At 27.6% G+C, this 56,330-nt stretch carries 50 protein-coding genes and 1 pseudogene; 25 read left to right on the top strand and 26 right to left on the bottom strand.

Annotation, left to right across the window (positions count from 1 at the left end):
- Nucleotides 1-134: 134 nt before the first annotated feature.
- From R4K56_RS04705 to R4K56_RS04720, 4 genes and pseudogenes are all read right to left on the bottom strand, one after another.
- Nucleotides 135-644 (bottom strand): annotated as a pseudogene (locus tag R4K56_RS04705) (Rpn family recombination-promoting nuclease/putative transposase); the annotation flags it as partial.
- 219 nt (nucleotides 645-863) lie between these two features.
- Complete coding sequence (gene ftsA / locus R4K56_RS04710; RefSeq protein WP_335756738.1) at nucleotides 864-2,111, bottom strand: cell division protein FtsA; 1,248 nt, start codon at nucleotides 2,109-2,111, stop codon at nucleotides 864-866.
- Between the two features lie 105 nt (nucleotides 2,112-2,216).
- Nucleotides 2,217-2,723, bottom strand: coding sequence for a hypothetical protein (locus tag R4K56_RS04715; protein ID WP_335772909.1), 507 nt, complete (start codon nucleotides 2,721-2,723; stop codon nucleotides 2,217-2,219).
- Nucleotides 2,724-3,386, bottom strand: coding sequence for a hypothetical protein (locus R4K56_RS04720; protein WP_335759249.1), 663 nt, complete (start codon nucleotides 3,384-3,386; stop codon nucleotides 2,724-2,726). It lies immediately after the preceding gene.
- A gap of 237 nt (nucleotides 3,387-3,623) precedes the next feature.
- Between R4K56_RS04720 and R4K56_RS04725 the strand changes: the two genes are divergently transcribed.
- The 4 genes from R4K56_RS04725 to R4K56_RS04740 are packed head-to-tail and all read left to right on the top strand — an operon-like array spanning nucleotide 3,624 to nucleotide 6,923.
- Complete coding sequence (locus tag R4K56_RS04725) at nucleotides 3,624-4,316, top strand: ATP/GTP-binding protein (protein WP_335772910.1); 693 nt, start codon at nucleotides 3,624-3,626, stop codon at nucleotides 4,314-4,316.
- Nucleotides 4,317-4,318: 2 nt separating this feature from the next.
- The gene (locus tag R4K56_RS04730) at nucleotides 4,319-5,083 is read left to right on the top strand and encodes a hypothetical protein (RefSeq protein WP_335756742.1); all 765 of its coding nucleotides are present in this window, start codon (nucleotides 4,319-4,321) and stop codon (nucleotides 5,081-5,083) included.
- A 33-nt stretch (nucleotides 5,084-5,116) separates the two neighbouring features.
- A complete protein-coding gene (locus tag R4K56_RS04735) occupies nucleotides 5,117-6,106 on the top strand; it encodes a glycosyltransferase family 9 protein (protein ID WP_335772911.1) in 990 nt (329 codons plus the stop codon).
- Entirely contained in the window at nucleotides 6,096-6,923 is an 828-nt protein-coding gene (locus R4K56_RS04740) for a glycosyltransferase family 2 protein (protein ID WP_335769595.1), read from the top strand. Before R4K56_RS04735 ends, R4K56_RS04740 begins: the two co-directional genes overlap by 11 nt.
- A 3-nt stretch (nucleotides 6,924-6,926) precedes the next feature.
- On the opposite strand, the gene R4K56_RS04745 is transcribed toward R4K56_RS04740, so the two are convergent.
- Nucleotides 6,927-7,949: an SDH family Clp fold serine proteinase gene (locus R4K56_RS04745; RefSeq protein ID WP_335769594.1), complete on the bottom strand. Its 1,023-nt coding sequence runs from the start codon at nucleotides 7,947-7,949 to the stop codon at nucleotides 6,927-6,929.
- A 184-nt stretch (nucleotides 7,950-8,133) separates the two neighbouring features.
- Between R4K56_RS04745 and R4K56_RS04750 the strand changes: the two genes are divergently transcribed.
- From R4K56_RS04750 to R4K56_RS04770, 5 genes are all read left to right on the top strand, one after another.
- On the top strand, nucleotides 8,134-9,093 hold the full coding sequence (locus R4K56_RS04750; RefSeq protein WP_335772912.1) for a flagellar filament outer layer protein FlaA: 960 nt from the start codon (nucleotides 8,134-8,136) through the stop codon (nucleotides 9,091-9,093).
- A 135-nt stretch (nucleotides 9,094-9,228) separates the two neighbouring features.
- Nucleotides 9,229-9,786, top strand: coding sequence for a hydrolase (locus tag R4K56_RS04755; protein ID WP_297299675.1), 558 nt, complete (start codon nucleotides 9,229-9,231; stop codon nucleotides 9,784-9,786).
- A 19-nt stretch (nucleotides 9,787-9,805) separates the two neighbouring features.
- Nucleotides 9,806-10,567: a triose-phosphate isomerase gene (tpiA, locus tag R4K56_RS04760; RefSeq protein WP_335772913.1), complete on the top strand. Its 762-nt coding sequence runs from the start codon at nucleotides 9,806-9,808 to the stop codon at nucleotides 10,565-10,567.
- Nucleotides 10,568-10,777: 210 nt separating this feature from the next.
- Entirely contained in the window at nucleotides 10,778-11,836 is a 1,059-nt protein-coding gene (locus R4K56_RS04765) for a DUF3298 domain-containing protein (RefSeq protein WP_335756748.1), read from the top strand.
- Between the two features lie 27 nt (nucleotides 11,837-11,863).
- Nucleotides 11,864-12,547, top strand: coding sequence for an endonuclease III domain-containing protein (locus tag R4K56_RS04770; RefSeq protein WP_335772914.1), 684 nt, complete (start codon nucleotides 11,864-11,866; stop codon nucleotides 12,545-12,547).
- Nucleotides 12,548-13,029: 482 nt separating this feature from the next.
- Here the strand turns inward: R4K56_RS04770 and R4K56_RS04775 are convergent, their stop codons facing one another.
- The gene (locus R4K56_RS04775) at nucleotides 13,030-13,938 is read right to left on the bottom strand and encodes a DMT family transporter (protein WP_335756750.1); all 909 of its coding nucleotides are present in this window, start codon (nucleotides 13,936-13,938) and stop codon (nucleotides 13,030-13,032) included.
- 30 nt (nucleotides 13,939-13,968) lie between these two features.
- Nucleotides 13,969-14,121, bottom strand: a complete 153-nt coding sequence (locus R4K56_RS04780) for a hypothetical protein (RefSeq protein ID WP_335756751.1) — start codon at nucleotides 14,119-14,121, stop codon at nucleotides 13,969-13,971.
- A gap of 225 nt (nucleotides 14,122-14,346) precedes the next feature.
- Here R4K56_RS04780 and R4K56_RS04785 point away from each other — a divergent pair, with 225 nt between their 5' ends.
- Nucleotides 14,347-14,742, top strand: coding sequence for a rhodanese-like domain-containing protein (locus R4K56_RS04785; protein WP_335756752.1), 396 nt, complete (start codon nucleotides 14,347-14,349; stop codon nucleotides 14,740-14,742).
- A 77-nt stretch (nucleotides 14,743-14,819) separates the two neighbouring features.
- Here R4K56_RS04785 and R4K56_RS04790 read toward each other — a convergent pair whose 3' ends face one another.
- Together R4K56_RS04790 and R4K56_RS04795 are read right to left on the bottom strand one after the other, a co-directional pair.
- Nucleotides 14,820-15,185, bottom strand: coding sequence for a hypothetical protein (locus tag R4K56_RS04790; protein ID WP_335756753.1), 366 nt, complete (start codon nucleotides 15,183-15,185; stop codon nucleotides 14,820-14,822).
- A 30-nt stretch (nucleotides 15,186-15,215) separates the two neighbouring features.
- Nucleotides 15,216-15,461, bottom strand: a complete 246-nt coding sequence (locus tag R4K56_RS04795) for a hypothetical protein (protein WP_335772787.1) — start codon at nucleotides 15,459-15,461, stop codon at nucleotides 15,216-15,218.
- A gap of 334 nt (nucleotides 15,462-15,795) precedes the next feature.
- Here R4K56_RS04795 and R4K56_RS04800 point away from each other — a divergent pair, with 334 nt between their 5' ends.
- The 7 genes from R4K56_RS04800 (at nucleotide 15,796) to R4K56_RS04830 (ending at nucleotide 24,819) form a co-directional block, all read left to right on the top strand.
- Nucleotides 15,796-16,527 (top strand): LolA family protein, encoded by a 732-nt coding sequence (locus tag R4K56_RS04800; protein ID WP_335772786.1) that lies wholly within the window; start codon nucleotides 15,796-15,798, stop codon nucleotides 16,525-16,527.
- 14 nt (nucleotides 16,528-16,541) lie between these two features.
- The gene (locus tag R4K56_RS04805; protein WP_335759260.1) at nucleotides 16,542-17,885 is read left to right on the top strand and encodes a helix-turn-helix domain-containing protein; all 1,344 of its coding nucleotides are present in this window, start codon (nucleotides 16,542-16,544) and stop codon (nucleotides 17,883-17,885) included.
- A gap of 140 nt (nucleotides 17,886-18,025) precedes the next feature.
- On the top strand, nucleotides 18,026-19,345 hold the full coding sequence (gene rimO / locus R4K56_RS04810) for a 30S ribosomal protein S12 methylthiotransferase RimO (protein WP_335756758.1): 1,320 nt from the start codon (nucleotides 18,026-18,028) through the stop codon (nucleotides 19,343-19,345).
- A 20-nt stretch (nucleotides 19,346-19,365) separates the two neighbouring features.
- A complete protein-coding gene (gene clpX / locus R4K56_RS04815) occupies nucleotides 19,366-21,180 on the top strand; it encodes an ATP-dependent Clp protease ATP-binding subunit ClpX (RefSeq protein WP_335772785.1) in 1,815 nt (604 codons plus the stop codon).
- A gap of 77 nt (nucleotides 21,181-21,257) precedes the next feature.
- The gene (locus R4K56_RS04820) at nucleotides 21,258-21,830 is read left to right on the top strand and encodes an RNA polymerase sigma factor (protein WP_297299222.1); all 573 of its coding nucleotides are present in this window, start codon (nucleotides 21,258-21,260) and stop codon (nucleotides 21,828-21,830) included.
- Nucleotides 21,827-22,162, top strand: a complete 336-nt coding sequence (locus R4K56_RS04825) for a hypothetical protein (RefSeq protein ID WP_335756760.1) — start codon at nucleotides 21,827-21,829, stop codon at nucleotides 22,160-22,162. The genes R4K56_RS04820 and R4K56_RS04825 overlap by 4 nt, the downstream gene beginning before the upstream one ends.
- Before the next feature lie 170 nt (nucleotides 22,163-22,332).
- A complete protein-coding gene (locus R4K56_RS04830) occupies nucleotides 22,333-24,819 on the top strand; it encodes an ATP-dependent Clp protease ATP-binding subunit (protein WP_335756761.1) in 2,487 nt (828 codons plus the stop codon).
- A 62-nt stretch (nucleotides 24,820-24,881) separates the two neighbouring features.
- On the opposite strand, the gene R4K56_RS04835 is transcribed toward R4K56_RS04830, so the two are convergent.
- Together R4K56_RS04835 and secA are read right to left on the bottom strand one after the other, a co-directional pair.
- Nucleotides 24,882-25,463, bottom strand: a complete 582-nt coding sequence (locus R4K56_RS04835) for a DNA/RNA non-specific endonuclease (protein WP_335769591.1) — start codon at nucleotides 25,461-25,463, stop codon at nucleotides 24,882-24,884.
- Between the two features lie 216 nt (nucleotides 25,464-25,679).
- Nucleotides 25,680-28,625, bottom strand: coding sequence for a preprotein translocase subunit SecA (gene secA / locus R4K56_RS04840; protein WP_335772784.1), 2,946 nt, complete (start codon nucleotides 28,623-28,625; stop codon nucleotides 25,680-25,682).
- Between the two features lie 446 nt (nucleotides 28,626-29,071).
- On the opposite strand from secA, the gene R4K56_RS04845 reads away from it, so the two are divergent.
- Together R4K56_RS04845 and feoB are read left to right on the top strand one after the other, a co-directional pair.
- On the top strand, nucleotides 29,072-29,929 hold the full coding sequence (locus tag R4K56_RS04845) for a DMT family transporter (RefSeq protein ID WP_297299230.1): 858 nt from the start codon (nucleotides 29,072-29,074) through the stop codon (nucleotides 29,927-29,929).
- Between the two features lie 793 nt (nucleotides 29,930-30,722).
- On the top strand, nucleotides 30,723-33,215 hold the full coding sequence (gene feoB / locus R4K56_RS04850) for a ferrous iron transport protein B (protein ID WP_335772531.1): 2,493 nt from the start codon (nucleotides 30,723-30,725) through the stop codon (nucleotides 33,213-33,215).
- A 163-nt stretch (nucleotides 33,216-33,378) separates the two neighbouring features.
- Here the strand turns inward: feoB and R4K56_RS04855 are convergent, their stop codons facing one another.
- From R4K56_RS04855 to R4K56_RS04875, 5 genes are all read right to left on the bottom strand, one after another.
- A complete protein-coding gene (locus R4K56_RS04855; protein ID WP_335757645.1) occupies nucleotides 33,379-34,182 on the bottom strand; it encodes a hypothetical protein in 804 nt (267 codons plus the stop codon).
- 23 nt (nucleotides 34,183-34,205) lie between these two features.
- Entirely contained in the window at nucleotides 34,206-34,955 is a 750-nt protein-coding gene (locus tag R4K56_RS04860; RefSeq protein ID WP_335757646.1) for an SDR family oxidoreductase, read from the bottom strand.
- Nucleotides 34,956-34,994: 39 nt separating this feature from the next.
- Nucleotides 34,995-36,119, bottom strand: coding sequence for a hypothetical protein (locus tag R4K56_RS04865; RefSeq protein ID WP_335757647.1), 1,125 nt, complete (start codon nucleotides 36,117-36,119; stop codon nucleotides 34,995-34,997).
- 634 nt (nucleotides 36,120-36,753) lie between these two features.
- Nucleotides 36,754-37,308 (bottom strand): DUF2271 domain-containing protein, encoded by a 555-nt coding sequence (locus R4K56_RS04870; protein ID WP_335770118.1) that lies wholly within the window; start codon nucleotides 37,306-37,308, stop codon nucleotides 36,754-36,756.
- A gap of 96 nt (nucleotides 37,309-37,404) precedes the next feature.
- Nucleotides 37,405-37,914, bottom strand: a complete 510-nt coding sequence (locus tag R4K56_RS04875) for a nitroreductase family protein (protein ID WP_335772530.1) — start codon at nucleotides 37,912-37,914, stop codon at nucleotides 37,405-37,407.
- 270 nt (nucleotides 37,915-38,184) lie between these two features.
- Between R4K56_RS04875 and R4K56_RS04880 the strand changes: the two genes are divergently transcribed.
- The 3 genes from R4K56_RS04880 (at nucleotide 38,185) to R4K56_RS04890 (ending at nucleotide 41,429) form a co-directional block, all read left to right on the top strand.
- Complete coding sequence (locus tag R4K56_RS04880; protein ID WP_335772529.1) at nucleotides 38,185-39,243, top strand: DNA adenine methylase; 1,059 nt, start codon at nucleotides 38,185-38,187, stop codon at nucleotides 39,241-39,243.
- A 110-nt stretch (nucleotides 39,244-39,353) separates the two neighbouring features.
- Nucleotides 39,354-39,890, top strand: coding sequence for a 5-bromo-4-chloroindolyl phosphate hydrolysis family protein (locus R4K56_RS04885; protein WP_335757651.1), 537 nt, complete (start codon nucleotides 39,354-39,356; stop codon nucleotides 39,888-39,890).
- Between the two features lie 39 nt (nucleotides 39,891-39,929).
- The gene (locus R4K56_RS04890) at nucleotides 39,930-41,429 is read left to right on the top strand and encodes a toxic anion resistance protein (protein ID WP_335772528.1); all 1,500 of its coding nucleotides are present in this window, start codon (nucleotides 39,930-39,932) and stop codon (nucleotides 41,427-41,429) included.
- A 380-nt stretch (nucleotides 41,430-41,809) separates the two neighbouring features.
- Here the strand turns inward: R4K56_RS04890 and R4K56_RS04895 are convergent, their stop codons facing one another.
- Nucleotides 41,810-43,201 carry a sodium-dependent transporter gene (locus tag R4K56_RS04895; protein ID WP_335757653.1) on the bottom strand — a complete coding sequence of 464 codons (1,392 nt, stop codon included), beginning with the start codon at nucleotides 43,199-43,201 and terminating at the stop codon, nucleotides 41,810-41,812.
- 47 nt (nucleotides 43,202-43,248) lie between these two features.
- Nucleotides 43,249-43,812 carry a hypothetical protein gene (locus tag R4K56_RS04900; protein ID WP_335757654.1) on the bottom strand — a complete coding sequence of 188 codons (564 nt, stop codon included), beginning with the start codon at nucleotides 43,810-43,812 and terminating at the stop codon, nucleotides 43,249-43,251.
- A 270-nt stretch (nucleotides 43,813-44,082) separates the two neighbouring features.
- Here R4K56_RS04900 and ppdK point away from each other — a divergent pair, with 270 nt between their 5' ends.
- Complete coding sequence (gene ppdK / locus R4K56_RS04905; RefSeq protein WP_335772527.1) at nucleotides 44,083-47,067, top strand: pyruvate, phosphate dikinase; 2,985 nt, start codon at nucleotides 44,083-44,085, stop codon at nucleotides 47,065-47,067.
- Between the two features lie 581 nt (nucleotides 47,068-47,648).
- On the opposite strand, the gene selD is transcribed toward ppdK, so the two are convergent.
- The 4 genes from selD to rplU form a co-directional block, all read right to left on the bottom strand.
- A complete protein-coding gene (gene selD, locus R4K56_RS04910) occupies nucleotides 47,649-48,716 on the bottom strand; it encodes a selenide, water dikinase SelD (RefSeq protein ID WP_335772526.1) in 1,068 nt (355 codons plus the stop codon).
- 149 nt (nucleotides 48,717-48,865) lie between these two features.
- Complete coding sequence (gene rpmA / locus R4K56_RS04915) at nucleotides 48,866-49,120, bottom strand: 50S ribosomal protein L27 (RefSeq protein WP_008722752.1); 255 nt, start codon at nucleotides 49,118-49,120, stop codon at nucleotides 48,866-48,868.
- A complete protein-coding gene (locus tag R4K56_RS04920; protein WP_335758429.1) occupies nucleotides 49,110-49,466 on the bottom strand; it encodes a ribosomal-processing cysteine protease Prp in 357 nt (118 codons plus the stop codon). The genes rpmA and R4K56_RS04920 overlap by 11 nt, the downstream gene beginning before the upstream one ends.
- Nucleotides 49,466-49,777: a 50S ribosomal protein L21 gene (rplU, locus tag R4K56_RS04925; RefSeq protein ID WP_297300473.1), complete on the bottom strand. Its 312-nt coding sequence runs from the start codon at nucleotides 49,775-49,777 to the stop codon at nucleotides 49,466-49,468. Before rplU ends, R4K56_RS04920 begins: the two co-directional genes overlap by 1 nt.
- A 188-nt stretch (nucleotides 49,778-49,965) precedes the next feature.
- Between rplU and R4K56_RS04930 the strand changes: the two genes are divergently transcribed.
- Nucleotides 49,966-51,417 carry a tetratricopeptide repeat protein gene (locus R4K56_RS04930; RefSeq protein ID WP_335772525.1) on the top strand — a complete coding sequence of 484 codons (1,452 nt, stop codon included), beginning with the start codon at nucleotides 49,966-49,968 and terminating at the stop codon, nucleotides 51,415-51,417.
- Nucleotides 51,418-51,422: 5 nt separating this feature from the next.
- Here R4K56_RS04930 and R4K56_RS04935 read toward each other — a convergent pair whose 3' ends face one another.
- The 4 genes from R4K56_RS04935 to coaD all read right to left on the bottom strand — a co-directional run bounded on the left by R4K56_RS04935 (nucleotide 51,423) and on the right by coaD (nucleotide 54,957).
- Nucleotides 51,423-52,409: a FecR domain-containing protein gene (locus R4K56_RS04935; RefSeq protein ID WP_335772524.1), complete on the bottom strand. Its 987-nt coding sequence runs from the start codon at nucleotides 52,407-52,409 to the stop codon at nucleotides 51,423-51,425.
- 87 nt (nucleotides 52,410-52,496) lie between these two features.
- Nucleotides 52,497-53,114 (bottom strand): 4'-phosphopantetheinyl transferase family protein, encoded by a 618-nt coding sequence (locus tag R4K56_RS04940; RefSeq protein WP_335772523.1) that lies wholly within the window; start codon nucleotides 53,112-53,114, stop codon nucleotides 52,497-52,499.
- A 28-nt stretch (nucleotides 53,115-53,142) separates the two neighbouring features.
- Nucleotides 53,143-54,450 (bottom strand): tRNA (N6-isopentenyl adenosine(37)-C2)-methylthiotransferase MiaB, encoded by a 1,308-nt coding sequence (gene miaB / locus R4K56_RS04945; protein ID WP_335758425.1) that lies wholly within the window; start codon nucleotides 54,448-54,450, stop codon nucleotides 53,143-53,145.
- An 18-nt stretch (nucleotides 54,451-54,468) separates the two neighbouring features.
- On the bottom strand, nucleotides 54,469-54,957 hold the full coding sequence (gene coaD, locus R4K56_RS04950) for a pantetheine-phosphate adenylyltransferase (RefSeq protein WP_297300484.1): 489 nt from the start codon (nucleotides 54,955-54,957) through the stop codon (nucleotides 54,469-54,471).
- A gap of 287 nt (nucleotides 54,958-55,244) precedes the next feature.
- On the opposite strand from coaD, the gene R4K56_RS04955 reads away from it, so the two are divergent.
- Nucleotides 55,245-56,237: an ankyrin repeat domain-containing protein gene (locus R4K56_RS04955; RefSeq protein WP_335772522.1), complete on the top strand. Its 993-nt coding sequence runs from the start codon at nucleotides 55,245-55,247 to the stop codon at nucleotides 56,235-56,237.
- Nucleotides 56,238-56,330 lie beyond the last annotated feature (93 nt).

A 56,330-nucleotide genomic window follows, 5' to 3' on the forward strand; every position in this document is an offset into this window, starting at 1 on the left:
ACTATCTTTTTTTTCTGTTGTGTATTATACTGTTTCATAGGTATTCCTTTTGGTTTATTTGTAGGAATTTAAATTATAAGGAATACCATCTTTTTTTTAAACTAAAAGTGTGCAATATCTATGGCTCTTAAACAATCAGGTTTTAGTAAATTATATTGAAATTTTTTTAGTTCTACTATATGAATTTGTAAATGGTCTGTAAGAAGTTTTTTATTATTTGTGTCATAAATCATATAGCAAGAATGAATATTATCCTCATCATCTAAGTTGAAATTAAGAAGATTGATGCTAATTACAGGAGTAAGCGAATCATATTTTTCGCCTTGTTTTAAAAGCTTGCTGTAATTAGATGCCCAATAATATAGTATGCGTTCTGGAAATCTTGAATTACCTTGAAGTTGAATTTCTATAATAACAACAGATCCATTTTGAGTTATACATTTAACATCAACAATCGTTTCTTTATCATTATAGTTTTCTTTATAATTAAATGGATTTAAAATCTCTGCTGCTTTAAAAGTTTTCATATTAGAATCAAGCATTATTGAATTTATAAAATCTAACAATATTGCTTCGCTTCCTTTGTCAGAGAAAAGATATCTTACAAAATAGTCATTTAAAACGTTAATATTTGATCTACTCATAATTTTATTATACTAAATTAATTATAAATGTAAAGTTATAATTATAGTGTTTTAATATTTTGAAAATATGTATAATATTTTATTTTGATATAAATAATTATTAAATATCATATTATAATTTGATATTATTATAGATAATAAAAAATTATACCCCATATAGGTTATATATGAGGTATAAAATTAATTAGGTTAATATTTTTAAGATGATTAAATTCTAAATTATTTGAAAAACTCAGAGAAAGGATTTTTAAAGTTGAATTTAAACTTACCTTTTTCAGCAGTTTTTTTATGAGGTACATTCACTTGAGTAGCCTCATCTAAACTCATCATAAGTATGCCTATAACAGCAGAATAAGCAGGATTATTTGCTATGTCTCTTATTCCTTCTATTTTATCAGGTACACCGATTCTTGCAGTAATAGGGGCTGCCCCTTTAACAGCAGTTTGATAAGCTTTAGCAAGTTCAACAAGTCCAGGAAGTAAAGCTCCTCCTCCAGTGAATACCATTCCGGCAGAAAGAGAATCAATATATTTCATTTTATTTAATTCTTTTCCGCATAAACTAAATATTTCTTCAACTCTAGGCTGTATAATTTCTGTTAATACTCTTTTTGGTATAGTACGCATTTGACCGCTTGCTGTAGGAACTTCAATTATTTCCTTTTCGCCAACCATATCTATGAATGCAAAACCATGATCTTTTTTTAATTTTTCTGCAGTAGGTACAGTTATTCTTAAACCCTCTGCTATATCATTAGTTATATGCTGGCTTCCAACAGGTATAACTGCAGTATGCCAAACAGAACCTTCAAGATAAACCATTAATGATGTAGTTGAATGTCCCATATCAAATACTACAACACCAAGTTCTTTTTCATCTTCAGTAAGACAAGCCTCTGCACTTCCTCTTATATTAACTATAAAGTCTTTTCCAGTGAAACGCATTTTATTTAAAGTCTTTCTTAAATGCTCGCTTACATGTTTAAGTCCTGTTATGATATGTACTTTAGTTTCTAATCTAGTTCCAGACATTCCAACAGGATTTTTTATTTCATCTTGACCATCCAAAGAATATTCTTGTTCTATAGCTTCAATAATTTCTCTGTCAGCTGGTATCAATATATTTTTAGCACTTTCTAATACTCTTTCTATTTCAGCAGGAGTAACTTCTTTATCTTTTGTATTAACACCGATAACTCCTTTGCTATTTAAACCTTTTATATGATCTCCGCCTATTGTGGCTATTATATCAGGAGCTTGTAATCCAGCCATATGTTCAGCTTCATTTATAGATTTTTCTATAGCATTAGCAGCAGCATCTATATTTATGATTACACCTTTTTTTATACCTTCGCTTTCACTTTCGCCTATACCTATAACATCTAATTTATCACCATTGACACGGGCGATGACAGTTTTTATTGATGCACTACCAGCATCTAGTCCTGCTATAATTGGCTCTTTCAAGGTAAACTCCTAAATAAATAATATTATGTTAATAATGTCGGTAAAAATAAAACTATGATTAATAAATAATTTTATGAATAGATATTTATATTTTATATATAAAAATTATAGTATAACCCATCTGTTATTTTCATAAGACATTATGAAAGTTTGTCTTGCTTTTGATGTAGTATCTTCAACTCTGTCGTATACAGAAGAATCAACATCTATATACGCTTTTTGTCCGTCTAATTTTATACCATAAACTTTATCTATTGTAGTTTCAAATTCAAAATCTAATGAAGGATCACTTTCTACATAATCATCAGCATTTTTTATATTTCTGCTTTTTCTTAATACTTCTTTATAATTTGTAGAGTAGAATTTTTCATAGGCAATGCGTACAGTTTCTTTATTGTAAGGCATAGCATAAAATTCTTTTAATGATGATAATGCTAATTGTTTCAATTTTTCTTCATCATATTCTTTCACTTCTATATTTTCACTGCTGTTTTCATCACTTAAAATAATTTCTACTCTCTTTTTAATATTTTCTTCTTCAGTATTTTGATTTTTATTGCATGAAATAAGCGAGAGCAATATAAGTGATATTAACAATATATATTTAAACATTTATAGTCCTTCCAATATAGATTTTCTAGTATTTTGAGGAGGCATAGCTTCTTTTTCTTTTATTCTTGTATCAGATGTAGTTGTAATATTATTCATATCGATGTATTTAACTACACTAGGTCTTTCTAGTATTATTCTTATATCTCCATTCTGCCAAGCTACAGTATTAGCATCTAAAAAAGCCCCTTTAGTGTATTTAGCATTTAAAGCAGATAATAATTCAAGAAAATCAACTTGATTAGGCTGAAAGTTAATAGTTATAGAATATAAAGCATCATTTTTAAAAATAAAATATCCGCTTTTGTAGAATTTGTTTTCTTCTAAGGCTAAAAAAGTTGCACTTTCTTCAGCATTCAAGTCAACAGTTCCTGTCATATACTGTTTAGGCAATGTCATAGTATTGTCGCTTAATATGGCATTTATTGTATCTTCTCTTGTAGCACCTAAAGTTATATTTTTAAATCCGGTTATAGGAGTATCTATTACAGCCGGTTTTCTTCCCATAATAGCATCGTTTGTTATATATTCATCATTATTTTGATTATTTTGTGTATCATTTGTGGCATTATTGTTGTTATTTGGTATATAAGCATCATTAGTGGCATATTGTGAGAATAAATATCCATTAAATAAAATCATCAAAATAAATATATATTTTTTCATTTTTTATTCCTAATTTTTTTATTTATAAACGTAAAAATACAATCTTATTATATAGTATCGACTATATTTTAATTTTCAAGTAGTAAAATTTATTTTTATAGTGATTTTTTAGTATATTAAATTTGACATTATAAAAATAAATTTTATAATAATCAAATTATGGTAAGTAAAAAAAATTGAAAAAATTTCTAAATATATTATATTTTATTTATATTGAATTTGTTAGGGTTATTTAATATGAATGATGGCTGTAAAAGGATAACATTAATATGCGGGCATTATGGTTCTGGAAAAACTACATTTTCCATCAACTATGCCATACATATTAAGAATAATATATCTAATAGTGTTTATATTGCTGATTTAGATGTTGTTAATCCATACTTTAGATCCAGAGAATATTCAAATTATTTAGAAAGTAAAGATATAAAAGTGATAGGTAGTTATTTGTTTCAATCTGGTGCTGATCTTCCGGCTGTATCTGCTGATGTATATTCTTTGTTTGCAAGAAAAGACATTGTTGGCATAATCGATATGGGCGGCAATTCTGTAGGAAGTTTATCTTTTGCTACTTTCAGAGATAATGTTGATATTGATGAAACAGATGTATTTTTTGTATTTAATGCCAATAGAAAAGAAAATTCTACAGTGGAGTATGCTTTAGGTCATTTAAGAAATATAGAGGCAACTCTTGGACTTAAAGTTACTGCCATCATTAATAATACTCATTTAATGTATGATACAAATATTGATGATATAAAAAGAGGTGAGGAAATAGCAAATAAACTTTCTATTGAAACCAATATTCCAGTAAGGTTTACTTGTCTTGACAGAGATTTTTATTTAAAGAATACAAATATAAATCATAATTATGATCTATTTGTATTAGATTATGATATAAAAAGTATAGGGAATGCCATTAGTTTTTGATTATGGATTATAGTAATGTTAGATTATATGAGATAGCTTCTATGCTATCACCAAGTGTATATGAAACAGTATTCTATAGTCAGTATCAAGGACGTTCAGATAAAGACGCTATAATTTTAGATGATGAAACTTTTGAAAAATGTTATGTTTCAGATAATGTTTATAAAAATTTCCTGTTTTCTAATTCAATGAGACTTGGAAAGAGTGTTGATTATATAGGCGTTAATCAAATGCATAGCTCTATAATTCAGGATATAAAAATTTCTGAATCTCAAATTATCATGAAATTAGAAGATACAGCCTTAACTAATTTAGCTAATACTTTAGTTGAAATAAAATCTATGGATAAAAAATTAGAACCTTTTTATATTACATTAATATTTAATGGTATTAATTATTATGCTAATAATGTTATAGATGAAAATGAAAAATTGATACCAGTAGATGAAAGTGTTTTGAAATCTGTATATTGTCAAGACCAATTAGCGTTTGTTAATGATAAACATATAGATATGGTTATTTCTACACAAGGAAATAATACAAATAAATTAAGATATATGATAATAAATTGTCATGATATTGATGTAATTGAGTCTGCAAAAGATGTTTGGAAAAATACTTTTAAAAATGATTTTTCTATGCTTTATGAGTATTTTATCAATCTTAGAAAGTCTAATAATTTAATAATGGAAGGAAGCATTTATAAAAATATAATATCTGGTTATGAAGTCTTTATGGACGACTTTATGGATTTAGATGATTTATAATTTTATTTTATTTTTTGATTAATTGATTAATTTATGAAAGATATTAAGAATTTATTAATACATTCTCCTAATTGGCTTGGAGATATAGTTATGTCTATGCCTGCTATTCATTTAATAAGGCAGCAATATAAAGACATAAGAATAACTGTAATGGCCAAAAAGTCTATGTTTGGTATATTTAAAGCTACTGATCTAGTTGATGATGTAATAGATTTAAAACCTATTCAGCATTTAAGGAAATATAATTTTGATACTGTAATACTTTTTCCTAATTCATTTGAAAGTGCATTGAGAATATTTGGTCATGGAATAAAAAGACGTATAGGTTATAAAGCAGATTATAGAAGTTTTATGTTAACAGATGCAGTTGATAGAAAAGAGGTTAGATGGATACATACGGCTGATTATTATGTTAATCTACTCAAAGCTATAGATATAAATGAGCAAAGACCAATAATAAAACTCAAAGTAAAAGATGAATTATTAAATAAAGCTAAGGAATATTTAAAAAAAGTTAATCCTCATAATAAAAAAATTTTTGCTTATGGTATAGGTGCTACTAATAGTTTTGGTAAAATTTGGAAAGAAGAATATTTTGCCGAAGTTGCTAATTATTTATCTAAAAAGTATGATGCTTTAACATTGTTTGTAACTACTCCAAATGAAAAAGAAATATCAGATAAAATATCTGCTATGCTTTATAATGAGCCTATAATACCGTATATGTCTTTAGATATGATAGCAGCTATACTTAGTTTATGCAATGGATTTATAGGCAATGATTCTGGAGCTATGCATGTGGCATCTATAGTTGGAATACCTACTTTAGCTTTATATTTTGCTACACCAGCATATCAAAATTCCCCAATAGGTATAAATAGTCAAATCATAGAAAAAAAAGTTGATAACCCTGCTTGTATATGCGGCGGTAAAAAATGTAAATTAGAGACTTTTGAATGCCGTGAGATAGTAAAACCTAAAGAAGTTATAAATAAATTTGAAGGAATGATTAATGGATTATGATGTTACCTTGTCTATAACAACATACAATGAGGAAAAATACTTACCAATATTACTTGATTCTATTAAAGCACAAAAAACTAATTTGAAAATTGATATACTTGTTATAGATGATTCTTCAACAGATAGAACATTAGAAATAGCAAAATCTTATGATGGTGTTAGGATTATACATAATGACAGAAAATCAGATGTTCAATATATGAGAAATACAGGTCTTAAAGAAGCATTGGGGAAAGTAATAATATTTTTTGATGCAGATGTAGCGATATCCAATAATTTTGTAGAGAATATGGTAAGACCTATAATAAACGGAAAAGTTGATACAACATTATGTAAAACTTATGCGGTTTTAGAGGCTTTTTATGATGTGCTTCCTGAAAAATATTCAAAAAGCTATGTTAATTTTATAAGACATTGTCCTAGATTTATGATGAAGCGTTTTCCTGTACAATTTGTTCCTTGGATAGCAAGATGGTTTAATATGATGAAGGATAAAAAAGGGTTTATTAGTATATGGAATGTACCTAACAGAACTCATACAACAGGCATAGCTACAAGAACAGAAATAGCTAGAAAAACAGGCGGATGGAAAGTTAGAATAGGTGATGGAGATGATGCTCAATATTCAAATGATATATGCGATGCAAGCAGTAAAGTATTATGGGTTGGAAAATGTATTTTATTTATATCAAGAAGAAGAGTTTTCCCTTCAGACAATGGCTGGATAACTGACATATTTTTTAAATCAATAAAAAAATGGTATAGAAATAAAGTTAAAAAGAAAAATGATAATGATTATAGTCAAAGTATAAGATAATTATTATCTGATATGGAATATACTTTTTGTTTGTTTTCCATTTGACAAGATATTTTTTATCCAACCGCTATTATCGTTCATTGGTATCCATCTTCTTTCTTCAACTCTGTAATGCCAATCTTTATCTTCTTGATAGTATATTTGTATTCCTGTGCCTTCATGAATATTTAATATTTCATTGTCATGATAATTAAATTCATCGTAATCAGTACATGATTTTTGTCCCATTTCTGAATAGTACTCATTTAATGACATTAAAGACTCATTTAATTTATCGTCCATATCTTTTACATTAAGTCCTAATTTTTTAGCCTCTCTTATTGTAATAGGGTAGTTATGAGAAGGGTATGCTGAATTGAGTGAATTAGATATACTGTCAATTAATTTTTGATCTTCCATGTGGTATGATAAAATATCTTTGCATAGTTTTATTGATAAACTAGAAGCTCTGTCTACAGCACCTAATACTAAAGGGTGTATGTATTTGTATATATGTTCATAAGGATTGTTGTTATTATCGTTTGACTGCTCTTTCCATAATTTTATAACTCTGGCTAATTCATCTTGACTTACATAAACAGAACTATTATCTTTTGTTACAGGAGATAATTCATGCTGAAGTGAAGTATCTACAGCAGTAATAAAAGCTAAAGGCCCCATTTGTATTTCATCAGCACCTAAACAAAGCATAGTAGCAGCACTGGCAGCTTCTAAAGGCAATAAAGCTATTATTTTTTTACAAGACTGTCTTAAAAGATGTACTATTCTTAGAGAAGACTGTCCGCTTCCTCCAGAACTTTTGATAAAGAAATATATTTTATCACATTTTCCAATATGCTTAAGAACATCAGATAATACTATAACATCATTTTGACATACACTTCCGCCATTAGAATTCCAGTAAGCAAGCAAAGGAGCATCCAATTGTTTAGTAATTTTTGTAATAATTTCTTGTGTTTTTGAAAATAAAATAGGCGGTTTTATAGTCTTAGTTTGAGCTTTATTTGCAGTTTTTTTTGATGCCATAACACAGTCCTTTTAGCTATTTAATTTACATAACTACATTTTTTAGGTAAGATTGTACATTAATAATATATAATGTCAAATAATGATTTATTTTTTAATTAAATTTGCTTGACAAATTAAGAAATTTAGTGTATAAAAGTTGTATTATTATGCTTATTAATTAGTACAAGGAGTGCAATAAATTATGAAAAAGTTATTCGTAGTATTAACTTCCATTTTTATCGCTGCATCTGCTTACGGTTTAACAAACTCAACTTTGATTGATTTTGCTTTAACAGGTAATGCTGACAACTTACAAGCTGGAGAAGGTGATACAAATGAATTAGTTCCAGTTGCAGAAAACATTTATAATGATAACTGGGTAGTATGGTTGAATGAATCTGCTAGATTAACAGAAAATCGCAGAAATTCTTATGTTACTAACGTAGACAGTAAAGGTAACAATGGTGCTTGGGAAGCTGGTAAAGTTCTTGGTGTAAGAGTACATTTCCCATTAGCAGCTTGGAACAGCTATGCTTTAGTAAAACCAGTATATGAACTTGAAATGTATGGCGGTGCTGATGGTGCTAAATATACAGAAGGTAAAGGTGTTATACATAACGTTGGAGAAATTAAATCTATAAGTTCTTGGGTTTATGGTCGTAACTTCTTAGTTAGCTACTTCGTAAACTTACAAAATGAATTTGGTGAATTAAAATCTTATCCAATGGGTACTGTTTACTTCAACGGTTGGAGACAAGTAAGATGGGAAAACAGAGAATACTTACCTAATGTTCGTGACAGAGTATTAGTAAGAGAACCTCTTTATCCTAAAATGCTTCCATCTATCAAATTAGATTCTTTAGGATTCTACAGAACTAAAGATACTCAAGGTGGAGACTTCATTACTTACGTTAAAGACGTAACAGTTGAGTACGATGTAGTAGTTGTTGATTTCGAAGAAGATATCGATGATGAAGCTACTTGGCAAATCTTAAAAACTCAAAACGATAGAAGACAAGCTCTTGAAGCTGCTAGAATACGTGAACAAGCTGAATTAAGAGATCTTGAACAAAGACGTATAGGTGACGGTGCTGCTGCTGAACAAGGTACTACTGATACAGCTGCTGCTGACACTGGTGCTGCTGAAGAGCAAGCTCAATAATAATTAGTTTTGAATAAAAAAAGCTAAATAATAAATTAAGGGGAAACTGTTAAAGTTTCCCCTTTTTTTATTGTATTTTTTTATTTTTTGTCTTATAATTTTAATAATATTAATAATTATTTTAAGGACTTATTTATGAAATTAATGAATAAACCTATATTAGACAAAGAAGAGTCTTTATATATATGCATAGATTTGCAAGGTAAAATAATATCCGCTATGAATGATAGCGATGCATTAATAAAAAATACAAATATTTTACTTAGAACTGCTGATATTTATAATATTCCTACTTTAGTAACTGAACAATATCCTAAAGGACTTGGACCTACTGATGAGAGAATAATATTACCTAATAATCATAAGTTATTTGCTAAAGATTATTTTAGTATATTTGGTACTGAAGATTTTGTAAAAGAATTTAATTCTTTTGATAAAAAGAATATTATTGTTTTTGGTATAGAAACTCATGTTTGTGTTTATTACAGCGTTCTTCATCTAATAGAAAATGGTTATAATGTATATGTTGTGGCAGATGCTTGTTCTTCAAGAACTTTAGAAAATAAAAATATTGCTTTAGAACAGATGAGAAAAATCGGTGCTAATATTGTAAGTACTGAAATGATTCTTTTCTGGCATATAGAACATGCAAAAGTTGAAGGTTTTAAAGATTTAAGTAAATTAATTAAATAAAATTTTAAGGAGATATAAAATGGCTAGAAAAAAACTTATTGCTGGTAACTGGAAAATGAATAATTCTAATAAAGAAGCTTTAGAATTAGTTGAACAGTTAAAAAATTTAGTTAAAGATGTAAAAGACAGAGATATTATGATAGCTCCTACATTTACTTGTTTAAGTGATGTTCATAATGTTATCAAAGGCACTAACATCAAATTAGGTGCTCAAAATTTATATTTTGAAGAAAAAGGTGCTTTTACTGGACAGATTTCTGCTGATATGCTTTTAGCAGTTGGCTGTGAATATGTTATTATAGGTCACTCTGAATGCAGAGACATATTTGGTGAAAAAGATGAACTTATTAATAAAAAAGTTAAAAGAGCTTTAGATAAAAATCTTATACCTGTTTTATGTGTTGGCGAACATTTGGAAGAAAGAGAAAAAGGAATTACTTCTGATATAGTGAGCGGTCAAACTAAAGAAGCATTCAAAGGCTTAACTGAAGCTGAAGCTAATAAAGTTGTTATAGCTTATGAACCTGTTTGGGCTATTGGTACTGGTAAAACTGCTACTCCTCAAGATGCTGATGATGTACATAAAACTATAAGAGAAACTTTAAAATCTCTTTATAATGACAGTGTTGCTGATAATATGAGAATTCTTTACGGCGGAAGCGTTAATGAAAAAAATGCTGATGATTTATTAAATATGCCTAATATAGATGGTGCTTTAGTTGGCGGTGCTTCATTAGTTGCTGATAAATTTGCTAGAATAGTTAATTACATTGCTAAATAAAATATAAAAACTATTATTTAATATTTAATGGGTATGTCATTTATAATGATATGCCCATTTTTTGTATGGTGCAAATTTATCATTGAAAGATTTATATTAATATACCATTAATATGTTATAAAAACTATATAATATAAAATATATAAACTACTTGTTTTATTTTTATTAAATATATATAATAAAATTAAAAATTTCATAAAAGAGTATAATTTGAGATTGTTAAAGTTTTTTTGTATACTAATGCTTATCTTTTCAGCAAGTAATTTATTTTCTCAAGATACAACTATCTCTACAAGGAAATTTTATTTTTGCAGCGGAAAGATAGGTAATTCTAAGATATATCTTTATTTATATATTAATAATAATGATAATATTTCAGGTAAATATTATTATGATACTATAAATCAATTTATTAATATAGAAGGAAGTATATCAAATAATACAGTTTATATAAAAGAAAAAGTTAATAATAGAATTACAGGATATTTTGAGGGAAGTGTAACTGAAGATCTGATTTTTTCAGGGGAATGGACTTCTTTTGATGGAAACAATAAATATGATTTTGAATTTTCAAATGATTTAACTTATCCTATAAATAAATTAGATATTATTAATTCTGTATTAAAAGCAGATTCAGAAGCAGGCAATGCTACTTTTGAATCCAGCAAAGATGCTGTCATTATAATCAATGATAATAATCTTAATGCTATAGATAAAATATCTTTAGATGTTGATGGTATAAAATCATTGAATTCAAATAGAATTGAATTCATTTTGAATAATGATATTCTTGTGGAGTATAATGATTGGAAGCAGTCTTCTAATAATGACTCAGATTTTTATATGAGAAAGGAAATTAATGTTTCTTTTATAGATAATAAAATAATATCATTTTCTCTTTATAATTATTCTTATATCGGAGGAATGCATGGAATATATAATTCTATTCCTTTAATATATTCAATTGAAAGCGGAGATAGGATAGGAGTTAATTTATCAGAACTGATAATAAATAAAAATGACAGAGAATTAATAAATTTGATGAGAAGCAAATTATTAAGAAATTTTACTGAAAAAGATTTTTTTGATTTTTATTCTATAGAATTGAGTGATATATTTGATATTACACCCACAGGTATAAAATTTATATGGCCTGTATATAAAATATCTGGATATGCTCAAGGAGTTATAGAAATCGATTTTACATATTCTGAATTAAAGCCTTTTATAAAAAAAGATTCTAAATTTATGTATTTATTTAATATGTAATGATTGTATATTGCTGAGGTTGTTTTTATGAATGATAATGATATTCACCCAATAATGAAAGAGCTTACTAAAGTTACTAAAGAAATGCCGATGCCTGTTGTAACTGAAATAAAATTATTAACAAATAGAGATGCATATAAAATTTTAATATCAACAATGCTTTCTCTTAGAACCAAAGATCCTACAACTAGATATGCTTCAATGAGATTGTTTGAACATGCTGGAACTGCTGAAGATATGTTGAAATTATCAGAAGAAGAAATTGCAAAGTTAATATATCCTGTTGGATTTTATAAAGTAAAAGCAAAAAATATATTAGAAGTTTCTCAAATGATAATAGACGATTTTGACGGTAAAGTTCCGGACGAAATTGATGAGCTTTTAAAACTTAAAGGTGTTGGAAGAAAAGTTGCTAATTTAGTTGTAACAGAAGCATTTGATAAAGATGGTATATGTGTTGATACTCATGTTCATAGAATATCTAATAGATTCGGATATGTTAATACAAAGACTCCGGAAGAAACAGAATTTGCTTTGAGAGATAAACTTCCTAAAGAATATTGGAGAGTTTATAATGACACTTTGGTTGTGTATGGACAGAATTTATGCAAACCTATTTCTCCATTATGTTCTAAATGCCCGGTATCACAGTATTGTGATTATTTCAAAAATGAATACAAAGAAAAAAGTACGAAGAAAAAAAATAAATAATTATAAAAAGTATAGTCAGTAAAATTTGTTTATTTTTTTATTATTGGCTGCACCTTGCAAAGGTATGCTTTGCAAGGCGGGCTTTGTCGCGAGTATAGCAATAATATTAACTAATTTTGGCAAACTTAAAATCTTTAGTATATACCTAAACAAATATATTTTGTCAATTTTGAATTATTTATAAATGTAATTTTTTATTTATTAATAGCATAAAATATTATTAAGTTTTCTTTAAAATATAATATGAAAACTATATTTTGACTAACAATGCAGTCTTTCGCGAAGCGTATCCGAGTTTATCGAGGATATAGCTTCTTTGTGCCAATACCGCCCTAAAGGACTTCCTATGGTCGCAGGCACTCCCTTCGGTCGCAAAAGAACTGGGGTGCTTGCGAAGCACACAGAGTGGTGGGCAAAGCCCCAAATATAAAATTAAAAATATAAATTTATTTTTGACAAAGTATATTTGTTTAGGTATATACTCATTTATTATTTTTTATTGCTTTTTTAGAAAATAAATTTGTTTCTGATATTATCACACCTAATAATATTAATGCTACACCAATAACAGCAAATATAGTAATGTTTTCATTCAATACTATTTTTGAAGCTATCAATGTTATTATAGGTATAATGTATATATAAGTGTTGTTTTTTACTGCACCTAAAATTCTTGTTGAATATGCCCAAGTGATAAAACATAATGTGCATGCTACAAATGAAAGAAATATAAAATTAATTAAATTTATTGGTTTTAAATAATCGTTTATGCTTACATTAAATTTCATTAAAAACATTATAGGGAGCATGAATATTATTCCATATATAAATGTTTTCTTTGTTATAGTTATTGATCTATGTCCTAAATCTCCCATAATTTTTACAAGTACGGAATATAATCCCCACATAACAGCAGCAAGCAATGCAAACATATCGCCTATAGGATTTATTTTTAATACAAATTTTCCATTGAAAGTTATTATAGCAATTCCAATTATTGCAAATATAAATCCTACAAAGAAATTAGGTTTTAATTTTTCTTTTAAAAAAATAGCAGCAAATATTCCGGTAAATAAAGGTCCTATAGCAACAAGTATTCCTACATTAGAAGCTAGAGAATAATTTAATGCTATATTTTCAAATAAATAATAAAGTGTAACTCCGCTTAATCCTGTAAGAGCGAATAATAGTTCTTCTTTTTTTGAATATATTTTATTGTTTTTGGGATATATTATCATTAATAATATAAGACCTAATAAAAATCTAGTAAATAGAATTTCTATTGGAGAGAAATCATTTAATAATATTTTTGTTGAAATGAAAGTTATGCCCCACATTAATATGCTGAAAGATGTGCATATATAGGCCTTTATTTGTTGATTGATAAACATGATGTTTTTTCCATTTTAATAATTAGTTAATTACTTAGAAGAATCCTTTACTATGTTTTTTATATATTCATCATCTTCTATAATATTTATAGAATCTTTTTTATTTTCTTCTTTTTTATTTTTGTCAGCACAAGATAATACTAATATCATCATAGCTAATAAACAACATATCTTTTTTACCATAAAAAAATTATCCGCTAAAAATAATTGTATTAATTATATAATAATAACAAATAAAAATAAAGAAAGTATAAGAAAATATATCATAAAATATTTATGTAATAATGAATTTTTTTAAAATATATAATTTATTTTTTATTATTAAAAACTGTTTGACAAAATATATAAATATAATATTATGTTAATTAATAAAATTTATAAAAAATAGTTAAAAGGAAATATAAAAAAATGAAAAAGTCTTTATTGTATTTTGGCATTATTTTATTATTTTTATTTCTAATGCTCTCTTGTTCCAAAAAAACTTATAATGATATTAATTTAAAAAAAGCATTAGATTTAATGACAAAATCTACTAATTTAATTTTATTAGATGTAAGAACAGCAGAAGAGTATATGGCAGGCAGCGTACCAAATTCAGTTAATATTGATGTTATGAATACTGATTTTATAAGTAAGATAAATCTTTTGGATAAAAACAAAGATTACATAGTTTATTGTAGGAGCGGAAACAGAGCTTCAATAGCTTCTAGTATAATGTCTACAAATGGATTTTTAAATGTTTATAGTTTGGTAAATGCTAATTATGAAGATTTTGTAAATGCGGTATTAACTAATAATCAATAATTATTTAATTAAATATTTAGTGAATAAAAAATAAGCAAGGAGATTTTTTCTCTCCATGCTTATTTTTTTATATTTTATTATGCTTTTATTTCGTTTATAGCATTTTCAATATTATCTGATATTTTAATTTTCTTATGTGCTTCTAATGATTTTAATGACCATTTTGCATATTCATTTAATCCTGTTAATATCATTGTCCCGCCTCTGAACTCAAGCACTTTTTGTGTTTCAATCATTAAATATATAGCATTAGAAATTATATATTTAATATTGTTTCTAAAATATATTATTATGTTTCTAGCACCATTTTCTAATAATCTATTTAATATATTGTATAGGTCATTATATATATTTTTATTAATATCCATTTTTATAACTAAAATTATATTATGTTCATTTTTTAATATGTATTCTTCTATATGATTATTATAATTATTTTTCATAAACTTAAAAAACTCCTTATATACAATTTTTTATAATAAATTTCCTCCTTCTCTAAATAAGTCAACTTTTTCTTTTAATGTATCATATAGCCTTAAGAAACTCGGTAAAGATAAATATACTGCTGTTTCTACATCAACAATTCCTTCATTATGTATTTCATTTCCAAGAAGAAGTATTATTTCTTCATCATTTTGTATTATTGCACTTCTATTGCTATATATGTTTTTAGATTTAGATAAATTGTATTTTGTATTATTTATTTCTTTTATTTTCATATTATTCCTCCTAATTAAAAAATATTATTAATAATAATGTGATATTTTTAATAATTATTTTTGTGTTAAATAATATACTTTAATTTTTAAATAAGTCATTAATGTGAAGTAATATATAGTTCCTATAATTTGTAAATACTACATATTTTAATAAAAAAATTAATTTTCACACTCGTTTTTTGTTAAAAATGAGTATGAAACATGTTGGTTCTTTAATAATATTTAATGATTTTAAATAAAAAAATAAAATGCTTGTTTTTTATGTATTTTTATTATATCATATTAAATTAGTATAGATGTAATTTATTTAAATCAAGGAAAAATTAAAATATTTATGAAAAAAATTGCTATATTTATTATATTATTAATTAGTATGCAATCAGCATATACCCAAATAATGACACCGGAAAAAGTTGTCAGTATGATATCCAATAGATTCACTAAAATTAACGGTTTTTCAGCTAATTTTGTGGAAAGGAACGGAGAAAAGATATCTTACGGTACAGTTATAACTAAAAATCCTAATCTATTTAGAATGGAATATAGTAGAGGCGGAAATGGACAGTCAATATATTGTAATGGTGAAACATTATGGATAATATTTCCTAGGAATAATGTTGTAGCTGAGCAAAAGTTAAATTATGGTGATTCAGGTGCTATATATACAGCTGAAGGAATATTAAGACTTACAACTAAATTTAATATAGATTTTTATGATGAAAGGGAATTAGTATCACTTAATAGTTTTAATGATTCAGACTTAGGTATTGCTAAATATAATAGTTCATCTTATGCAGGTAATGATACTAGAAAAGCTTATCATATGCTTTTAACATCTAAGCAAGCTAGTGTAGATAGAACAGGTTTTACAAAGATTCATTTATGGGTTGATAATACAGGTATGATTATAAGAATATTAGGAATAACAACAACTAATGTTCCTGTAGAGTATTTATTTACAAGCATTAGATATAATCCTAGATATGAAGATGGAAACAAGGATTTTGAACCAACTATAGATGAAAATATGCAAGTTTTGAAAGATGGTTTAGTACCAAATAATTAACTTTAAGGATTTATATGGAAACTATTGGTCAAATATTAAAGAATGCTAGAGAAAAAAAAGGGCTTACTATAGAAGAACTTGAGGCTACTACTCATATAGTTGCCAGATTTATAAAAGCTTTAGAAAATGAAGAATTTGATGTATTGCCTGGCGAAATATATGTAAAAGGATTCATTAAGAATTTAAGTGATAAATTATCTTTAGATGCTAATATGGTTCTTGAGAGATACAATTTACAAAAAAATGGTATAAAATCAGAACAAGACCTATTAAAGAATACTAAAAATAATAAAGTTTTCAAGAAAGCAAAGGAAACTCCTAAAGAAAGTACTGAACAAGAAAACAGTACTCCTAAAGAAAAAGAAACCCCTCCTAAAGAGAGTTTAAAAGATACAATTAATTCAGAAAAAAATGAAGAAAAAACAATAAAAGAAACTAATAGAAAGAATAAAAATATAAGTTCTACAAGTAATGCTGAAACAGATTTGCTTTTTATGCCAAAAAAGGACTTGTACAAATTAAGAACTAGAAATACAAGACCTATAATGCCTACAGTTATTATTATACTTGCTATTATTGTTGTTATAGCAGTTATTGTTGTTAATAGAAACAATATATTAGGATTATTTTCTTCTAATAAAAAGCAAAACAGACCAGAAACTGAAATATCAAAGAATATAGTTGATAGTAAAGCTAAACAAAGTGTAAAAGTAGGTGATGTTATATATTTTAAGCCTTTAGGAATTTCAGCTACAATAAAATTTAACACTATAGGTAATGTTGTACATATCAATATAAACGGACAGGATTTATCTTTTTCTAAAAGCAATCCTATAATATTAGATTTGAATGGAAATGGTATAAATGATTTCAAAATAAGTGTTGTAGAAGTTTATGATAATTCTGCTACAGTTGAAATGGAAAGATTAGAAGAAAATCAAATGGTTAATACTGGTTATAGTAATGATATTGAAACTCCAGAGCTAAATGCTAATTATAATGGCGGAAATCTTTCTACTAATCTTACAGTAATTAATGGTGAAACTTACATAGAACAGGATACAGAAAAAGTTGATATCAGAATAGAGATAACAGCTAAACATTTTGTATATGTTAGATATTTTATAGATTCTAATAGACCAGCTACTACAAACCTTTTAAGCGGTAAAACATTATATTTAGAAGCTAAAGATGTTGTTATGCTTACTATAGGTAATGCTGGAGAGGTTGTAGTAAAAGTTAATGGAAAAGTTATTAATGTTGGTGCTTCAGGTGAAACAGTTAATAAGACTATAAAATGGGTTAAGAATTTGAATGATTCTACTAGATATAATCTTATTATGTCAGATACTAAATAATAATTCCGATTATAGTTTCTAAATAAAGTATTTTTGCTTGTAATATTTAGTAAATAAAAATAGTTATTATTAAAAAATAAAAATTGACTATTTTGATAATTTAAGTATATTTAAAATAATAAAGAAAAAGGATAATCACTTTGCAGAACATATATTTACATAGTTTAGGCTGTGAAAAAAATACAGTTGACGGCGAACATATATTAGCTATTTTAAATAAAAATGGATTCAAGGTAGTAAATAATCCGGAAGAAGCAGATGTTATAGTTATAAATACATGTGCATTTATTGAAGATTCCAAAAAAGAATCCATTGATGCTATATTTGATCATTCTATGTATAAAAAGTACGGAAAATGTAAAAGATTAATAGTATCAGGCTGTATGAGTGAAAGATATAAAGATAATTTCCTCGATATGTTTAAAGAAGTTGATTCCGCTATAGGCATACATGATTTAGAAAAGATACTTACTGCTGTAGAAAAAGACGGTTTCCATGATGCTGAAAATAATAAAGAATATAAAGAGTATGGTGACAGGGTTAATACCGGTTCAGATTACAGTGTTTATATAAGAATAAGCGACGGATGTCATGCAAACTGCAGTTTTTGTGCTATTCCAAGTATAAGGGGAAAGCATAGAAGCAGAAAGATTGAAGAGATAGTAAAAGAAGCTGAAAATTATGCTAAAAAAGGTGCTAAAGAAATCAATTTGATAGCTCAGGAAACAACATTTTATGGATATGATATATATAGTAAATTAGCTTTGCCGGATTTGCTTAAAGAACTTTCTAAAGTAGAAGGCATTGAATGGATAAGAGTATTATATCAAAATCCAGTTGTTTTGAATGATGAAATAATAGATGCATTTTTTAATACAGATAAAGTAGTACCATATTTTGATATACCTTTACAGCATGTTGATAAAGAAATATTAAAAGATATGAACAGAGGTACAAGAGGATACAAATTCTACAGAGAAATGATTGATAAAATAAGAAGCTACGATAAAAATGCAGTTATAAGAACATCATTAATAGTAGGATTTCCAGGAGAAACAAAAGAGTCATTTAAAAAGTTATTGAAATTTGTAAGAAAAGCTGAGCTTGATAGGGTAGGTGTATTCACTTATTCTGAAGAAGAAAATACAAAGGCATTAACATTAAATAAGCCTAAAATAAGCAGACATACTAAAATGATGCTTAGAGAAAAACTTATGAAAGAGGCTATAGAAGTTTCTGAAAGAAGATTAGAAAGATTTATAGGACAAACTATAGATGTATTGATAGAGAAAAAAGAAGATGATGATAAGTTTATAGGCAGAAGTAAATACGATGCTCCTGAAGTTGACGGATATGTTGAAGTTTATATAGAAAATGATAAAAAAATCAATATAGGTGATATTGTTAAGGTAAATATAACTCATAATACAGAATATGATTTAATAGGTAATTTAGTTTAAATAATTTTTAGGAGAAAATTATGAAGAAAAAAGATGAAAAACCTAAATCCGAAGAAAAATATAAAGATAGGGAAGATGCCTTTAGAGTGTATTTTGAAATAATCACTAAAATCGTTTATACATTAAATTTAATATCTGACAGAAATGATATGACTAGAAGATTGTCAAGTAATATAGACAGAGCATTAGGTTATGATGATGAAGTTGTATCAAATAATGAAAAAACATTAAATAATGCTAATGAAATAGATTTGCTTGTTAATTCTTTAAAAGGCGATGTAAGAAAAATATCTACTTTCAAGAAATATAATTTTAATATAGAAAAATTTATAGCTGAAAGAGAATTAAATTTAGATGAGAGATTTATATTATATTCAGTTTTAGTATATACAATTTACGGTGATTCAATGTCAGCAATATCTATAAGAAGGATATTAGAGCTTATAACATTGAATTCTGATATTTATATAAATAAGTACCATTATTTTGATTCAAAAAGCAAATTAATGTCAAGCGGTATATTTGTATTATCTCATGAGCCATATCCAAGCGGCGGAATATTAGAGATAAGCAATACATTAGTAACTTTTGTAAATTCCAAAGTTATTTTTGCTTTTTTGGAGAAAGATAATTATGGTATAATAGAAGGTATTCTTAATAACGAAGAAGTTATAAGGAAATACACATCTGAAAATAAATTTAATGGCAAGAAGAAATCTTCAGAATCTGCTATTTTAACACCTAAGGAGATAGTATCAGAGTTAGATAAAACAGTGATAGGTCAAGATGAGGCTAAAAAGGCATTAGCTGTTCATGCTTATCTACATTGTCTTAGAATAAATGGAAATAAAGAAATTCCATTTAGATCTAATATACTTATGATAGGGCCTACAGGTGTTGGTAAGACTTATTTAGTTAAGACATTAGCAGATATTTTAGGACTTCCTTTTGCCCGTGCTGATGTTACCACACTTACAGAAACAGGCTATGTAGGTGATGATGTAGAGGTTGTACTTTATAATTTATATAGAAAAGCTAATGGCGATATAGAAAAAGCTCAGCATGGTATAGTATTTTTAGATGAAGTTGATAAAATTGCAAAAGCAGATGCACATCAATCAACTACAGGCAATCCTTCTGATAAAGCAGTGCAAGAGGCTTTACTTTCTATGATGAATGGAGAGGATATTAGGGTTCCTGAGTTCGGTGACAGACGTATGATGCATTCAAGTGACGGCATACTTATGAATACTAAAAATATATTATTCATATTTGGTGGTGCTTTTGTAGGACTTGATGATATTATAAAGATGCGTCTTAAAGGAGAAAGCAGTTTAGGTTTCGGTTCCAATGCTGTTATTAATAAACTTCAAAAAGATAGGATATTGAGTCAGGTTGATGTTAAAGATATAGAAAAATATGGTATGATACCGGAGTTTATAGGAAGAATACCTATAATAGTAACATTGAATGAGCTTACAAATGAAAATTTAAAAGATATCTTGACAAAAACTTCAGAATCTCCTATTATAAAATATACAGACTTTTTTAAGAGTATAGGTAAGAAGTTAACAGTAACGTCTGAAGCTATAAACTTTATAGTAGATAAAGCTTCAAGTATGAATATGGGAGCTAGATCATTAAAAAGTATTGTTGAAACAGCAATGGTCAATATACTTTTTAATTTAGATGGTGTAAAAGGAAACGCTTTGACACTTACTAAGTATGATATAGAGTGTGCGTTTAATGAGAAAGAGGCAGTAAATTCAAGCAATGATAAGAAAAAATTAGATGGTTCTAATAAGAATTTCTTGAAAGAAAGTTATATGGCTTGATTTTACTTAAATGTTATTGTATTTGTTATAAATAATGTGTATATTATTTAAGAACAGTTAAATTGGAGTTTGTAGAGATGATAGAAATAAAAGAAAAAGAATTATTAAAAGATTATGAATTAATAGAGGCACATAAGAAAGGTGATAATGAAGCATTAGATATATTGTTAACTAGATATAAAAACTATATATTTAATTTATCATATCGTTTTATGCATAACTATGAAGATGCTATGGATTTGACACAAGATGTATTAATACGTGTTTATAAAGCCATAGACAGATATGAAGAACGCAATTACTTTAAAGGTTGGTTATACCGTATAATAAGTAATACAGCTATCAATATGTATTCAAAAGCTTATAGAAGAGAATCACCTTACTTAGAAAAATTAGAAGTAGTAGATGATAAAAGATATAATACAGAAAAAGAATATGAAAGAATATATCTGCAGGAAAAGATATACAATGCATCTACTAAATTGAAGGGAAAACAAAGAGATGTCTTTATATTGAGGTATTATGAGAATTACTCATATAAAGAAATAGCAGATATTTTAAATATATCAAGCGATTCTGCTAAGAGTAATTATTCTTATGCTCTTAAAAAAATGAAATCGCTATTAGAAAAAGAAAGGACTCTTTTATGAAACTACATGAGATGATGCAATTTAAAAGCAAAATCGAAAAAAAACGACATTATTTCGACTTGCCAAGTTTGCCAGATAGAGAATGGCAGTACATGTTGCAAAGAGCTAAAATGGAAAATATAAAAAATACAAAGATAAATCCATTCTATGCTTTTATGTGTTCAGCTAGACTTTCTTTTGCTCTATCTACAGCAATCGTTTTGGCATTAGTATTCTCATTACTTTATTCAGCTCCTAACAGTAATGATAATAATAATTTGAATGTAAATACTGCATCAACTACTAGAACTAATGTAAATGTTGTTAATGTAGCTAATAGTAGTTTTATTTGATTAAAAGATATTCATCATTTATACTATATTAGGCATTATCATCAATTATATAGTTAATGTGTGTTATTGATTAGCTATTAAGGCTATAGTATATTATAGCCGATAATAGCTATTAAAAAATAAAATTTATTTCAAAGTATATAATATTATTATATATACAGGATTATAATATGTTTCAATTCCATTTAACAAGTAAAGCAAAAAAGGTTATAGAATTATATGCTCAGGAAGAAGCTAAAAGATTAAATCATGATATGGTAACTCCAGAGCATATTCTTTTAGGGTTATTGCATGAATCAGAGGCTTTAGCTACTCGTGTTTTGATGAGATTGAAAATAGATTTGGATAGATTAAAATTAGAATTAGAATCTACTATGGTAAAATCTTCCTCTACTAAGGTATTTGGAACTTTACCTACAGCACCTAGAGTGCAAAAACTAATTAGTAGATCAGCTGAAGAAGCTAGGGCTTTAAGCCATAATTATATAGGCACAGAGCATTTGCTTCTTGGTTTATTAAGAGAGGAAGGCGGTACTGCTTATAATGTACTTACAAGTTTAGGACTTGAACTTACTGTATTAAGACAGGAAATATTAAAAATGCTTGGTGTTGCAGGCAGCGGTGCATCTTCTTCAGAGCAAACTCATCAAGATGATACTGTAAAAAAAGTAAAAACTCCTACATTGGATCAATTTGCACGTGACTTAACTAAAATGGCACGTGATAAGGCTCTTGATAGAGTAATAGGCAGATCAAATGAGGTTATGAGAGTTGTTCAAATTCTTTCAAGAAGAAAAAAGAATAATCCTATACTTCTTGGCGAACCTGGTGTAGGTAAAACAGCTATAGTTGAAGGTCTGGCAGAAAAAATAGTTGCCGGAGATGTACCAGATATACTTCTTAAAAAACGTGTACTTACTCTTGATTTATCTTCTGTTGTAGCTGGTACAAAATACAGAGGTGAATTTGAAGAAAGAATAAAAAATATTGTTTTAGAAATTAAAAAAGCTAATAATATTATCATATTTATAGATGAGCTTCATACATTAATAGGTGCAGGCGGTGCTGAAGGTGCTTTAGATGCTGCTAATATGTTAAAACCGGCACTTTCACGCGGTGAGATACAATGTATAGGTGCTACTACTATTAATGAATATAAAAAATATATAGAAAAAGACGGTGCTTTGGTTAGAAGATTTCAGCCTATCAATGTTGAAGAACCTAGCATAGAAGATACTATAGAAATTTTAAACGGTATAAAAGGTAAATATGAGGAACATCATAAAGTAAAATATACTGATGAAGCTATTGCAGCAGCAGCTATTTTGAGTAAAAGATATATATTTGAAAGACATTTACCAGATAAAGCAATAGACTTAATAGATGAAGCAGGTTCAAGAGCAAGACTTCTTAATATGACTAGACCAGCTGAGTTTAAAGATTTAGAAAAGAAAATAGAAGAACTCAATCAAGAAAAGAAAAATGTTGTTGATAATCAAAACTTTGAAGAAGCTGCTAAAATAAGAGATGAAATTACCGCATTACAGGAAGAACTTACTAAAAAAGAAGAAAAATGGCGTGAAGAACGTGATAAGATAGAAACATTTATAGAGGAAGATGATATAAGATACGTTATATCTGAAATTACAAATATCCCTATAAAGAGATTATTAAATTCAGAAAGTAAAAGACTTATAGATATGGAAGAAGAGCTTCATCAAAAAGTTGTAGGACAGCAAGAGGCTATAGCTTCTATATCAAGAGCTATAAGAAGAAGCAGAGCAGGATTAAAAACTTCTAAAAGACCTTTAGGAAGCTTTATTTTCTTAGGCCCTACTGGTGTTGGTAAAACTGCTTTAGCTAAAGTGCTTTCAGAGTTTATGTTTGGCGATAGCGATGCTCTTATTAGAATAGATATGAGTGAATTTATGGAAAAATTTGCTGTAAGCAGACTTATAGGAGCCCCTCCAGGATATGTAGGTTATGAGGAAGGCGGCGGACTTACTGAGAAAGTAAGAAGAAAACCTTATTCACTTATACTTTTTGATGAGATAGAAAAAGCTCACCCTGATGTTACTAATATTCTTTTGCAGGTGCTTGAAGAAGGTCAGCTTACTGATAATTTTGGAAGGAAAGTTGATTTTTCTAATACTATCATCATTATAACAAGCAACTTAGGTGCTAGAGATATTGTTAAAGGAAGTTCTTTAGGATTTAATGCTGTGGGAAGCGAAAAAGATGCTAATGATATAAAGAACTTTGCTTTAGAAGAACTAAAACAAAACTTTAACCCAGAGTTCTTGAATAGAATAGATGATATTATAGTATTCCATACACTTACTAAAGAAGATCTTAAAGACATTATTAATATAATGCTTAAAGAGTTAAATGAGGCTATAAAAGAAAGAAATATAGTTATCAACTTATCTGATGAAGCTAAAAACTATATAATAGATAAGGGTTTTGATAAGAAGTATGGTGCTAGAAGTTTGAGAAGAGCTATACAAAAAGAAATAGAAGATTATGTAAGTACAGAAATACTTTTTGGTAATATAGAAGAGGGTGATATAATTAATGTTGATGCTAATGATGGCTCTTTGATATTTTCTTATACAAAGTCTGTTAAGACTGAAGATAAGGAATTATCTAAAAGTTAGTTAACATACTCCTATAAATATTTAAGACGCTTCAAAATTGTTTGATAATTTTGAGGCGTTTATTATTTGTAGTTATTGGTTATTATTGTATTTGTGAATATCTTTATTATTCTGTAATTAGTGTAATCTTGTTCTACTTTATAATTGATTTTTATTATATTTGGACGCATATTTGTGTATATGTAATTTATATCTATTATTATATCTTCTACTTTTCCATGGTTATTTAGTATATCTTTCCATTCCATTTCCATTTTTAGCATTTCGCCTGTATTAACGTTTTTATTTATTGGTATGATATTATCAATATTAGGAGAACCTCCAAACTGCCTTCCAATGATATGTCCTCCATGATCTTGTTCTTTTATTCCATAAAGTTCTACTATCTTTCTTTGGGCATAATTATTTCTTTTTGCATTGGATAATATTAGGCTTTCTTTTCTTATTACTTTGTATATTCTTGACAGATTATCAGTGTAATATATTGTTTCGTCTATATTGTATACGATATTTTTTTTGATATATTCTATTCTGTTTATTTTTTCTAAATGAGATTTATCATTTTCATTTTTTATAATGTATACTTCTTCTGTATAACAGCATAGGGTTATGCTTAAAAATATTAAACAAATATATTTTTTCATAGTTTTAATATTATTAATTAATATCAATTAGAAATTATAATTTATATTTTAATGTCGGCAACATATTAAAAGATTACTTTTTTATTTTTTTATAATGAAATTCATCTTATATTTGGTATAATTATGATGTTTGATTAAAATATTATTTGATTTTTGTCAATAAAAAAGGCATATATAGTAAATATACATGCCTTTTATAAAATAAAAATTTATTTTTTATTGCTGATTATTATCTTTTCCATGGCAATATTTATATTTTTTACCGCTTCCGCAAGGACAAGGATCATTTCTACCTATTTTTTGAGTCATTTTCACATTAGCTTGTGCCATTCTAGGTTTATTTGATACATTTTGAGGAGCTCCGCCATTCATAGCACTTGTATTTCCTTTTTCTTCAACACCGCCGTCAAAAGCACTTTCTCTTTCAATAGCATCAAATGAATTAGGAACTATTCTGACTCTCATTATAAGGTTTACAAGCTCATTATGTATAACATCCATTGTAGCAACAAACATTTTATAACCTTCAAGCTTATATTCTGTAAGAGGGTTCTTTTCAGCATATCCTCTAAGTCCTATACCTTCTCTTAAACTATCCATAGCAAATAAATGATCTTTCCATCTATTATCTATTATTGATAGGAATATATTTTTTTCTACTTCTCTGAATATTTTAGTATCTACCATTTCAGCTTTTTTTCTGTATGCCTCAAGTAATATATTTGTAAGGTTCTTTATAGCATTATCAACTCCGCCTTCTACAGCTTTATTGGCAGCTTCTTCATCAATACCTATTAAATAACTATTAAGCCATTTTGTAACTTCCACAGAATCAACATTCTTTTTATTATTGCTTATATCTTTAATAGTATCTTCAGTTACTTCTGCAATTATTTCTTCTATTCTAGGAGATATATCTTCAGAGTAAAGTATATAATCTCTTTCAGCATAAACAGCCATACGCTGCTGATTCATAACATCATCATATTCAAGCAAATGCTTTCTTATATCGAAGTTTCTGCCTTCAACTTTTCTCTGAGCATTTTCTATAGATTTATTTAGCCATTTATGACCTAATTCTTCTTCTTCGCCCATTCCCATAGCAAGCATCATTTTAGAAACTCTTTCACCGCCGAATAAACGCATTAAATCATCTTCAAGAGATAAGAAAAATACACTAAGTCCTGGGTCTCCCTGTCTTCCGCTTCTACCGCGTAACTGATTATCAATACGTCTTGCCTCATGTCTTTCACTACCTATTACATGCAATCCGCCTACAGCCAATACTTTTTCTTTATCTGTTTTAGCTTTTTCATTTATCTGTATAATTCTGTCAATTTTTTCTATCATTTCTTCAGCATTATTCTTTTGAGCCAATTCTTTAGCTTCTTCAATTTTTCCAGATATAACGCTTCTTACAAATGCTTCTTTATAAAGGTCTATTGATTTTACTTTCTTTGTTAATTCTTCTTTTTTATAAGGATCTCTCTCTTTGAATGCTTTATCTCTCATAAGTACAAGTATTTGCTCTATTTCAGCAACACCTTTAGCAACTGGGTTACCTCCAAGTACAATATCTGTACCACGCCCTGCCATGTTTGTAGCAAGTGTAACTGCTCCAGGTTCTCCTGCCTGTGCTATGATTTGTGCCTCTCTTGAGTGGTTTTTAGCATTCAAAACTTCATGGTTTATCTTATGTCTTTTGAATACTTTTGATAATTCTTCGTTCATTTCTACTGATACAGTACCAACCAAAGCAGGTTTTCCGGCATCTTGAAGTTCTTTTATGTATTTTGCTAATGCCTCAAATTTAGCCTTTTTAGTTCTGTAAATTCTATCTGATAAGTCTTTTCTAGCTATAGGCTTATTAGTAGGTATAACGGCAACGTCTAATTTGTATATTTTGTAGAATTCTTCAGCTTCTGTTTCAGCAGTACCAGTCATACCTGAAAGTTTAGGATACATTCTAAAATAGTTCTGGAATGTAATTGTAGCATAAGTTTGAGATTCATTTTGTATGGCAACTTTTTCTTTAGCTTCTATAGCTTGGTGAAGTCCGTCGCTGTAGCGTCTTCCTTCAAGTACACGGCCTGTAAATTCATCTACTATTAAAACTTCTCCGTCTGTAACCATATAATCAACATCACGTTTGAATACTTTATGTGCTTTCAATGCCTGATTAACATGGTGAACTATTGTACTGCTTTGAGCACCATATAAGTTTTCAACATTGAGTAGTTTTTCTACTTTATGTACTCCTTCTTCTGTAAGGTATACGTTTTTATCTTTTTCATCTAATACATAATCACCAGTGCCTGCAACTTCACGCATTCTTTCATCAACTTCAGCCTGTTTAAGCATAGGTATTATTCTGTCAATTTCATAGTACATTTTTATATTTTTCTCAGCAGGGCCTGATATAATAAGTGGGGTTCTAGCTTCGTCTATTAAAATACTGTCTACCTCATCGACTATGGCAAAATAGAATTTTCTCTGAACTTTGTCTTCTTTTCTAGTTACCATATTGTCTCTTAAGTAGTCGAAACCGAATTCATTATTAGTACCATAAACAACATCGCAATTATAAACTGCTCTTCTTTCTGGGGAATGAGGTCTGGTATTATCAAGAATACCGACGCTTATACCAAGCATAGAGTATATAGGAGTCATCCATTCAGCGTCCCTTTTAGCAAGGTAATCGTTTACTGTAACTACATGCACACCTAAACCTGTTAAAGCATTAAGGTATACAGCAAGTGTAGCAACAAGTGTTTTACCTTCACCAGTTTTCATCTCGGCAATTCTTCCCTGATGAAGTACTGTTCCTCCCATTACCTGAACATCAAAGTGTCTCATACCTGTTGTTCTTATACTGGCTTCTCTTACTACAGCAAAAGCCTCCGGTAATATTGCATCTAATATATCTTGAAGTTTCTTCTTATTTTCATCTTTGCTTAAATCTAAATCTTCAGTTTTACAGCCTATGTGTTTTTCTACTCTTTCTCTGAATTCTTTTGTCTTATTAGTTAATTCTTCATTGCTTAATTTTTTTATTTCTTCTTCAAATGATAATGTTTTTTCTGCTATAGGTTTTAATACTTTAGCGTCATTTTGTTCTTTAGAGCCAAATATCAATTTGAATACTAAATCCATTGCTCCCATTCTATGTAAATCTCCTTATTAGATGATAAAATTGTCCAAATAATAACTATAAATAATAAAAATATTTTTTATTAAAACTTAATAATAACATAAAATGTAAATATAATAAAGTAGAAAATATATATTTTTGTTATGCTCTTGAATTGGTATATATTTGATTTGATAGCTTACAATCAGAAAATAAATATATTTATTTGCCAGATTTGGTTAGTTTTTATGATTTTTAACTATAATAAATCATTTAATTATTTATTATACTAATAAATTCTTATAGTAACATATAATAAGATTGTTTGCTATTGATTTATTAAACAAATAATATATTATTATCTTAATTAATTTTAGGGTTATTATTATGCAGTGAACTTCATAAAATTCATTTTTTATTCTTAAAATAACATATCCAATTAAATTTTTTACAATATTATAATATATAGAGGACAACAATGCTTCATGTTTTATTAGTAATCATAGGTTCTATTGCCTATGGTTTTTTGCCGATTTTTGTTAAGAATATTATTCCGTATAATTATTCTTCTCTTTCTATAGTTTTTTATAGATATTTAATTACAGCAGTTTTTTTATTTATAATTATTCTTGTTACTAAGAAAAGCTTCAAAATAACAAAAAGACAATTTATAGAATTATTTATATTCAGTGTTATAGGACTTGGATTAACATTTTTCTTTTTATCTCAGGCATTATTGTATATATCAGCAGGACTTACAAATATGATACACTTTGGATATCCTGTTATAGTATTGTTAATAATGATATTTATGTATAAAGAGAAGGCTAATATTTTAAAAGTGCTTTCAATGGTTCTTGCTATAACTGGTATATTCCTTCTCACAAAAGTTGTGCAAGTTGAATCATTCTTGGGAGTAATATATGCTCTTATAACTACAGTTACTTATGGTGTATATATAGTGGCTAATAAGAAATGCAGTTTTGCTGAACTTGATACAATGGTTTCAGTTTTTTATATGTCTTTAATAGTTTCTGTAGTCTTTTTTATAGTTGGAATATTTACTAATAGTTTGCAATTATTGAATAATTTATATGTATTTTATAATTTTGCCGCAATAGCTTTACTTTGTACTATATTTTCACTTGGACTTTTGCTTTATGGTGTAAAGAAATTAGGTTCTTCGCTTGCTTCAATACTTAATATGTTTGAACCTACCACTACAGTCGTGGCTTCTATATTTATTTATAATGAAGATTTGACTATAAATATTGTTATAGGTTCAGTTTTAATAATACTTTCAACTATAAGTATGGTAATAGGAAGTAAAAACTAATACTGTGTTAATATAGAAATTTGTTATATGTTCTTTAATATAATTATTAAAAATTATAGTGATTAGTATATACCTAAACAATTATATTTTGTCAAAATAATTTTTTTAAATTTAAAATATTTGCGGGGCTTTGCCCCACACCCCAGTTCTTTTATTGATATAAAAGAACCAAAACAACTGCATTTTTAATCCAAATTTAGGATATATCCTATATTTAATAAGTATTTTTCAAATATAAAGTTCTAGCAATTGCGTTTTTTGCTACTTTTTTGTGCGACAAAAAAGTAGATAAAATTTATATAAAGTGCATCAGTTGACAAACTTAAAAATTTTCAGTATATAACCTAAACAATTATATTTTGTCAAAATAATTTTTTTAATTTAAAATATTTGCAGGGCTTTGCCCACCGCTCTGCGTGCTTACGCAGAACCCCAGTTCTTTTATTGGTATAAAAGAACCTATATCCTCGACAGGCTCGGATACGCTTCGCGAAAGACTGCATTTTTGACCTAAAACTAGGGTATTACACTATATTTAATATATATTCTTAAAATATAAAGTTCTAGTAATTGCGTTTTTTGCAACTTTTTTGAGCGACAAAAAAGTTGATAATATCTGTGTAAAGTCTATCAGTTGATAAACTTAAAAAAATTCAGTATAAATAGTATAGATTGTGTATTTTTTTGTATAATAAAATAACAAAAATATACTTTTTCTATTGACAATTTTATTTTAAATGTTAGAATACACTAACACTTTATAAATATGTTATAATTTTCAAGGAGAAAATTTATGAAATTAACAGAACTAGATATTGAAGAAGGTTTTGTTGTTGATAAAGTAGCCACTGACGGTGAAATTAGACAAAGAATTATAGAAATGGGATTTACCCCAGGAGCTAAAGGCTGGATTGTAAGAAAAGCACCTCTTGGAGATCCTATACAAGTTCATATTATGGATTATGAAATTTCTTTAAGAAAATCTGAAGCTAACGGTATAGAAGTTGCTAAGTCTGAAGTAGAAATAAAAAAAGAAAGAGTATTGAAGCATTCAGAACATCATAAAGAAGTAAAAGAAGATGATTCTTTGCTTATTGAAAACAAAGATGATATAGCAAAAAAAGTGAAGGTTCCGTCTAATAATACAAAATTAAAAGTTGCTTTGGCAGGAAACCCTAATTCCGGTAAAACTACTATATTTAATGCTTTAACAGGTGCTAATTATAAAGTAGCAAATTATCCGGGTGTAACTGTTGAAAAAAGACAAACTAACATGATGTATAACGGATACACTTATGATTTAATAGATTTACCCGGCGTATATAGTTTAAGTGCTTATTCACAAGATGAAGTTGTGGCATGCGATGTTCTTCTTAATGATAAGCCTGATTTTATAATAAATGTTATAGACTCTACAAATTTAGAAAGGAATTTATATCTTAGCTTACAGCTTATAGAATTAGGCATACCTATTATATGTGTTCTTAATATGTATGAACATGCAGAAAAGAACGGTATAAAAATAGATGAAAAAAAATTAGCAGAATTATTCAAACTTCCTGTAATGAAAGTTCATGGAAATAAATATGAAAGTGTTATTATGATACTTGAAAAAATAGAGGAGATGTATAAATCTGGTAATAAACTTCATCAGGATTCAGCTATAAGATACGGTGAAGAAGTAGAGAAGTCTATAAAAACTATTACTGATAAAATGCAAGGCGATATAAGCGATTTACATAAAAGATGGCTTGTTATAAAAACTTTAGAAAAAGATGAAAGAGCTATTCACTCTATTAGGAGAGAATGTAATAACGGCGGAGATGTAATAGAAACTTTAAATAAAGAAATAATAAAATTAGAAACTTCAATGAATGCCAAAACTGATTCTATAATGGCAGATAAAAGGTATTCATATATAAGAGGTGCTTTACAAGAAGCTGTTCATAAAGATAATATACAAGCATTTAATTTTACAGAGGCTGCTGATGTAATATTCTTGAATAAATGGTTAGGACTTCCAATATTTTTGGTTGTATTATGGTTAATATTTAAAGTAACTTTTACGGTTGGAGCTTATCCTCAAGGCTGGCTTGAAGCTGGAATAGGAGCATTGTCTGGTTTTGTAGGAGGACTTCTTCCAGAAGGTAGTTTGATACAGTCCGTTGTTGTTGATGGTATTATAGGCGGTGTTGGTGCGGTATTATCATTCCTTCCTCTTGTATTGATATTATTTACCGGAATTTCATTCTTGGAAGATTGCGGTTATATGGCAAGAGCAGCATTCTTAATGGATAAGATAATGCATAAATTGGGTTTGCATGGTCAGTCATTCATACCTCTTTTCTTAGGATTTGGATGTACTATTCCTGCAGTTATGGCGGCAAGAACTTTAAGAAGTAAAAAAGACAGAATAGTTACTGTTTTAATTACTACATTTATGAGCTGCGGTGCAAGACTCCCAGTTTATATATTATTTATAGGTGCTTTCTTCTCTCCAAAAATAGCTCCTTCAATTATGTTTAGTATATATATGATAGGTGTATTGATGGCATTTGTAATGGCATTCATATTTAGGAGAGCATTTTTCAAAGGAGAGGAAACTCCTTTTGTAATGGAACTTCCTCCTTATAGAATACCTAGAGCTAAGGCTGTATTAAGACATATGTTTGACAGAGGCTGGATGTATATTAAGAAAGCTGGTACTTATGTATTTGCTGCTTCAGTAATAATTTGGGCATTAATGACATTCCCTCAATATACACCTACAGAAGAAGATAATACAAGACTTATGAAAGAGGCTAAAGAATTGGCTGTTTCTCAAGGTTTAGATGTTAATGATGAAGAAGTACTAAATACTGAATATGACAGATTGGTTGCTTCTGAAGGTTTAAAACATAGTTATGCTGGTAAAATAGGTACATTTATAGAACCAGTATTAAAACCTTTAGGATTTGATTGGAGAATAGGAATTGGACTTGTAGCTGGAGGAGCGGCAAAAGAAGTTCTTGTATCTACAATAGCTCAAATAAAATCCATAGAAGATGGTGATGAAACAGTGCTTACAGAATCATTACAAAATGACCCTGTGTTTAATCCTGTTGTAGCATATACTTTATTGCTCTTTGTACTTTTATACTTTCCTTGTTTCGCTGCTGTTGGTGTTATAGGTTCTGAGATAGGTAAGAAATGGATACCTTTCTTAATGATTTATACATTGGCTGTTGCTTGGATAGTAAGTTTTATATTCTATCAAATAGCAGGAAGAATAACAGGTATTATATAAAGCCCATAAGAATAGTTTTTTAATATAGTGTTTTGCTCAAGGTTTTATTCCAAAATAAAGCCTTGGGCTTTTTTATTATATTGTTTTTTATATTAATATTTTTATAATGAATTAATTCTATTATAAAATATACAAAGTATGGCAATAAAAAATTGAATTAATATTATACCAATATGTATTCATTAAAAATATTCAAAGCATTAATTTTATTATATGAATCTCCGCCTCTCCAATGCATTAATTTTTCGGATAGTTCGGTATTTCTGTATTCTCTTTCTTCTTTGGCTTCTAAAATATCTAAATAGGATAATATTTCTAAAAGTATAATTCTTTCATTTTTTGAAGATGGGAAAATATCTTTTAAAGTTTTTTCTAATTTATTTGCTGAATCTTTTTCATTGTTGTATGAATCTATTTGTTTTAGAATATCATTAAAAATTTTTATATCATCTGGAGTAGGGGAGAATTCAAAATCATTAATTTTTTTTAATTCTTCTAAATCAAAATAAATATATGATAAATGTTCAAGTCTTACTCCTCCCCATTTATATTTTTCAAAATTATATACATTTCTATTTTTTAAATTAAAGTCATCGCCTATGATACCATAATTGTCATTGCATTCATTACAATATGATGATTTATTATTAATGAAGCTATGAATATTAATTTTTTTGACTAAGTATAAACTTGATATAAAACTTCTTAAATTTAATTGCCTAGTTGATAAACTGCATAAAAATGCTCTGGCTGTATTTTCAAAATTAATTTCTTTTACTAGATTATTTATTCTTATTATAAGTTCATCATGTTTAATAATTTTATCTGTAAAATCAAACATCAAACCTTTTTCTTTTGCATATAAAAAATCATCATCATTTATTTTATTATCATCAATCCAGCCGTTTTTCCAAAAATAATTAAATAATATTTTTTTAGCTTTCTTATCAGTTTCTATTATAGACATGTACTATCCTAATACAATAATATTTAAATATCTAATTTCCAGCCTTCATCATTATGATATATCATTAACTTAGTCATACCGCCGTCAACTGTGATATTTTCACCATTTATAAAATCATTATTACAAATAAACCAAGCAGTACTTGCAATATCGTAAGTATTTCCAACTTTGGCACTAGGATGCTGTAGAATATCTTCTTTGCTGAATTGAGCATTATCAATTGTGTTTATCCAACCCGGACTAATTGAGTTTACACGTACTTTATGAGATAAGCTTACTGCCATAGCATGAGTTAAAGCTATAATTGCACCTTTTGCAGCACTGTAGCTTTCACTGTCTTTTTGCGACATAAAAGCTCTTGTTGAAGCAATATTTATAATGCATGCTTTTTCATTAAAATGATTCATTAAATTTTTTGTAATCTCATAAGGTGCAGCTGCTCCTATTTTAAATATTTCTAAAAAGTCATCATAACAGCAATTACTTAAAAGTCCCTTATTTGAATAGCATGCATTATTTATTAGATAATCAACATTTACAAATTTTTCTATTACTTTATCTGTGAATGATTTGATAGATTTTTCATTATCAATATTATCATTAATAAATAAACATTCTCTGCCTATAGATTTTATTTGTTCAAATACTTTTAATCCATTTTCATTATCTTTATCAATAAAAGCTATATCGCAATTATTTTTAGCAAAGAATAAAGCTATTTCTTTTCCTATGCCGTTTGATGCACCAGTAATAACACATACTTTATTATTCATTTTATTAATCCTTTATTAATCATTATTAAGAAATAATTATCAAGTTTGCTGATGGAACATTGCAGTAATATTGCAGTCTGTACAAATTTCTATAAATAAAGTACCTTCTGCCATAGATTCAATAGTATGCCATTGAATTTGCATTAAGTATTTCATTTTCTTTCCGCAGTTTGGGCATTTCATATATTCCCAGTCCTGAACCCAATTAGCAAATCCGCCTATTGTATTTAAAGTATCATCGAATGCCCCATAAAATAAAGGCACTTCATGTTTTGAAAGAATATAATTATTATTATGCATTAAATTTAATTCTTCTTCCCCTATATAATTTTCTTCGGAAGCATAATAATTTTCAGACTCTTTATCGAAAGGAAGTATCTCGCTTCCTCCTTTTAAATCATACTTTGAATAAGTTGTATTATAAGTTACACAATTAGGACAGCATGAAGCCTTTATTATACCATCAACACCTATAAATTTTAGTCTTTCATCTCTGCCGTCAATAATAGCCATGTCCATATTTCTGCATCCGCATTCAGGACAATTATCATCTCTTAATGAAGCTATTATAATAGGGCTTTTTTCTTTTTCTTCTTTACTTTGGGCTTTATCTAAATAATAGCATTTATCAAAATTAAGTATTTGCCTTTTCTTATCTTTATCAAAAGTCCAGCCTGCACATTCAGCATAAACTGAAGGATCAACATAAAGTTTCTTTCTCCATTCTCTTGGATTCATTTCAAAATCATATAAACAGTCAAGCGAAACATCATCTCCCTGCATAGCTAAACATGATAATAAATTAGCTCCTTCAGAATAATCTTTAGTTGCTTTTATTCTTTTTATAAGTTCATCTCTTATTTCTTCACTTGCTTTATAATAAAATACTTCTGGATAATAGATTTTTTTCTCTAATGCTTTTTTTGCTATATCTTTTAAATCTATATTTCTATATGCAATTAAATCATAAATGTAAATGCCGTTTAATAATTCTTTATCAACATTTTTTTCTTTTAAATCTTTTACATATTTGTTTATTATTTCTTTTATCTCATCATCTGTTAAAGCAAGAGTTTTATTTCTTTCTTCCTCTGCCTTACATTTAAAGCATAAACCTTTATAACCCAATTCTGTTCCGCATTTATCACATTTATGTTCAAGCATATTTACACCTCAAATATAAATATTTTAATTGCTTTCATTATAGTAAAAAAAATACTATTTGTCAAAATTGTTTTATTCACGGTTTATATTTAAACAAATATATTTTGTCAAGAAATAAAGTAAAAATGTAGTATTTAATTAAAGTTTATTAAAGATATAAAGTACTTAGATTGATGGAGATAGTATTTATAAATAATATAAATTTCAAATATAGTATTAACAAACTTAAAAAATCAGTATATACCTAAACGACTATATTTTGTCAAAAATAATTTTTTTAATTTAAAATATTTGCAGGGCTTTGCCACCACGCACAGCACCCCAATTCTTTTGCGACCGAAGAAAGTACTGCGACTGAAAGGAGTACCTTTAAGTATAGTATTGGTATAAGGCACAGAGCCCGCCTTCAGCGAGAACCTATATCCTCGACAAGCTCGGATATGCTTCGCGAAAGGCTATATTTGGCTTAAATTTAGCAAATTATTTTACATATAGTACAATTTTAGTATGATTTAATACTAATTTTATACTTGCACTTTTTGCAACTTTGACGAAGTCCGCAGAGCGTGTGCGGCGGGAAAAAGTTGAATAAAAAAAATTACAAAGTTAAAAATTTTTAGTATATTAAAGCTTTTTATGGTAAAAAACTTACATTAACATTTCTTATTATATCCATATTTTTTGCTTCAGCTTTTGAATATTTAGCCTCTGATTTTTGTGAATTAGCTTGATTTCCTATATTTATAGAGGAAGTATAAACTACATTATTATCTTGATATATAGTAGCCTCTACAATTATTTTATATGTTCCGTCTTTTACTAATTGACCTTTACTGTCTTTACAATCCCAAACTATATTAACTTTACCTTGTTTAGGTGTTGCTTTAGATACAGCATCGATTATTTTTTTATCTATACTTGATGCATTAGCTTTTTTCTGCCAATTATTTAATGATAAAGGTCTTTTTTTCCAGCCTTCTCTTCTTCCAGTGAAATCTGTGATATATATAGTAGTTATATAATTTCCCTTATCATCTTCTGCCCAAACTGCTATTTGATTGCTTGCAAATCCTTCACGTTTGGTATAGTCAAATGTTATATTAACTTTCTTAGAATTGTTTTGAGCGTAATTTTCATTTACAAAAGAAGCGATAAAAATCATGAATATTATGATAATAATTTTTTTCATAAGACTTTCCTTATATTTTTTTATTTAGTAGATGTTTTTATTTATTATCATAATATTCTTAAAAGTATATCAAAACTTATTAATTATTACAGCCTATTAATATTTTTTATAATGTATTTTATTAGGTTCGAATCTTTCAGGCATTTGAGGTTCTGAATCAGGATATCCAACAACAACTATTCCTAAAGGTTTAATATGATCAGGCAAATTAAATAATTTTATTAAATCATTCATTCTTTCTTCTCTTGGAGCAACACCAAGCCAAACAGTACCTAAATCTTTAGCTTTAGCAGCTAGTAACATATTTTCTAAAGCAGCAGAACAATTTTGTTCCCAATAACTTTTTTTAAACTCATCAGATATATCACCGCATACTATTATAGCTACAGGTGCTTTATCTAGCATTTTTGAATATGGGTGAACTTCCATTATTTTATTTAATGTTTCTCTGTTTTTTACTACTATAAATTCCCAATTTCTTGCATTTCTAGCAGAAGGGGCATACATAGCAGCCTTTAATATGTATTCTATTTTTTCATCTTCTACATCTTTTCCAGCAATATAGTTTCTTATGCTTCTTCTAGTGAAAAAAATATCATCATTCATTTTTTTATTCTCCCAAAATAAATTGTTTTACTATTATAACATATAAACAAAAAAGTTGTAATTATTATATATTTTTATTTGTATATTAAAATTATCATAAAAATTTAGTGTAATAAGTAATATTGAACTAAATTTTTATAAAATTATAGAAATAACAAAGAATTATAAAATATTTTAAATTTTTTATAAAAAAAAGTTGAATAAAATGAAAAATCAATGTATTAATGTATTATAAGTTAAATATATTTACTATGATTAGGATAAATTTTAATGAATTATATAGGAAGTAAATTATCTTTATTAGATTTTTTATACAAGTCTATAATGTCTATAATAGATAATAATTGTAATACTTTTTGTGATTTATTTGCAGGTACTGGAATAGTAGCAAGGTATTTTAAATCTAAAAATTTTTCAATTATCGCAAATGATATTCAATATTACAGTTATGTACTTAATAAACATTATATAGAAAATCATAAATATTTAAGTTTTAAAAATCTTGATGATGAAATAAAAGATCTTGAAAAAGCAGATATTAAAGAAAAACATTTAATTGTATGCGAATATTTAAATAATATACCTTATGCTAAAGGTTTTATTTATAATAATTATTCTTTAGGCGGAACTAAGAATAGTGATTATCAAAGAATATATTTTTCAGATGAAAATGCTATGAAATGTGATGCTATAAGAATAAAAATAGAGGAATGGTTTAATAATAAAAAAATTAATGAAAATGAATATTATTTTCTTCTTACAAGTTTGCTTGAAAATATAGATAAATGTGCCAATACGGCATCAGTATACGGAGCATTTTTAAAAGATATAAAGAAAACTGCTTTAAAAACTTTTAATTATTATCCAGTAGATTTTTTTATTAATGATATAGAACATCAAGTATATAATACAGATTCAAATAAGCTAATAGAAAATATAAAAACAGATATTTTATATTTAGATCCTCCATATAATAGAAGACAATATTCAGATAATTATCATATACTTGAAACTATAGCAAAATATGATAATCCCAAAATAAAAGGTAAAACAGGTTTAAGAAATGAAAGAATAAGGTCATTATATTGCAGTAAGAATGATGTTTATAGAGCATTTGAAGATTTAATAAGTAAGGCAAATACTAAATATATATTTTTAAGCTATAACAATGAAGGTTTAATGTCATTAGATGATATAAAGACTATAATGTCCAATAAGGGACAATATGGATTATTTGTAAAAGAGTATAATAGGTTTAAAGCTGATAGTAATAGATATAATGCCGCATCTACAACTTTTGAATACCTTCATTATTGTATATGCTTCTAATAAAAGTATTGCAAATAATATGTTAATTATTTATAATATATACTATGATATAGTAAAGATATTTTACTTTAATTTATTTTTGTAGTTTTATTTTTATTGCAGAGGTATATATGGCAAGAGATGAAGATGATATTATTTTTCAAAAACTTAGAATGAATGTTCAAAGAAATTATCCTAGGGCAGATGATGTAAATAACTATAGTCAAAATACTTATAAAAGTAATAATTATTCAAATAAGGATAGTTTAGTAATTTTAGAAACTGAAAAAAATATAGAAAGAATATCTGATTTTCACCAAAAAATAGATGATCCTGAATTAACACCTGCTTTAAAAGAGATGATTGATATATTAAAAGAGATGGTAAATTACTCTAAAGCAAATAAAGAGGGTGAAAAAAGATTGGAAAAAATAAATGAATATCATTTACCTACAGCTATCAAAATGCTTAATTCATATATAGATTTCTGTAATTTTCCGGTAAAAAATGCTAATATGGAAAAAACTGCACAAGAAATAGAAGATGTTATAATAAAATTAAATGAAGCATTGAAAAAAATGCTTGTAGAAATGAATCAAAATAGATTAATAGATATAAACAGTGATATAGATGTATTAAAAAACATGCTTGATAAAGATGGTTTTTAATAAAAAATAAAAAAATAAATAATAAAATGGAGTAGCTTTATGGAAAATAATGATCAATTTAATAATCAGCAGCCAAACTATAATAATGGCATGCCTGATAATAATATGCAAAACATGAACGGCGGTCAATTTAATGTACAACAGCCAAATTATAATAATGGTATGCCTAATAACAATATGCAAAACATGAATGGCGGTCAATTTAACGGACAGCAGCCAAATTATAATAATGGTATGCCTAATAACAATATGCAAAATATGAATGGCGGTCAATTTAACGGACAGCAGCCTAATTACAATAATGGTATGCCTAATAACAATATGCAAAACATGAATGGCGGACAGTTTAATAATCAACAGCCTAATTATAATACTATGCCTGTTAATCAAAATATGAATGGTTCTCAGGTTATTGATGTTCAGCCAGTTTATAATCCGCAAATAGTAACTAATTATCAGCCTCAAAATTTGAGTGCAGCATTACAGAATCAAATGCCTGCAGAAAATGGAAAATTTACTCAAGAAGAAATGAATAAGATAAATGAATTATCAAATTCTATTGATTTAAAAGATTCTGTTTCTATAATGTCTTATGGTGCAGCAGCTCAAAATAAAATGATTCAGTTTTCAGAAAATACTTTAAGCAATGTTATGAATAAAGATTTGGGAGAAGTTGGAAATGCTATTACTGATGTTGTAACAGAACTTAAAGGTTTTGATATAGAAAATGAAACTAAAGGAAAAGGATTATTCGGATTTTTCAAAAAAGCTGGAAATAATATTACTAAATTGAAAACTAAATATACAAATGTAGAAACTAATATTGATAATATAGTTAAAGTTCTTGAAGGACATCAAAGAACTTTACTTAAAGATATAAGTATTTTAGACCAAATGTATAATTATAATTTGGAATATTTAAAAGAATTAGATATATATATACAAGCAGGTAAACAAAAGCTTAATAATTTAATGTCTACAGAAATACCAGCATTAGAATCAAAAGCTTTAGCAAGCAATACACCTGAAGATGCTCAAATGGCTAGAGATATTAAAGATCTTGCTAACAGATTTGAAAAAAGAATTCATGATTTGGAACTTACAAGAGCTATTTCTGTACAAACTATACCTCAAATACGTTTGGTTCAGAATAATAATGTTATAATGTCAGAAAAAATTCAATCAACTATAACAAATACAATACCTCTTTGGAAGAATCAAATGGTTTTAGCTATAGGACTTCATCATTCCAATGAGGCAGCAAAAGCACAAAGAGCAGTTACAGATACTACTAATGAATTATTAAGAAAGAATGCTGATATGCTTAAAACTTCTACTATAACAACAGCAGAGGAATCAGAAAGAGGAATTATTGATATAGAAACATTAAAATATACTAATGAACAATTGATTTCTACTTTAGATGAAGTTATGAAAATTCAGACAGAAGGCAGAGAAAAACGCAGAGCAGCAGAGGCAGAACTTAGAAGTATAGAAAATGAACTTAAAGCAAAAATATTAAATATATCTCAAAAATAAAATTGTTTTTGCTGTAAAATAAAAAGCTCATCTGTATATTATTTATATAGATGAGCTTTTTTATAAGATTTATAAAAATTTTTAAGTTTGCCATTTTTTATTGTTATTTTCCCACCTCCATGCTCTTCGGACTTCGTCAAAGAACCTTATATCCTCAACAAGTTCGGATACGCTACCAGAAAGTGCAAGTGTAAAAATTAGTACTAAATTATACTGAAATCGTTTTACAGGTAAGATAATTTATTAATTTGAGCTAAAATATAGCCTTTTTGCTTCTTTGGGGCACCAAAAGAAGTGGGGTATGGGGCAAAGCCCCATATATTAAAAAGAAACTATAATTTTATTTTTGACAAAATATAGTTATTTAGGTATAAATAATTTTAAATAAAGAATCTATTTATATAATCAATGACGAATATAGCTAATACTATGAAAGGCAAAATATATGAAACATAGAATCTAGCCCATTTAGGGAATTTTACTCCCTTTCCAGTATCAGCTTCTTTTACAAAATTATCCCAACCCCAGCCAAACTCTCTAGTACAGAATATAAGTATTATTATACCGCCTATAGGAAGGAAATTGTTGCTTACTAAAAAGTCAAGCCCGTCAGCTATAGTGCTTCCTTCTCCAAGAGGTTTTATGAATGATAAAATATTAAATCCTAATGCAGTAGGCAAACTCAATATAAATATAGTTATAGCTACTATCATAGTAGTTTTTTTACGCGGCATTTTTGTTTCGGACATAGTGAAAGCAATAATATTTTCAAATACAGCTATTATAGTTGTTAAAGCTGCCATTGATAAAAATAAGAAGAATAAAGCCCCCCAAAGTCTGCCTAAAACCATAGAATTAAATATATTAGGCAAAGTAACAAATGCTAATCCAGCACCTTCTCCAGGATTGATTCCGAAAGAAAATGTTGTAGGGAATATTACAAGTCCTGAAAGAAATGCTATTAAAGTATCTAATCCTACAACCATAATAGATTCACCAGTTAAGGAATAATCTTTTTCTATATAGCTTCCAAATATTGTCATAGCACCAATACCTAAACTTAAGGTAAAGAATGATTGACCTATAGCAGCATAAGCTACCGAGAAGAACCCTTTAAGTCCTCCGCTGAACATTTTATTTAAATCCGGTAATAGATAGAATTTTAATCCTTCTTTCGCATTTGGTAAAGTGACAGCTCTTATTATAAGCACGAAAAGAACCAATAAAAGAAGCGTCATCATTACTTTTGTAACTTTTTCAACACCATTTTCTAATCCCATCATACATACTACAGTGGCTATTATAACAGCAACAGTCATCCATAATATCAATGTAGAAGGGGAGGCAAGAACTCCATTAAAAAATTCTCCAACTTGAGCAGGATTAAGTCCTTCCAATTTTCCCATACCCATAAAATAACAGTATGATAAACACCAGCCTGCTATAGTAGTATAAAACATCATAAGAAGAACACAGCCGAATAATTGTATGTATCCTACTATATGCCATTTATAACCTTTTTTCTGCAAAGCTCTATAAGAACCAGCTAAATCCCTTTTTCCAGCCCTTCCAACTGAAAATTCCATAACAAGTATAGGAAGACCTAATATAACAAGTGATATTAAATATAAAACAACAAATGCAGCACCGCCGTATTTTCCTGTAATATATGGAAATCTCCAAACATTACCAAGACCTATAGCACAGCCTGCTGAAACTAATAAAAAACCTAATCTGCTTGAAAGTTTTTCTCTGTTATTATCATTATGCATAATCGTAAACCTGAAATATATTTTTTATAGATTAATAAAAAGATATTTTAGATATTAGACATTATCAAATTATTTATATAGTTAGTATATATATACATATCATTACTATTTTCTATTAAAATAAATTCAACTCTCCTATTTTCTTTAGTATCTTTGTATTCACTTAATAAATCTTGAAGACCATAATTAGTTAATTTATTTAAAGTACCATTAGTTATTGATAAAAATACATTATAAGAGCGTTGATATGATAAATCCTCCATATCTCTTCTGTTATAGAGGAATAATATATCTTTTTTGCCGTACCCATTGGTAGGCTTTTTAGTTTCATCGCTGCTCATATGACCTTCAATTATAATGCTGATTATATTTGTACTTGTAGTTACATCTCCAACATATTTCAAAGTTTTGAAATATTTTTTTAAATCAACAGTACTGCTATCATAATCAAAAAGTATCTTTTGAGGAGTTTTTAATACTTTTCCTCTTTCTGTTAATTTGTATTTATATTTTATTACTTTTGGTTTTTTATATGTTGATATAACTATTGCACCATAAGCATTTACAGCTATTAATAGAGCAATAATTAGTGCATTTATTTTTTTTAGCATTTATATATTTCCTTATTTTATATTATACAATACATAAAAAAAAATTTAAATATCTTTTTAATATTCGGTCAGTACACATTGAAATTTTAATTTGATGTTTTAATATATATATCTTTTTATATCAAAATAGTGATAAATAAAGTGAAATACAAAAAAAATTAACTAAATTTTCACAATAAAATTGACATTAATAAAAATAACATTATACTATATAAATAAGTAATGACTTTAAATTTTATATAAATATTTTATTTTCAAGAGGAGTTTATTATGGCATCAAAAAAGATGGTTTACTTCTTTGGTAATGGTAAATCTGAAGGTGCTAAAGAAACCAAAGCACTATTAGGTGGTAAAGGTTTAGGTTTAGCACAGATGACAGAAAGTAAAGTACCGGTTCCAGCTGGTTTTACAATTACTACAGAAGTTTGCGACTATTATTCTAAAAATAAGTCATACCCTAAAGGATTAGAAAAAGCTGTTGATGAAAACATCAAAAAATTAGAAAAAGCAATGAATATGAAATTCGGTGATGTAAATAAACCATTACTAGTTTCAGTACGTTCAGGTGCTGCTATATCTATGCCAGGTATGATGGATACTATTCTTAATTTAGGTATCAATGAAGAAGTAGTTAATGGTATAGTTGCTAAAACAGGCAATCCTAGATTTGCTTGGGACGCTTATAGAAGATTTATACAGATGTTCGGCGATGTAGCTATGGGCGTTGATCATGACAAATTTGAGGAAATTTTACAAGAAAAGAAAAATTCTATAGCTTCAAGAGTTGGTAAAATAGAAAAAGAAGTAAAAGATACTGACTTAGATGTAGAAGATTTAAAAGACGTTGTAGCTAAATATAAAGCTATGTATAAGAAAGAAAAAGGCGAGGAATTCCCAGAAGAGCCTAGAGAACAGTTATTTAACGCTATTAATGCTGTATTTAGAAGCTGGAATAACCCTAGAGCTGAAGCTTACAGAAAATTAAATGACATAAGAGGTCTTTTAGGTACTGCTGTAAACGTTCAGGCTATGGTATTCGGTAATATGGGTGATACTTCTGCTACTGGTGTATGTTTCTCTCGTAACCCTTCTACTGGAGAAAATAAATTCTATGGTGAATTCTTAATCAATGCTCAAGGTGAAGACGTTGTAGCAGGTATAAGAACTCCTCAGGAAATTACACTTGAAGGCAGCTTAGAATGGGCTAAAAATAACGGCATAAGTGAAGAAGAAAGAAAAGCTAAATATCCTTCACTTGAAGAAGTTATGCCAGCTGTATATAAACAGTTAGTAAGCTATAAAAACCAATTAGAAAAATATTACAGTGATATGCAGGATATGGAGTTCACTATACAAGAAGGTAAACTTTATATGCTTCAAACACGTAATGGTAAAAGAACAGGTGCTGCAGCAGTAAGAATCGCTGTAGAACTTGCTGAAGCAAAAATAATTTCTAAAGAAGAAGCTATAATGAGAGTTAATCCTTCTGATTTAGACCAATTATTACACCCTATGTTCGATGCTTCTGCTAAGAAAACTGCAAAAGTACTTGCTAAAGGATTAAATGCTTCTCCAGGAGCTGCTGTTGGTAAAGTAGTATTCTCTGCTGAAAAAGCTGAAGCTATGAAAGAAGCAGGAGAACAATCTATACTTGTTCGTATAGAAACTAGCCCAGAAGATATTAAAGGTATGAATGCTGCTGAAGGTATCTTAACTGCTAGAGGCGGTTCTACTTCACATGCTGCAGTTGTTGCTCGTGGTATGGGTAAATGCTGTGTTGCTGGTTGTAGTGCTTTAGAAATTGATTATGCTGCTAAAAGCATGAAAGTTGGTGAAGAAACTGTTAAAGAAGGTGATTACATTTCTATAGACGGTTCTACTGGTGAAGTAATGCTTGGTAAAGTTGCTACTAAAGAAGCAGAAATGTCAGAAGACTTCAAAAAACTTATGGAATGGGCTGATTCTATGAGAAAATTAGAAGTTCATACTAATGCTGATACTCCTCATGATGCTAGCGTTGCTAGAAGCTTCGGAGCTGAAGGTATCGGACTTTGCAGAACTGAACACATGTTCTTCAATGCTGACAGAATTAAGAGTGTAAGACAGCTTATACTTGTTGCTGAAGAAGTAAAACAATTAAAAGAAAAATTAGAGGCTGCTGAAAAAATAGGCGATAAGAAAACTATCGAAGAAATCGAGCCTTTATATAAAGAACCTAAAAAACTTTATGATGATGCTTTAAATAGCATTCTTCCTATGCAAAGAGAAGACTTTATTGGTATATTTACTGCTATGAACGGATATCCAGTAACAGTTAGACTTCTTGATCCACCTTTGCATGAATTCATTCCTCATGAAGATTCTCAATTACAAGAACTTTCAAAAGAAATGAATGTAAGCTTTGATAAATTAAAAGCTATTAGAGATGGTTTACATGAGTTCAACCCAATGCTTGGTCATAGAGGCTGCAGACTTGGTATTACTTATCCTGAAATCTACGATATGCAGGCTAGAGCTATAATTGAAGCTGCTGTTAAAGTTAAGAAAAACGGTGTAGATGTTCACCCTGAAATAATGATTCCTTTAGTTGGTACTGTAAAAGAATTAAAAATCATTAAAGACAGAATCATTAAAATAGCTGAAGAAGTATTTGAAAAAGAAGGTTCTAAAGTTGCTTATAGAGTTGGTACTATGATTGAGGTTCCTAGAGCTGCTTTAGTTGCTGACAAAATCGCTCAAGAAGCTGAATTCTTCTCATTCGGTACTAATGACTTAACTCAAATGGGCGGCGGTTTTTCAAGAGATGATGCTGGCAAGTTCTTAAAAGACTATGTAAATAAAGAAATATACGAAAGAGATCCTTTCCAATCATTAGACCAAGAAGGTATCGGTGAGCTTTTAAGAATAGGTGTTACTAAAGGTAGATCTACTAACAAAAAACTTACTGTTGGTATCTGCGGTGAGCATGGCGGAGATCCTGCTACTATTATGTTCTGTAATGATATAGGATTAGATTATGTAAGCTGCTCTCCTTATAGAGTACCTATAGCTAGACTTGCTGCTGCTCAAGGTGCTATAAGAGCTAAAGGAGCTAGCAAAAAATCTTCTGCTAAAAAGACAACAGCTAAAAAAGCATCTGCTGCTAAAAAAACAGTTGCTAAAGTAGAAACTAAATCTTCTGCTAAAAAAGCTACTGCTAAAAAAGCACCTACTGCTAAAAAAACAGCTGCTAAATCTACAGGCAAGAAAAAATAATAAAATATTTATATAAATGAAATAATAATAAAGGGGCTTGCAAATTATTTGTAAGTCCCTTGTTTTTTGCATTAATTTTTTATATAACTATATTTTTGTTTTATATATTGGGTTTTGCCCACCACTCTGTGTGCTTCGCAAGCCCCCACTTCTTTTACGACCGAATGGACGTGCCACAAAGAAGCAGGTACAGCCCACCTACGGTGAATGGCTATATTTGAACTTAAATTTAATGAATTAATTTACATTTAAGACGATTTTAGTATGATTTAGTACTAATTTTATACTTGCACTTTCGCGAAGCGTATCCGAGTTTATCGAGGATATAGGTTCTTTGTGTCACGCCACCCTAAAGGACTTCCTATGGTCGCAGGACTCCTTTCAGTCGCAAAAGAAGTGGGGGTTCTGCACTCTGTGTACTTCGTAATGGCAAAGCCCCATATATTAAAAAGAAAATATAATTTTAATTTTGACAAAATATAGTTGTTTAGGTATATACTAAAAATTTTTAACTGAGTATAATAAAAAAGCTAACACAAAATGATTGTGCTAGCTTTTATTGTTTATTATCAAATAATTGTTTATTTTACTAAATGTATATATTCTTTTTCTTTTTTATGTACTTTTCCTACGATTGAGGCACAGTCAATACCTTCTCTCCATAAGTCAGCTAATATATTTTCAGCATTATTTTTGTTGGCACATATAAATAAACCGCCTGCAGTTTGAGGGTCGAAAGATAACATTTTTAAATTATAATCAACATTATCATCTACTAATATATTTTCACCAACATAACGCATATTTGTGAATGCTGCACCAGGTATACAGCCCATATCAAGTACTTCATAACTTTTATTAAACATTGGTAAAGCTGAAGATTCAATTTCTATAGTTACGTTGCTTGCTAAAGCCATTTTGTATGCATGACCTATTAATCCGAATCCTGTTATATCTGTGGCACATTTTACATCATATTTATTCATAATAGCACATGCTTTTTTATTTAAAGTTTTCATAGAATTAAATACATCTTCTATATCTTGATCTTTTACAAGTCCCTGCCTCATAGCAGCTAAACAGCTTCCAGTACCAAGAGGTTTAGTAAGTATTATAATATCACCGTCTTTTGCAGCTGAATTTGTTGTGATTTTGTTAGGATTAGCAAAACCAATAACAGCCATTCCGTATTTAACAGTAGTATCTGTTATAGTATGACCTCCAACAACCAATACTCCTGCTTCAGTTGCTTTATCTTGTCCGCCTTTTAATATGTTTGCTAAAATATTTAATGAATCATCTTTAGGAAACATAGTTATATTTAAAGCTAATTTAGGTTCTCCTCCCATAGCATAAACGTCACTTATAGAGTTACAAGCGGCAATCTGACCGAATCCATAAGGATCAGCTATAACAGGCGGAAAATAGTCTACAGTAAATATCAAAGCATTATCATCTGAAATTTTATATACTCCGGCATCATCTCCTATATCAACATCAGAGAGTAGGTTAGAGTCTACTTTAGTTTGCATTAATGGTGCTAAAGTTTTTTCAAGTAAATCCGGCGGAATTTTAGCAGAACATCCGCCTTCTAAAGCACATGATAATAATTGTATTTGTTCTTCCTTATTATTTGTAATATTGTCCATAAAAAACACCTATAAATTATTTTGATTTTATATTAGATAATATACTATTAAACAAAAAATTCAAATATTTTTAGTTGAAAATTAAGTTTAAAAAAATATCCCAACTAAAAAATAGCTGAGATATTTTTTTATATAAAAATTGCTTTTTATTATTCAGCAACAACTGAAATAGTTTTCTTTCCGAATTTGTTAGTATGGAACTTAACATAACCAGAAGCAGTAGCAAATATAGTATGATCACGACCTATATCAACATTTCTTCCAGCATGGAACTGAGTACCACGTTGTCTAACTATGATGTTGCCGGATATAACTTTTTGACCTCCGTAAACCTTAACACCTAAGCGTTTAGATTGACTGTCACGTCCATTTTTTGAACTTCCACCACCTTTTTTATGTGCCATTTTTATACTCCTCTTTATATTTTATAAAATCAGGATACTCTTTAATTAAAGATTTTATACCTATCAAATATCCATTACTAACTATTTTATATTCTTCTTTTTTATCACTTTCAAGTTTATCAAAATTAATTAATTCTAAACTTAAAAGACCATCGTCTATTTTGTATTTTAAAAATCTCTTTCCAATAATAACTAATGAAGCTCTATATAAAGCCTGCGATAAAGTACTTAATGCTATACAAACTTCATAGCCTTCACCAGATTTTTTTATTCCGGCATGTCCTTGTATTGTTAAACTTTCTATAATAGATTCGCTATTATAAATTACATTAACAATAGATGACATTAAAGAGATATATCTTCAATAGTAATTTTATGGTATTTATGTCTGTGACCAGTTTTTCTTCTGTAATCTTTTCTTCTTTTGTGTTTTCCGATTACAACTTTGTCACCTTTCATCATTTCTACTATTTTAGAACTTACTTTTACGCCTTCAACATAAGGTGTCCCAACTAAAACGCTTTCATCATCTTTTTTTAGAAGAAGTGTTTTAATTTCAGGAGCTTCTGTAGCTTCTTCGCCTAGATATTCTACTAAGATATCTTGACCTTTTTCAACCTTGTATTGTTTACCTTTTACTTCTACGATTGCATACATTGTAGCTTATCTCCAATTTATATATATTTTTTAATTTGTACAATACTATGAGTATCTTATAGTACTATATTAATGTAATTTTGTCAAGTTAAAAAACGAATAACAATTAAAAAAATAATTACAATATTAATTAAATAGATTTTTTTATAAAAGTATTGTAATATATAAGTGTAGCAAGGTAATAATAAATGAACAAAAAATTACTAGATGATATTGAAAAACTTCATAATAAAAATAGGCATCAGGATATAATAGAGCTTATTAATTCTATAGAAGATTTTGAAAAGGATTATAATATAATATCTTTATTGGCTAGAGCTTTAAATAATATAAAAGATTATAATGGGGCTTTAGATAATTTGATGTATATTAGAGAAGACGGGGTTGATGACCCTTTATGGTATTTTATGGTAGGATATGCTTATTTTTATAAAGATGAAAAAGAAACAGCCAAACAGTATCTTTCTAAGGCTATAGAGTTAATTGATTCCTATGAAAAAAAAGATATATTAGAAGCGGCTAAAAAATTATATACTTTATGCTTTGAAGATGAAGATAATAATTTGAATTTTATAAAAAGAATTGATTTATTTTGGAAATGGTTTGAAGAAAATGAATTCTTAATTTCCAGTATGGTTGAAAATCAATCCGAAGATATAATAAATTTTATATCGAATGGAATTAACATAATATCAAATAATATATCTTTTAATGTCAGCAGAAATTATGAAATTACTTTTTCTATTGACGGAAAGAATTATCTTTTTTATCTTATTCCAAGAATATTATCCTCTATGCCTGAAAGATTAAAAGAAAAATGGACTTTTTTACCATATTTGCCTAGTTCTGACGGAATTAATTTTTCTATTCAATTGAATAATAAAAAAATAGAAATGCAGGACGTTCTTATCAAAATAGAATTCGATGAAGAAAATGATAAATTTGATTTAATATTTTATAATAAAGATTTAAATGATGTAGATACTGAAGAAGCCTATAATATATTCTTTGTCATGATGGAAAATTCAATAGGTGAGGGATTATCAAGAATATATATAAGATATGTTGATATCAGTAATAAAAAATTGATAAATATGATTCCTCTCATAGAATTAGAAGAATATATAAAAAAGACATTAACTTTTTTCAGAAAAGAAATAATAACAGACCCTATAAATCAATATTTCTCATACACTTTTGAGCCTAAAAATATTGATATACTTAGATACGATATAATAGCAGGCATTTCATCATATTATGAAACAATTAATGATTATTATAATGAAAATGTTAATGATATAGTTGAAATTTCAAAATGCGGTGCTAGAGCAATATTTTTGTATTATACTTATGATGCCGAAGGTGATAATGATGAAATTAAGAAAGAAATATTAAATGAAAGATATGAAATACAAGAAAGATTAGAGAAAGAGGTTTTAGGCAGTAAATATAGCGGAAACGAAATAGGAATTGCAATTGGCGGAGCTATGGGAATATATAATATTTATATAGATTTAATTGTTTATGATGAAAATGAATTCATAAAGAGGGCTAAAATACTTTTGGCAGAATACGGCAGAATTTTTTATATTTCTAAGTTTAGAAAGTATTCAGATGTAAAGAATATATTTGATTTATAATAATTTTAATTAGCAGAAGCACTCATTCTTTCATCGAATTTTCTTCTTATTCTATCAAATTTTTCTCTAGTTTTTGTTACAGAAGTATTCATTTTGCTTATAGCTTTTTGATTTGCTGTATATATTGTTAATGATTTTCTAGCATAGGCTATCATTTCATTTTTTTTACTAGGTTCTAAATTTATTAATTTTATTATTGTATTATAATATCCTTCATTAGCAGCTATCATTCTATATTGTTTTAATTCCATATCTTTTAATTGTTTTTCACTTTCTTCAACATTAACTAATGAAACAAAATTTTCATTGTTATTATATGGTATATTTTCCATAGCTTTCATTAGATTTTCTATTGTATAAAGATAATCTTCTCTTGAAGCTTCTTCGCCTTTATTTAAAAATACTATAGGATCACTGTCAGCATTTTGAGTTACTACTTTTGAATTATTATCTATTGTATTAATATATGCTTCTTTAGGATTTAAAATTCTTTGATCATTATCAGTAACTACATCTATATTTCCATTTCTTAAAACTACTATACTAGAACCATTTTCAGCAAATGCTACATCAAATTGTGTGCCTTTTACTATTGAAGACATATTTGGTGTATGTACTTCTATTAATGAACCTATATTTTTCATTATATTTACTTTCATATATCCTTCTAATAAAGATAAAGATATTGTATTATTTTCTGAATCTGTTGAATTTATAAGTATTATAGTATTTTGAGGTACTACAATAGTTCCTACTTTATCGCCTCTTCTTGTTAAAGTAAGTTCTACTTGAGTATTGCTGCTTGTTCTTAATCTATAATCGCTATGAACTTCGCTTCCGCGGAAAGCTCTTAATGTTCTGCTTATATCTGTTTTTTCTATGAATGCTAATCCTGATATTTCTGTGACTTTAAATGAAATATCTTGAGGTAATAATGTATTGCTAAATAATAAAGCAAATAATATCGCTGTTAAAAATATTTTATTAAACATAAATACTCCTTAGTAAAAGATATAGTTGATAATAAATCCCACTAAGTAATATAAGTGTATAGTGTCGCATAAAAAAAGTCAATAGCTTCAAATTTTTATATCTATATTTGGTAGAGTAGGATAGGCAAATAGCATATTCAAATTAAAATCAGGAAGAACTAAATTTACATCTTCTTTTCCTTCACTATTGCAGCATACACTTACTATATATGAATCATCAAGTATAAAAGATGCAAAGAATAAGCCGTCAGCTTTTCTTATTTCTCTTTCAATTAAATCAACTTCTATAGAATTTTTTATATCAAATATAGTTTTTCCAAGCATTTTTATATATGCTTCTTTTATAGTCCATATAGTGAAAAAATCTATTTCTAATTTTTGAGAAGTTTCAAGGCATTTATATTCGCTTTCATAGAAATATTCTTTTGCAATAGATAAAAAATCTCTTTCTCTTATCTTTTCAGCATCTATTCCAACATTATATTCATCACTCATAACAGCAGCAAATAATTCTGAAGTATGAGTACCATTAAAGTATAAATTATTTTCATTTTTGAAATAAGGTTTTTTATTTTCTTCTCTTTCTATAATAAGATTATTTTTATTATAATGATTTTCAGCCATAGAAAGTATTAATTTTTCTAAACTTTTTCTAGCTTCTTCTCTCTCATTATTCTCATTAAAACTGTATTCTAAATAAGTCATATAATAATCCCTTATAATATTTTTATAATTATATAAAATTACCTATTAATGTATGGCTCTTAATTTCTGTAACTTCAGCATTAAATATATCACCCATATTAAGTTCTTTTTCTTTTTTTACTAAAATTATTCTATTCTCTTTACTTCTGCATAAATAATGCATATTATCTTTTGCTATATCATCTACCATTACAGAAGTTTTTTTACCAACTTGTTTTGATAATAATTTCTGAGCTAATTCTCTTTGATAATTTACAAGATTAGTTAATCTTCTTGCCCCTGCCGCTTTATCGTATTGTATATTTTTCTTATGTGCAATAGAACCTTCTCTTTCTGAATATTTATATAGGTATGCTTCTTCAAAACCTATACTTTCAAGCAAATCTAATGTTTCCTGATATTCTTCTTCTGTTTCATCAGCATATCCAACTATAATATCTGTTGAAATAGGGAAGTCATCAGCATAATCTCTTAAATATGATACTTTTTTGATATATTCTTCTTTTGTATATTTTCTATTCATTAAGTTTAATATTCTATCTGAACCGCTTTGGAAAGGTAAATGTATATGTTTGCATAAGCTATTTAAATTCCATATAGCATCAGCCAAATTTTTATCAAAGTCTTTAGGGTGAGATGTTAAGAATCTTATCCAAACCTTATCTTTGGCCTTTTCATCAATGATTTTGTCTAATTTGTATAATAATTCTGTAAAATTGATTTCATTATCAATATCAAGTCCATAAGAATTAACATTCTGTCCAAGTAATGTTATCTCTTTAGCTCCGTCATCTATTAATCTTTTTAATTCTTCTATGATTTCGCCTGATTTTCTGCTTACCATTTTTCCTCTTGTATGAGGTACTATACAGTAAGTACACCAGTTATTACAGCCATGCGATATTGGTATAAATGCTTTATGCGGCTTATCTTCATCTACATAAGATTTATTAAATATATAATTATCATTGAATTTTCTTACAAAAACTTCTTCATCTTTTAAATAATCTATTATGTTTACTTCATTATATACATCGAATATCTTATCAACACCGAGTTTTTCAAGATGTTCTTTAGAAGTTTGAGCCATACAGCCCATTATTATTATTTTAGTATTTTTTTTGTTTTTCTTTCTATTTGCATTAAATAATTTCACCCTTGAAAATACTCTTTCCTCAGCATGTGCTCTTACACTGCAAGTATTTATTATAATATTATCAGCATTTTCATGATTTTCTGTTTGTATAAAACCTTCCTGCATTAAAGAATTAATTAAGCTATTTGAATCTGCCTTATTCATTTGACAGCCGTAATTTTCTAGGTAAAAATTTTTCATATTCTAATCTTTATTTTATTAATTTTTCATGAATTTGGATTTTATTTCATCTACTAATATTTCTGGTACCAAACCATTTATAGGGCCATTAAATTTAAGTATTTCTTTTATTAAAGAAGAACTTACATAGGCATAATTTTCAGATGTATGTAAAAATATAGTATCCATTTCAGGATATAATAATTTATTCATTCTAGCCATTTTTAATTCATAGTATAGATCTTCACTATCTCTGATTCCTCTGGCAAGTACTTTTATATCATTCTGCCTCATATATTCTGTAACAAGTCCTGATATAGATACTATTTCTATAGTGTCATTTTCTCCCACTACTTTTTTAATCATATTTTTTCTTTCTTCTATAGTAAATGTAGGGGATTTTTCTAAATTAACAGCTACAGATATATAAACTTTTTCAAATATATCAGCCAATCTGTAAAGAACATCGAGATGTCCCAATGTGAAAGGGTCAAAAGTACCCGGAAATATTACTTTTCCATTTTTCATAATGATAGATTATATACAAAATTAATATAATATCAATATAGAAGAATCATTTTTAATATTTTTGTTGACATTTTGTTTGTTTTGTATAATAATATAAATATTCATATTTGCGGAGATTATATGCAGTTCAGTTCAGTTCAGTTCAGTTCAGTTCAGTTCAGTTCAGTTCAGTTCAGTTCAGTTCATAAATTAGTCTATAAAAAATTTTTTTCTAATATAAATATCATATCCAATAATTATTACTATATAAATAATTACTATATTTTATAAATTGAGGATTTTATATTATGAAAAAAATTTTATTATGTTTATTTATTGTAAAATTATCATTATTTCCTCAAGTTTACTTAGAAAAATTATACGATGCAATAGAAAATAATAATACAAGAGAGATTCAGAATATAGTAAGCAGCTATAATGTAAATTTAAATAATATTTATCTGAATAGGGAATCTTCTTTTGCATCTGTATATGGAGATTCTTATTATACTTATACTCCATTAAATTGGGCAATACTTTGTAAAAATATAAATTCTATAGATATTCTTTTGAAACTAGGGGCGGATTTAGAGATTGAAACAGAATATGATTATTATACATATCATTTCAGTATGCGTCCATTAATGCTGGCAGTGAATTTATCAAATTCTCAAAATATTATATCTTTTTTGATAAAGAAAGGGGCAAATATAAATGCCCAAAACGATGAAGGAAAAACAGCATTGATGTATTCTTGCTGTACTGAAACAGAACATAAAAGTTTTACAGATTATACTAAGATACTTATTAATTCTGGGGCAGATATAAATATAAAAGATAATGAAGAAAGAACAGCTTTAATGTATGCCGCTTATTCTCATAGCAGTACTTCTGTTGATTTACTTATAAAAAATAAGGCTGATATAAATGCTAGGGATATATATGGTTCTACACCATTAATGTACGCTTGTTTTAATTCCAATAAAGACAGTTTTGGCACTTTAAATCCTGATGTTGTAAAGTTGCTTATTAAATATGGAAGTGATGTAAATGCTTATGATAATTATGGAAATACAGCTTTATTATATGCAGTTATGATGGCAAGGGATACTTTATATCAGGTGAAAGATGAAAATAATAAAGATTATAAAAATATTTATGATACTATAAAGTTCTTAATAGATAATGGTGCAGATGTTAATGTGAAAAATAATAGGGGAGAAACTCCATTGTCTATATCTTCAGGAAATATTACTGATTTACTAATGGAATCAGGTGCTTATCTCAATAATTATATGTAACTTATTTTAATTCTAAAAAATAATAAAAAACTTTGTTTAAGAGCCATAGATATTGCACACTTTTAGTTTAAAAAAAAGATGGTATTCCTTATA

Origin of the sequence: Brachyspira pulli (assembly GCF_036997785.1) — a bacterium.
Classification (GTDB): domain Bacteria; phylum Spirochaetota; class Brachyspiria; order Brachyspirales; family Brachyspiraceae; genus Brachyspira; species Brachyspira pulli.

What these genes read in the sequence shown, in the direction of transcription:
- R4K56_RS04920 (WP_335758429.1), bottom strand. Translation starts at nt 49,466, where the DNA reads ATGTCATCTATTGTTAATGTAATTTATAATAGCGAATCTATTATAGAA.
- R4K56_RS04735 (WP_335772911.1), top strand. Translation starts at nt 5,117, where the DNA reads ATGAAAGATATTAAGAATTTATTAATACATTCTCCTAATTGGCTTGGA.
- R4K56_RS04775 (WP_335756750.1), bottom strand. Translation starts at nt 13,938, where the DNA reads ATGTTTATCAATCAACAAATAAAGGCCTATATATGCACATCTTTCAGC.
- R4K56_RS04865 (WP_335757647.1), bottom strand. Translation starts at nt 36,119, where the DNA reads ATGCTTGAACATAAATGTGATAAATGCGGAACAGAATTGGGTTATAAA.
- R4K56_RS04795 (WP_335772787.1), bottom strand. Translation starts at nt 15,461, where the DNA reads ATGAAAATAAAAGAAATAAATAATACAAAATACAATTTATCTAAATCT.
- R4K56_RS04820 (WP_297299222.1), top strand. Translation starts at nt 21,258, where the DNA reads ATGATAGAAATAAAAGAAAAAGAATTATTAAAAGATTATGAATTAATA.
- rpmA (WP_008722752.1), bottom strand. Translation starts at nt 49,120, where the DNA reads ATGGCACATAAAAAAGGTGGTGGAAGTTCAAAAAATGGACGTGACAGT.
- R4K56_RS04785 (WP_335756752.1), top strand. Translation starts at nt 14,347, where the DNA reads ATGAAAAAGTCTTTATTGTATTTTGGCATTATTTTATTATTTTTATTT.
- R4K56_RS04875 (WP_335772530.1), bottom strand. Translation starts at nt 37,914, where the DNA reads ATGAATGATGATATTTTTTTCACTAGAAGAAGCATAAGAAACTATATT.
- R4K56_RS04830 (WP_335756761.1), top strand. Translation starts at nt 22,333, where the DNA reads ATGTTTCAATTCCATTTAACAAGTAAAGCAAAAAAGGTTATAGAATTA.
- R4K56_RS04855 (WP_335757645.1), bottom strand. Translation starts at nt 34,182, where the DNA reads ATGTCTATAATAGAAACTGATAAGAAAGCTAAAAAAATATTATTTAAT.
- R4K56_RS04900 (WP_335757654.1), bottom strand. Translation starts at nt 43,812, where the DNA reads ATGCTAAAAAAAATAAATGCACTAATTATTGCTCTATTAATAGCTGTA.
- rplU (WP_297300473.1), bottom strand. Translation starts at nt 49,777, where the DNA reads ATGTATGCAATCGTAGAAGTAAAAGGTAAACAATACAAGGTTGAAAAA.
- tpiA (WP_335772913.1), top strand. Translation starts at nt 9,806, where the DNA reads ATGGCTAGAAAAAAACTTATTGCTGGTAACTGGAAAATGAATAATTCT.
- R4K56_RS04715 (WP_335772909.1), bottom strand. Translation starts at nt 2,723, where the DNA reads ATGTTTAAATATATATTGTTAATATCACTTATATTGCTCTCGCTTATT.
- R4K56_RS04870 (WP_335770118.1), bottom strand. Translation starts at nt 37,308, where the DNA reads ATGAAAAAAATTATTATCATAATATTCATGATTTTTATCGCTTCTTTT.
- R4K56_RS04720 (WP_335759249.1), bottom strand. Translation starts at nt 3,386, where the DNA reads ATGAAAAAATATATATTTATTTTGATGATTTTATTTAATGGATATTTA.
- miaB (WP_335758425.1), bottom strand. Translation starts at nt 54,450, where the DNA reads ATGAAAAATTTTTACCTAGAAAATTACGGCTGTCAAATGAATAAGGCA.
- clpX (WP_335772785.1), top strand. Translation starts at nt 19,366, where the DNA reads ATGAAGAAAAAAGATGAAAAACCTAAATCCGAAGAAAAATATAAAGAT.
- selD (WP_335772526.1), bottom strand. Translation starts at nt 48,716, where the DNA reads ATGGACAATATTACAAATAATAAGGAAGAACAAATACAATTATTATCA.
- R4K56_RS04930 (WP_335772525.1), top strand. Translation starts at nt 49,966, where the DNA reads ATGAACAAAAAATTACTAGATGATATTGAAAAACTTCATAATAAAAAT.
- secA (WP_335772784.1), bottom strand. Translation starts at nt 28,625, where the DNA reads ATGGGAGCAATGGATTTAGTATTCAAATTGATATTTGGCTCTAAAGAA.
- R4K56_RS04955 (WP_335772522.1), top strand. Translation starts at nt 55,245, where the DNA reads ATGAAAAAAATTTTATTATGTTTATTTATTGTAAAATTATCATTATTT.
- R4K56_RS04740 (WP_335769595.1), top strand. Translation starts at nt 6,096, where the DNA reads ATGGATTATGATGTTACCTTGTCTATAACAACATACAATGAGGAAAAA.
- R4K56_RS04885 (WP_335757651.1), top strand. Translation starts at nt 39,354, where the DNA reads ATGGCAAGAGATGAAGATGATATTATTTTTCAAAAACTTAGAATGAAT.
- R4K56_RS04895 (WP_335757653.1), bottom strand. Translation starts at nt 43,201, where the DNA reads ATGCATAATGATAATAACAGAGAAAAACTTTCAAGCAGATTAGGTTTT.
- R4K56_RS04770 (WP_335772914.1), top strand. Translation starts at nt 11,864, where the DNA reads ATGAATGATAATGATATTCACCCAATAATGAAAGAGCTTACTAAAGTT.
- R4K56_RS04725 (WP_335772910.1), top strand. Translation starts at nt 3,624, where the DNA reads ATGAATGATGGCTGTAAAAGGATAACATTAATATGCGGGCATTATGGT.
- R4K56_RS04845 (WP_297299230.1), top strand. Translation starts at nt 29,072, where the DNA reads ATGCTTCATGTTTTATTAGTAATCATAGGTTCTATTGCCTATGGTTTT.
- feoB (WP_335772531.1), top strand. Translation starts at nt 30,723, where the DNA reads ATGAAATTAACAGAACTAGATATTGAAGAAGGTTTTGTTGTTGATAAA.
- R4K56_RS04940 (WP_335772523.1), bottom strand. Translation starts at nt 53,114, where the DNA reads ATGACTTATTTAGAATACAGTTTTAATGAGAATAATGAGAGAGAAGAA.
- R4K56_RS04780 (WP_335756751.1), bottom strand. Translation starts at nt 14,121, where the DNA reads ATGGTAAAAAAGATATGTTGTTTATTAGCTATGATGATATTAGTATTA.
- R4K56_RS04755 (WP_297299675.1), top strand. Translation starts at nt 9,229, where the DNA reads ATGAAATTAATGAATAAACCTATATTAGACAAAGAAGAGTCTTTATAT.
- R4K56_RS04805 (WP_335759260.1), top strand. Translation starts at nt 16,542, where the DNA reads ATGGAAACTATTGGTCAAATATTAAAGAATGCTAGAGAAAAAAAAGGG.
- R4K56_RS04745 (WP_335769594.1), bottom strand. Translation starts at nt 7,949, where the DNA reads ATGGCATCAAAAAAAACTGCAAATAAAGCTCAAACTAAGACTATAAAA.
- R4K56_RS04835 (WP_335769591.1), bottom strand. Translation starts at nt 25,463, where the DNA reads ATGAAAAAATATATTTGTTTAATATTTTTAAGCATAACCCTATGCTGT.
- R4K56_RS04825 (WP_335756760.1), top strand. Translation starts at nt 21,827, where the DNA reads ATGAAACTACATGAGATGATGCAATTTAAAAGCAAAATCGAAAAAAAA.
- R4K56_RS04880 (WP_335772529.1), top strand. Translation starts at nt 38,185, where the DNA reads ATGAATTATATAGGAAGTAAATTATCTTTATTAGATTTTTTATACAAG.
- ppdK (WP_335772527.1), top strand. Translation starts at nt 44,083, where the DNA reads ATGGCATCAAAAAAGATGGTTTACTTCTTTGGTAATGGTAAATCTGAA.
- coaD (WP_297300484.1), bottom strand. Translation starts at nt 54,957, where the DNA reads ATGAAAAATGGAAAAGTAATATTTCCGGGTACTTTTGACCCTTTCACA.
- R4K56_RS04750 (WP_335772912.1), top strand. Translation starts at nt 8,134, where the DNA reads ATGAAAAAGTTATTCGTAGTATTAACTTCCATTTTTATCGCTGCATCT.
- R4K56_RS04935 (WP_335772524.1), bottom strand. Translation starts at nt 52,409, where the DNA reads ATGTTTAATAAAATATTTTTAACAGCGATATTATTTGCTTTATTATTT.
- R4K56_RS04860 (WP_335757646.1), bottom strand. Translation starts at nt 34,955, where the DNA reads ATGAATAATAAAGTATGTGTTATTACTGGTGCATCAAACGGCATAGGA.
- R4K56_RS04790 (WP_335756753.1), bottom strand. Translation starts at nt 15,185, where the DNA reads ATGAAAAATAATTATAATAATCATATAGAAGAATACATATTAAAAAAT.
- R4K56_RS04730 (WP_335756742.1), top strand. Translation starts at nt 4,319, where the DNA reads ATGGATTATAGTAATGTTAGATTATATGAGATAGCTTCTATGCTATCA.
- R4K56_RS04890 (WP_335772528.1), top strand. Translation starts at nt 39,930, where the DNA reads ATGGAAAATAATGATCAATTTAATAATCAGCAGCCAAACTATAATAAT.
- R4K56_RS04800 (WP_335772786.1), top strand. Translation starts at nt 15,796, where the DNA reads ATGAAAAAAATTGCTATATTTATTATATTATTAATTAGTATGCAATCA.